The organism is Pseudomonas sp. GZJR-8, from assembly GCF_002916705.1.
Classification (GTDB): domain Bacteria; phylum Pseudomonadota; class Gammaproteobacteria; order Pseudomonadales; family Pseudomonadaceae; genus Aquipseudomonas; species Aquipseudomonas synxantha_A.
In genome coordinates this window covers 1-55,939 of record NZ_JXSI01000004.1, presented here as the reverse complement: position 1 = coordinate 55,939, position 55,939 = coordinate 1, and the positions used below count along the sequence as shown (strand labels likewise).

Sequence of the window (55,939 nt, the reverse complement as noted above, 5' to 3'; positions counted from 1 at the left end):
ACTGCGCGCCAACCGCCCGTGGCCGCGAGGACCGGGGGCTAGCTACTGTTTGCCCCCTCAATCAGGAGAGCGAATACATGTCGACTCATGATACGTACTACGTACCAGCGCAAAGCAAATGGCCGATAATTGCCACGATTGGCCTGCTGGTCACCGTGTACGGCCTGGCGGTGTGGTTCAACGACTTGAAGGCTGCGCGCCCCGAATCCCACGGGCCGTGGATCTTTTTCGTCGGCGGCCTGTTGTTGGCCTACATGCTGTTTGGCTGGTTCGGTGCTGTGATCAAGGAAAGTCGCGACGGGCTGTACAGCGCGCAAATGGACCGCTCGTTTCGCTGGGGCATGACCTGGTTCATCTTTTCGGAGGTGATGTTCTTTATCGCGTTCTTCGGTGCGTTGTTTTATGTGCGGCACATGTCGGCGCCATGGCTGGCAGGTGAGGGCTCCAAAGGCGTTGCGCATATGCTGTGGCCGAACTTCGAGTTCGCCTGGCCCTTGCTCAATAACCCTGACCCCAAGCTCTATCCTGCGCCTGAAGGCACCATCAGCCCGTGGGGCCTGCCGTTGGTGAATACCATCCTGCTGGTGAGCTCCAGCGTGACCATCACCATCGCCCACCATGCCCTGCGTAAAGGCCATCGAGGTGCGCTGAAAATCTGGCTGGCGATCACAGTGCTGTTGGGCCTGGCGTTTCTCGGGTTCCAGGCCGAGGAGTACATCCACGCCTATAAAGAACTGGGCCTGACCCTGGGTTCAGGGGTATACGGCGCCACGTTCTTCATGCTGACGGGCTTTCACGGCGCCCACGTAACCATCGGCACCATCATTTTATTCGTGATGCTGATGCGCATCCTGCGTGGGCATTTCAACGCCGAGCACCAGTTCGGCTTCGAGGCGGCCAGTTGGTATTGGCACTTTGTGGACGTGGTGTGGATCGGGTTGTTTTTCTTTGTTTATGTGCTGTGAGGCGGATTACCAAGGCGCATGAGAGACCAGTTGGCCGCTGAAAAAGCCCCAGGCGATCAAGCCCGCGGTGATCACGGCCAGTACCACACGCACGGTCAAGGCAGTGACGAGGCGGTTGGAGTTGCCCTCGTCCTTGACCAGGAAGAACAGGCCACTGAACAGGCTCACGACAGTCGCGATCAGCATCAGGGCAATGGCTGCTTTGAGCATGGTCTGGCTCCAGGGCTACAGAGGGAGGGGCGATGAGATCCAGTATAGCCAGTGCCATGCAGCGCTTTCGTCCAGGTATCGCGCCGACGCTGGTGGTGCTGGTGTTGCTGCCGCTCATGGTGAGCCTGGGGTTCTGGCAACTGTCCCGTGGGCATGAAAAACAGCTGCTGGTGGAGCGTTATGCCGAGCGCCGCGCTGCCGAGCCGATCAGCAGTGCGCAGCTCAATGATATGGCCGACCCTGCCTTTCGCCGCGTCCATCTTCGCGGGCAATTGGACGCTGCGCACAGCGTATTGCTGGATAACCGTATGCGTGACGGCAAGGCGGGTGTCGAGCTGCTGCAACCCTTTCAGGACCAGGCTAGCGGCCTGTGGCTGTTACTTAATCGCGGCTGGTTGCCGTGGCCGGACCGGCGCACGCCGCCGGCCTTCTCCACGCCTGAACAGGCATTGAATCTTGACGCCTGGGTGTACGTCGCCCCCGGCGAGACCTTCCAACTGCATGCCGACCCTGCCAGCGCGCAATGGCCACGTTTGCTCACCGCACTGCATCCCGCCGCGCTGTGGGACGAGCTGGGGCGCAGCGGCTTTGCCTACGAACTGCGTGCCGAAGCGGGCCCGGGTACGTACGAAACCACCTGGCCTATCGTTGCCATGGGCCCGGAAAAACACCTGGCCTACGCAGTGCAGTGGTTCGCCATGGCACTGGCACTGCTGGTGCTTTACCTCTACCTCGGATGGCACAACAAAAAGGAGAAGCCCCATGGGAGCGGCCATGAATCCACCCAGCACGTCTGAAACGCCGGACCGGCGCAAAGGGCGCTGGCAGCTGATTTTGATCCTCATGATGGTGATCGGTCCGATGGCGCTGGCCACCTTCATGTACAAGTTGCAGTTCTGGGTGCCGGACAGCCGCAGCTATCACGGTGAACTGATCGGCAACGGCCAGACCCGTGCCGATATCGGCGTGCAGGCCGGCGAAGGTCGGTGGCAACTGTTGGTCACCGCACCCACCGCCTGCGCCGCCGATTGCCAACAACTGGTGTACTTGGCGCGCCAACTGCAAATCAGCCTTGGCCGTGATGCGTCCCGCGCCAACCATGCCCTGGCGGCTGCGCAACCGCTGAGCACCGACTATGAGGCCAAGCTCAAGGCTGAGTACCCGCAACTGCAGCGCTACCCGCTGGATGTGTCGACCTTTGCCAGGAACGCCGCGGCGCCCGGTGAGGCTCAACTGTGGATCGTCGACCCCCACGGCAACCTGGTGCTGCGCTACGACGCCAAGGTCAAGGGCAAGGACTTGCTCAACGACCTGCGCCTGCTGCTGAAACTGTCGAACATCGGATAGGGGCACCGTCATGGCCAAGCCTGGATTTCGCCTCGCGCTGTTTGCCACCTTATTGGCGCTGATCGTCGTGCTGCTCGGCGCCTATACCCGGCTGACCCACGCCGGGCTCGGCTGCCCGGACTGGCCCGGGTGCTACGGCTTTATCAGCGTGCCGCAAAGCGAAGCCCAGTTGGCCCACGCCGAACTGCATTTTCCGGATGCGCCGGTAGAGGCTGACAAGGGCTGGGCAGAAATGACCCATCGCTACTTCGCCGGCACCCTGGGGCTGCTGATCGCGCTGCTGGCGGCGCGTGCGTGGAGCCATCGACGCGATCCGGGCCAACCGGTGAAACTGCCATTGTTTGTATTGGTGGTGGTGTTCGCCCAGGCGGCTTTTGGTATGTGGACGGTGACGTTGAAGCTCTGGCCGCAGGTGGTGACGGGGCATCTGCTGGGCGGCTTTGCGACCTTGAGCCTGTTGTTTCTGCTCACTTTGCGCCTGTCCGGTGTGCTGCCTGCGTTGATTGTGCCCAGGCGCCTGCAATATTGGGCAACGGCGGGGCTGGTACTGGTAATCGGGCAGATCGCGCTGGGCGGTTGGGTCAGTTCCAACTACGCGGCCGTGGCCTGTGTCGACCTACCGACCTGTCACGGCCAATGGTGGCCGGCGGCGGATTTTGCCAATGGCTTTCACCTGACCCAGCATATCGGCCCCAATTACCTGGGCGGCCAACTTGATAGCGAGGCGCGCACGGCGATCCACCTGACCCATCGCATCGGCGCGGTACTGGTCACCTTGGTGCTATTGGGGTTGGCCTGGCAACTGCGTGCAGTGGGCATGACGCGGTTGGCGGGCTTGCTGCTGATCGCCCTGGCTGCGCAAATCTGCCTGGGTGTGAGCAATGTGGCGTTCGGCCTGCCGCTGCCGGTGGCGGTGGGTCACAACGCGGGTGGAGCGGCCTTGTTGCTGAGCCTGGTGCTGGTCAATTACCACGCCCGCACGAGCCTGGTCCGGGTTCGCGCCCCGCTGACGCTCGGTTGGCGGTTCATCCCGCGCAAACAGGTCTCAGGCCTGATCACCCTTAAAGGAGAGATGCCATGGCGACCCTGATCGGCGCAGGTCACGATCGGGCAATCTGGCGTGACTATCTGGAGCTGACCAAGCCCAAAGTGGTGGTGCTGATGCTGATCACCTCGCTGGTGGGCATGTTCCTGGCCACCCGCGCTGGCGTGCCGTGGACGGTGCTGGTGTTCGGTAACCTGGGCATTGCCCTGTGTGCAGGCGGCGCGGCGGCGGTGAACCATGTGGTTGATCGGCGGATTGATGCGCTGATGGCGCGCACCCATAAGCGGCCACTGGCTGAGGGCCGTGTATCGCCCGCTGCAGCATTGGCCTTTGCGTTGTTGCTGGCGGTGGCGGGCCTGGCGCTGCTGTTGGCGTTCACCAACCCGCTGGCGGCCTGGCTGACATTGGCGTCGCTGCTCGGGTACGCGGTGATCTACACCGGTTTTCTCAAGCGGGCGACGCCGCAAAATATCGTCATCGGTGGCCTGGCCGGCGCAGCGCCGCCGCTGCTGGGTTGGGTGGCCGTCACCGGGCATGTGAGTGCCGAACCCCTGCTGTTGGTGCTGATTATCTTCGCCTGGACCCCGCCGCACTTCTGGGCGCTGGCCATTCACCGCAAAGAGGAATACGCCAAGGCCGACATCCCCATGTTGCCGGTCACCCATGGTGAGCACTACACCAAGGTGCATATCCTGCTATATACCTTCGCCTTGCTGGCGGTGAGCCTGATGCCCTATGTCATCCATATGAGTGGCGTGCTCTACCTGGCCTGTGCCCTGGTTTTGGGCGCACGCTTTCTGCAATGGGCCTGGGTGCTGTACCGTGGCACCCAGCCGCACGCGGCGATCAACACGTTCAAGTACTCTATCTGGTACTTGCTGTTGCTGTTTATCGCCCTGCTCGTAGACCACTACTTACTGTTGAACCTATGACTCGAACTCAAAAAACCGTCTTCATCCTCGTGGCCCTGGTGGCGTTGATCATGGGCCTGACCGTCAACAAAGTGCTCTCGGGCAAAGGCCAGGGCGACCCGACCGCGCTGATCGACGCCGGCATCATCCTGCTGCCGCAAAGCCGCCAGTTGCCCGCAGTGAGCATGACCAACCAGGACGGCCAGCCGGTGCTGGCCAATGAATTGAAAGGCAAGTGGAGTCTGTTGTTCTTCGGCTACACCTTCTGCCCGGACATCTGCCCGACCACCCTCGCCCAGCTGCGCCAGATCAAGAGCGAGCTGCCTAAAGAGGCTGTGGATAAGTTGCAGGTGATTTTGGTCAGCGTCGATCCGAACCGCGATACTCCGGCCCAGCTCAAGCAGTACCTGGGTTACTTCGACCCGCAATTCCAGGGCCTGACCGGCGCGAATGTTGAGGATGTGCAGAAGGTTTCGAATGCCGTCAGCATCCCCTTCATTCCGGCAGATACCAGCAAGCCGAACTACACCGTGGACCACAGCGGCAACCTGGCGCTGATCGGCCCGGATGGTACCCAGCGTGGGTTTATCCGTGCGCCGTTGAACAACCAGAAGCTGGTAGCGCAGTTGCCAGGCTTGCTACAGCGCAAGTAGCAGGCAACACAAAGCAAATGTGGGAGGGGGCAAGCCCCCTCCCACATTTTGATCTCCGGTGTGTTGGAGATCGGGGCATCAGAACGCTGGCTTGATCGCGCCTTTGTACTTCTCTTCGATGAATTTTTTCACTTCAGGCGTGTGCAAGGCTGCAACCAGCTTCTTCACTGCGTCCGAATCCTTGTTATCTTCGCGGGTCACCAGGATGTTCACATAAGGCGAGTCGCTGCCTTCGATGACCAGGGCGTCCTTGGATGGATCCAGCTTGGCTTCCAGGGCGTAGTTGGTGTTGATCAGTGCCAGGTCGACCTGGGTCAACACGCGCGGCAGGGTGGCGGCTTCCAGTTCGCGGAACTTGAGGTTTTTATCGTTGCCGGTGATGTCCTTGATGGTCGACAGGATGTTGGTCGGGTCCTTCAGGGTGATCAGACCGTTCTTGGCCAGCAGCAACAGCGCACGACCGCCGTTGGTGGCGTCGTTAGGGATCACCACGTTGGCGCCGTCAGGCAGGTCGGCCAGTTTCTTGTACTTGCTGGAGTAGGCGCCCAGCGGCTCCAGGTGCACGCCGCCAACGCTCACCAGGTGAGTGCCCTTGGCCTTGTTGAACTCATCCAGGTACGGCTGGTGCTGGAAGAAGTTGGCGTCCAGGCGTTTTTCAGCCACCTGCACGTTTGGCTGCACGTAATCGGTGAAAACTTTGACCTGCAAATCCACGCCTTCTTTGGCAAGGGCAGGCTTCACGAATTCGAGGATTTCCGCATGAGGCACCGGCGAGGCAGCGACCTTGATCGTCTCGGCATGGGCGGAAAACGCGGCAACGGCAGCGAAGGCAACCAGTAGTTTTTTCATCCAGCAAGCTCCTTGTTCGGGCATCTGCCGGCTGTGAGCCGGCAATGGCCGTTATTTTCGAGAAAAATGCACCACCAGCCTGTCGCCGACGGTTTGCAGAATTTGCACCAGGATCAACAGCATTACCACGGTGACTACCATCACATCGGTCTGGAAGCGCTGGTAACCAAAACGGATCGCCAGGTCACCCAGGCCACCAGCTCCGACTACACCGGCCATGGCCGTGTAGGAAACCAGTGTAATCGCCGTCACCGTAATCGCCGCAAAAATGCCGGGGCGCGCCTCGGGCAACAAGGCGTTGGTGATGATCTGGCGGGTGCTCGCACCCATGGATTGGGTGGCTTCGATGATGCCGCGGTCGACTTCGCGCAGGGCCGTTTCTACCAGCCGCGCAAAGAATGGCGTAGCACCTACGACCAGCGGCGGGATCGCGCCGGCAACGCCCAGCGATGTACCGGTGATCAGGACGGTGAACGGAATCATCACGATCAACAGGATGATGAACGGCAGCGAGCGCAGGATATTCACGATCAGCGACAGCAGCGCGTACAGGCCTTTTTGTTCGAACAGTTGGCGCGGGCTGGTCAGGAACAGCAGCACACCCAGAGGCAGGCCCAACAGCACGGTGAAGAACAGCGAGCCGAACAGCATGGTCATGGTGTCGCCGGTGGCGAGCCAGATTTCGGACCAGTCGATATTGGCAAAGAAACTCAGGAAAACGTCCATCAGCGCAGGACCTCCATGTGAACGTCGGCGGCGGTGAAGCGCGCAAACGCGGCCTCCATGTCACCGCCGGTGACGGCGAGGGTCAGTTGCCCGTAAGGGATGTCTTTGATGCGGTCGATACGACCGGCCAGGATGCTGTAGTCCACGCCTGTTTCGCGAGCGACGGTACCCAGCAATGGCGCGTAGGTCGCATCGCCCTGGAACGTCAGGCGTACGATGCGGCCCGGCACGTGGGCGAAGTCGTCGCGCTGCTCGCCTTCGTCAACCTGTTCGGCTTCCTGAACGAAACGCTTGGTGGTCGGATGCTTTGGGTGCAGGAACACATCGGCGACCGAACCTTGCTCGACGATCACGCCAGCGTCCATCACTGCAACTTGGTCACACACGCGGCGGATCACATCCATTTCATGGGTGATCAGCACGATGGTCAGGTTCAGTTCGCGGTTGATCTCGGCCAACAGTTGCAGGACTGACGCGGTGGTCTGTGGGTCGAGGGCGCTGGTGGCTTCGTCGCACAGCAGGATCTTTGGCTTGGTCGCCAGGGCGCGGGCAATACCGACGCGCTGTTTCTGACCGCCGGACAGCTGCGCCGGGTACTTCCTGGCGTGGTCCGACAGGCCGACGCGAGCAAGCAGCTCAGCCACGCGCTGGTCGATCTCCTTGCGCGACAATTCACCGGCAAGCGTCAGTGGCAGAGCGACGTTGTCGGCCACGGTCTTGGACGCCAGCAGGTTGAAGTGCTGGAAGATCATCCCGACCTGCTGACGGAAGCGCCGCAGGCCGTTGGCATCCAGGGCGGTGACTTCTTCATCGTCGACCGTGATCTGCCCGCCGCTGGGTTCTTCCAGGCGGTTGATCAGGCGCAGCAGTGTGCTTTTACCCGCACCCGAGTGGCCAATCAGGCCAAACACCTGGCCATTGGCGACGCGCAGACTGGTGGGGTGCAGTGCGGGGATATCCTTACCGGCGACGCGGTAGGTTTTATGGACGTTTTGAAACTCGATCACGTAGCGAACCTTGTGGGGCGCATTGAAAAGGGATCAGCGGTTAGCCGGGCGCGCATTTTAGCCTGTCCATCTAGTGTTTCTTAGCATTTATTTCGTATCCATCCAGCGATTTGGCAATAACGAGACCAAAGGTCATAAAAAAGGAACGGCGCAAAACCCTGTCAGTCACTACTTAAGCAATTCGATCTCCCGGGTGCCGTGCCTGGGGTTTCGCTCAAACGAGCCGGGGAACGCTCTGGCCACTTTGACTAAGGAGTTTTGACTGATGAGTACCAAGAAGCCAGCCACCCCGCCCAAGAGTGAAGTCGCGGGCACTGATACCCTGGACCGAGGCAATACCAACGCCAAATTGCAGGCGTTGGAAGAATTCCGTTCCGATGCGACCGGCCAGGCCCTGCGCACCAACCAGGGCGTGAAGATTTCCGACAACCAGAACAGCCTGAAAGTCGGCGCCCGTGGCCCTTCGCTGCTGGAAGACTTCATCATGCGTGAAAAGATCACGCACTTTGACCATGAGCGTATCCCTGAGCGCATCGTGCATGCCCGTGGTACCGGCGCCCATGGTTATTTCCAGAGCTATGGTGACCATTCGGCACTGACCAAGGCCGGTTTCCTGCGCACGCCCGAGCATAAAACGCCGGTATTCGCGCGTTTTTCCACGGTGCAGGGCCCGCGCGGTTCCGGCGACACCGTGCGCGATGTGCGCGGTTTTGCCGTGAAGTTCTTCACCGACGAAGGCAACTTCGACCTGGTGGGCAACAACATGCCGGTGTTTTTCATTCAGGATGCGATCAAGTTTCCTGACTTTGTACACGCGGTAAAACCTGAGCCGCACAACGAGATACCTACCGGCGGCTCGGCACACGACACCTTCTGGGATTTCGTGTCGTTGCAGCCGGAGTCGGCGCACATGGTGATCTGGGCCATGTCTGACCGGGCGATTCCAAAAAGCCTGCGCGCCATGCAGGGTTTTGGTGTGCACACCTTCCGCTTGATCAATACCGAAGGTAAATCCAGCTTCGTGAAATTTCACTGGCGCCCAAAAGTAGGCACGTGCTCCCTGGTATGGGACGAGGCGCAAAAGCTGGCCGGTAAGGACACGGACTATCACCGCCGTGACCTGTGGGAATCGATTGAGAGCGGCGATTACCCCGAGTGGGAACTGGGTGTGCAGATCGTGGCGGAAGAAGACGAACACAAGTTCGATTTCGACTTGCTCGACCCGACCAAAATTATCCCTGAAGAGCTGGTGCCGATCACACCGCTGGGCAAGATGGTGCTCAACCGTAACCCGGATAATTTCTTCGCTGAAGTCGAGCAGGTCGCGTTTTGCCCTGGCCATATCGTGCCGGGCATCGACTTTACCAACGACCCGCTGCTGCAAGGCCGCTTGTTTTCCTACACGGATACGCAGATCAGTCGGTTGGGCGGCCCCAACTTCCATGAGATTCCGATCAACCGCCCGGTAGTGCCTTTCCATAACGGCCAGCGCGACGCTCAACATCGCACCGTGATCGATAAAGGGCGGGCCTCGTACGAGCCGAACTCGATTGATGGTGGCTGGCCGAAAGAAACGCCTGCCGGTCCTGCCGATGGAGGTTTCGAGTCCTACTACGAGCGCGTCGATGCCAATAAGGTGCGCGAGCGCAGCGAGTCGTTCGGCGACCATTTCTCCCAGGCCACGTTGTTTTACAACAGCATGAGCCACCACGAGAAAGAGCACATCATCGCGGCCTACAGCTTCGAGTTGGGCAAGGTTGAGCGCGAGTTTATCCGGGCGCGTCAAGTCAACGAGATCCTGGCCAACATTGACCTGGAACTGGCCAAACGCGTGGCGCAGAACCTGGGCTTGCCAGCGCCGACCAAGGGCACAGTGCCCGCACGTGAAACATCGCTGAAGGAATCACCGGCATTGAGCCAGGTGAATTTGCTGTCTGGCGATATCAAGACGCGCAAGGTGGCGATTCTGGCGGCTAACGGCGTTGATGGTGCGGCAATTGATGCGCTCAAGGCAGCGCTGGAGGCAGAGGGTGCCCATGCCAAGTTGCTGGGCCCGACTTCGGCGCCTGTGACCACTGCCGATGGCAAGACGCTACCCGTAGACGCTTCGATGGAAGGCATGCCGTCCATTGCCTTCGACGCGGTGTTTATCCCGGGCGGTAAGGACTCGGTGAAGGCGTTGAGCGGCGATGGCGTGGCGCTGCATTACGTACTGGAAGCGTACAAGCACCTCAAGGCGATTGCGGTGGCCAGTGATGTGAAACCGTTGCTGGACTTGCTGAAGCTGGAAGCGGATGCGGGGTTGATCGTGGGCGCTGATGCCAAGGCGTTCAAGGCGTTCTTTGCTGCGATTGCACAGCATCGGGTTTGGGAGCGGGAGCCGAAATCCAAGGCGATTCCGGCTTAAATTATCGGTTGTTTGTTAGATCGTCATCGCAGGCAAGCCAGCTCCCACACTTGAATGTGTTCACCCTTCAAATGTGGGAGCTGGCTTGCCTGCGATGCTTTTAGTCCGCCTTGCGCGGAATCAGCACAACCTGCGCCGGAATGTGTTTCAGGATCTGCCGGTGAATCTTCAGGTCATACCCCGAATCAATTCGTTTCACCCGTTTGGTCAGCAATGTGGCCAGCCACGGGTAATCCTGGGTGCGTGGCACCTGGATGCTGACATCGCACTGGTAATTCACCACGTCGGTGGCGATGGCATCCAACTGATGACGCATGTCTTCGACATCCGCGAGGTTCAGCGCCACGGTGGTGCTCGGCGCTGCGGGGTCGATGACCTTGGCCGCAGGCTTGGCTTCGGCGGCTTTCAACGCGGCTTCTGCCTGATCCAGCTCGGCCTTGCGCGCATGGCTGATAGCGCTGTTGACGCCACCGGTCAGTGCCGGGGCTTTTGGCATCAGCGCGCGGGCCCGGCTCAGTGCGGTGGCGGCGGCGTTGACATCGCCTTTTTGCAGCACGATCTGGCTGCGCTGCAGGTAGGCTTCGGCCAGTTGACGCTGATAGACCTCAAGTGCGGGATCGTTGGGGGACTGGGCCTGCAACGCCGCAAGTTGGTCTTCGGCGGTTGCCAGTTCGCTGCTGGCCAGGTTTTGCTCCAGCTGCGCGATGGCCACAGCGCGTGCGTCCGGGGCCTCGGGGGCAGCGGGCGGCGTGCTTTGACAGGCACCCAGCAGCAGGGAAAATGCGGCAAGGAGCAGATAACGGGAGGTGAACGGCTTCATTCCTGCGACTCTCTATTTGCGCAAAAAGCGAGCAAGTCTACACCCCTCGACGGGGCAGGACAAAACTCAGCAGAAACAGGGCGGCCGCCGTAACCACAATCGACGGCCCGGCTGGCGTGTCCTTGAACCAGGACAGCGCCAGGCCCCCGCACACTGCACACATTCCCAGGAGGCTGGCGCCGATTGCCATCTGCTCCGGTGAGCGGGCATGACGCTGGGCGGCGGCGGCGGGAATGATCAGCAGCGACGTGATCAACAATACGCCGACTATCTTCATCGCGACAGCGATCACCACGGCGATGAGCAACATCAGGGCCATGCGCAGCCCTGCGACGGGCAAGCCTTCAACCCGGGCGAGTTCTTCATGCACGGTGATCGCCAGCATCGGGCGCCACAGGGCCACCAACAACACCAGTACGCCAGCGCTGCCGCCGAGGATCCAGGCCAGATCAGTCGGGCTGATCGCCAGCAGGTCGCCGAACAGGTAGGCCATCAGGTCGATGCGCACTTCATGCATGAAGCTCAATACGACCAGGCCCAGGGACAGGGTGCTTGGCGCGAGGATGCCCAGCAGGGTGTCGGAGGCCAGCGGCTGGCGTTGTTGCAAGGTCACCAGCAGTACCGCCAGCAGCAGGCAGCCCACGGTTACGGCGATGGTCGGGCTCACGTCCAGCAGAAAGCCCATGGCCACGCCCAGCAACGCCGCATGGGACAAGGTGTCACCGAAATAGGCCATGCGCCGCCAGACCACAAACGAGCCCAGCGGGCCCGCCACCAGTGCCAGAGCCAAGCCTGCCAGCAGGGCGTAGAGCAGAAAATCAGCCATGCTTGCAGCTATCTCCATGAACGTGGGGAGTATCGACAACGGCACCATGCAGGTCATGGGCGTGGTCGTGATGATGGTGGTAGATCGCCAGGCTCTGGGCGTTTTTGCCGAACAGTTCCACGAACGCCGGGTCGCCACTGACCTGTTCCGGGTGGCCGGAGCAGCACACATGGCGGTTGAGGCAGACCACCTGGTCGGTGGTGCTCATCACCAGGTGCAGATCATGGGAGACCATCAGCACGCCGCAGCCATGGCGGTCGCGCAGCCGGGTGATCAGGCTGTACAACTCGGCCTGGCCGGCGACGTCGACGCCTTGTACGGGCTCATCGAGCACCAGCAACTCTGGCTCGCGCAACAAGGCGCGGGCCAGCAGCACGCGCTGCATTTCGCCGCCGGAGATGCTTTGTACCGGGCTGTCGATCACCTGCTCGGCGCCGACTTCCTTGAGCGCGGCCTGTGCACGGGCGCGGTCGACACCGGGCACCAGGCGCAGGAAGCGCAATACGGACAGCGGCAGGGTCGGGTCCACGTGCAGTTTTTGCGGCATGTAGCCCACGCGCAGTTTGGGCTTGCGCCATACACTGCCGCTGTCGGGCTTGAGCAGGCCAAGCACGGCGCGCACCAAGGTGGTCTTGCCTGCGCCATTGGGGCCGATCAACGTGACGATTTGCCCCGGCTCCACGCTCAGCGCGATGTTTTCCAGCACGTTCTGCCCGGCGAACGTGACGCCGACCTGCTCCAGACGGATCAACGCGTTGCTCATCAAGCCCCCTGGCAGCCCGCGCACAGGCCGACCACTTCAACCGTTTGCCCCTCGACCTTGAAGCCGACGTCGGCAGAGCTTTGGATAATGGCGTCACTGATGCTTTTTTGTTCAAGCTCGATGGCCGCGTGGCACTCGCGACAGATCAGGAACTGGCCCTGATGCGCGTGCTCCGGGTGGTTGCAGCCGACAAACGCGTTGAGCGAGGCGATACGGTGAACCAGGCCATTTTCCAGCAGGAAATCCAGTGCGCGGTACACGGTAGGTGGTGCAGCGCGGCGGCCGTCCTGTTCGCTGAGTACGCCAAGAATGTCGTACGCGCCCAGCGGTTTGTGGCTCTGCCACACCAACTCCAGCACCCGGCGACGCAAGGCGGTCAGGCGCAAGCCTTTTTGTGCGCACAGGGTATCGGCCTCTGACAATGCGGTGTGCACGCAGTGAGAGTGGTCGTGGGGACGGCTGGCAAGCGGTGTTTTAGGCATGAGCGGCGACAGATATTTGATAGAGACGTTATTATGTTACCCGTTCCTACGCCATTGAGTGGTCATCGTGTCCCGACTTTTTCCCGTTTTTGTCGTATTTGTCACCAGTTTGTTCGTTGCGGGTGCCGCTCAGGCCGATGTGAAGGTGCTGACCAGCATCAAGCCGTTGCAACTGATTGCCGCGGCGGTGCAGGACGGTGTGGCGGTTCCGGAGGTATTGCTGCCGCCGGGTGCGTCGCCGCATAACTTCGCATTGCGCCCATCCGACGTACGGCGCGTGCAGTCGGTGGACCTGTTGTATTGGATCGGACCGGACATGGAAACCTTTTTGCCGCGCGTGTTGAAAGGCCGTACGACCGCTACCGTGGCCGTCCAGGGCCTACCAGGGATGAAATTACGTATTTTCGGCGAAGATAGCCATTCCCACGCCGACGATGACGACGAGCATGACCATGATCATCGACCTGGCAGCGTCGATGCGCATTTATGGTTGTCAACGGTGAACGCGCGGGTAATCGCCACGCGCATGGCTGCGGACCTCAGTGCGGCTGATCCTGCAAACGCCGAGCGTTATCAGAGCAACGCCAAAGCTTTTGGTGAGCGCCTGGATGCGTTGGATGCGCGCTTGAAAAAGCGACTGGCGAGCGTCGATGGCAAGCCTTACTTCGTATTCCATGAGGCGTTTGACTACTTCGAAGAGGCTTACGGCCTCAAGCACACCGGCGTATTCAGCGTGGCCGCCGAAGTGCAGCCAGGTGCCCAGCATGTAGCGGCGATGCGCACGCGCTTGCAGGAGGTGGGCAAGACCTGCGTGTTCAGCGAGCCGCCGTTGCGGCCGCGATTGGCCGAGACGCTGGTTGCCGGGTTGCCGGTGAAGTTGGCGGAGCTGGATGCGTTGGGTGGCTATACCCCGGCTACCGCTCAGGGTTATGAGCAGGTCCTGGAGAAGCTAGGTAATGATTTGGCTGGCTGTCTGGAGTCGCTTTAACCATCGCCGCATAACCAATGTGGGAGCGGGCTTGCCCGCGATGGCGGCGTGTCAGTCGACACCGCTATCGCAGGCAAGCCAGCTCCCACATTTTTTTGACCGAGTAGGCCTTTTAGAGCGCGAACGGCAGGTGGACACTGACCTGCTGGCGTTGCGCCAGACGGTGCTCGAACTCAGCGGGGTCGTGAATGAGAACATCCTGGCCGGCAAACGACTCCGCGGCGATCAGTCGTGACAGCCAGAAACGCACGCACGCCACACGCAGCAGGGTCGGCCATAGCTCGGCCTCCTTCGCGGTGAACGGTCGCAGCCCCGCGTAGGCTCCCAGCAGCGCCCGCGCTCGTTGCCCATCAAGCACGCCATCGGCATCCGAACACCAGTCATTCAAGGCAATCGCCACGTCGTAGAGCATCGGCCCCGAGCAGGCGTTGTAGAAGTCGATCAAGCCCGTAAGGTGTGTGCCTTCGAACATCGCATTGTCGCGAAACAGATCGGCGTGAACGTTGGCCCGTGGCAGGCCGAGGATGTCAGCTTTGTGGGTTTCGATCTCGCTCAATGTGTCCTGCAGCAGGCGCTGTTGTGCGTCGTTGAGGTGCGAAATCAGCTGCGCGCCCTCACTGAGCATCCAGTCCAGCCCGCGGTCGGTCTTGCGCTCCAGCACTTTTTCGCCCTGGGTTGCCAAGTGCAGGTGGCCGAGCAGGTCGCCGACCTGGGCGCAATGTTGGGCGTTGGCGTCCTTGATGTGCTTGCCGGCCAGGCGCGGTTGCAGCAAGGCGGGTTTGCCCTTGAGTTCGCGCAAAGCGATACCGTCGGTGGTACGCAAGGCGTACGGCACCGGCAGGTCGGCGTCGTGGAGCACGTCGAGCAGTTCGATGAAGAACGGCATTTCTGCCACGGGGCCGCGCTCAACCAGGGTCAGGACAAACTCACCCTGCTCCAGGCTGATAAAGAAATTGGTGTTTTCGCTGCCAGCGGCAATCCCCTGGAAATCAAGCAGGCGGCCGAGCCCATAAGGGGCGAGAAAGGTTTCCAGCTCGGGCCGAGCCAGGGGGGTGAACACAGACATGGTTAAAACTGCCGTTACGGGCGCTGGCTTAGCAGCGCCGGTTAAAATTAAGAAATCATTTCCATTCGAAGATCTTCCATGACGGGATCAGCATATCCGGCTGGTCAGAGCGGATGAAGTTCGCATCGGTTCCGTCCGCGCGCACCAGGAAATAAGGTGGAGCGCCCTTCGGGGTAACCTTGATGGCGTACAGGAAGCCGTTCTGGCGGTACTCCTGAATAGTCTTGTCGCCTTCCGTGCGAATGGTAACTTCCGGGTCTGCCGAAGGGGCATCGTCTGCCGCCATGGCAGCCATCGGAGCGAGTGCAATCAAACCGGTCAACAGCAGGCGATTGAATGTACGCATGATAACCTTGTCCCTTTGTTTTCATTGGTCCGGCTATTCTAGCGCCTGACCCGCCGAAAAGGTTGATCCTGCTCATGAGCCAAGCGCCCCTCGTCCTGGTGGACGGTTCTTCTTATCTGTACCGCGCCTTCCACGCGCTGCCACCGCTGACCACCTCCAAAGGCCTGCCGACCGGTGCGGTCAAGGGCGTGTTGAACATGCTCAAAAGCCTGCGCAAGCAGTACCCGGACAGCCCGTTCGCGGTGGTGTTCGACGCCAAGGGTGGGACCTTTCGCGATGAGATGTACGCCGAGTACAAGGCCAACCGCCCGAGTATGCCCGATGACATGCGCCTGCAAATCGAGCCGCTCCATCAAAGCGTGATCGCCCTGGGCTTCCCGTTGCTGTGCGTCGAAGGCGTCGAGGCTGACGACGTGATCGGCACCCTGGCGCGCAGCAGCGCGGCCGCCAGCCGCCCAGTGGTGATTTCGACCGGCGATAAAGACATGGCACAGCTGGTGGACGGGCACATTACCTTGGTCAACACCATGACCGGTAGCTCGATGGACGTTGAGGGCGTAAAGGAGAAATTCGGCGTCGCTCCCGAGCAGATCATCGACTATCTGGCGTTGATGGGCGATTCGTCCGACAACATCCCAGGCGTCCCGGGTATTGGGCCGAAGACCGCCTCGGGCTTGTTGGTGGGAGTGAATGGCGGCCTCAAAGAGCTTTATGAGCAGCTGGATATTGTGCCGACGCTGCCTATCCGCGGGGCCAAAACCCTGCCAGCCAAGCTTGAAGAGCACAAGGAGATGGCATTCCTGTCCTATCAGTTGGCGACGATCAAGATCGATGTGCCACTGGACGTGGGCCTGGATGACCTGCACCTGATCGAGCCGGATCGCGAAAAGCTGCTGGAGCTGTACACGCTGCTTGAGTTCAAGAGCTGGTACGACGAGATCCAGCGCGATGCCAAGCGTGTGGAGCTCAAGTCGGCGAGCGAGGTTGCACCTGCCGCCGAAACGCCGGTCGAGGCCGTTATATCGGTACCGGTAGAGGCGGTTTACACCACCGTCCTGGACCAGGCCACCTTCGACGTGTGGCTGAAAAAACTCAACGATGCGCCGTTGTTTGCCTTTGATACCGAAACCACCGGCATTGACGCTCAACAGGCGCAATTGGTTGGGGTCTCGTTTGCTGTGCAGCCCCATGAAGCCGCCTACATCCCGCTGACCCATTCCTATATCGGCGCGCCGGATCAATTGGATCGGGACACCGTGCTGCTGGCCTTGAAACCGCTGCTGGAAGACCCGACCAAACTCAAGGTTGGCCAGCACGCCAAGTTCGATATGAACATCCTCGCCAACTGCGCCATCGGTGGCGACCCTGCACAGGGCATCACTGTGCGTGGCATCGCCTTCGACACCATGCTCGAATCCTACGTGCTGAACTCCACGGCGACCCGCCATGACATGGACAGCCTGGCGAAGAAGTACCTGGGCCACGACACGGTCAGCTTCCAGGACATTGCCGGCAAAGGCGCCAAGCAGCTGACGTTCGACCAGATTGCCCTTGAACAGGCTGGCCCTTACGCAGCCGAAGATGCCGATGTGACCTTGCGCCTGCATCAGGAGCTGCACGCAAAGCTGGCCGCGATCCCGAGCCTGGCCAGTGTACTGACGGATATCGAGATGCCATTGGTGCCGGTACTGGCACGCATCGAGCGCCAGGGCGCATTGGTGGACAAGGAGCTGCTGGGCATCCAGAGCATCGAGCTGGGTAACAAGATGGTCGAGCTGGAGCGCCAGGCCTTCGAGATCGCCGGTGAAGAATTCAACCTCGGCTCACCCAAGCAGCTTGGGGCGATTCTCTACGAGAAGCTGGGGATGCCGGTGTTGAAAAAGACCGGCAAGGGGCAGGCTTCCACCGCCGAAGAAGTGCTGGCCAAACTGGCCGAAGATGATTTTCCGTTGCCCAAGGTGCTGATGCAGTACCGCAGCATGAGCAAGCTCAAAAGTACCTACACCGACCGCCTTCCGGAGCAGATCAACCCTCGCACCGGGCGCATTCATACGTCTTACCATCAGGCGGTAGCGGCAACCGGGCGCTTGTCCTCCAGCGACCCGAACCTGCAGAACATCCCGGTGCGCACCGCCGAAGGGCGACGGATTCGCCAGGCGTTTGTCGCGCCCAAGGGCTACAAGCTGCTGGCGGCGGACTATTCCCAGATCGAGCTGCGGATCATGGCGCACCTGTCCAAGGACGAAGGGCTGATGAACGCCTTCCGAAACGATCTGGACGTGCACACCGCCACGGCTGCCGAGGTATTCAAGGTTGAGCTGGCTGAAGTCACGTCCAACCAGCGCCGCAGTGCCAAAGCAATCAACTTCGGCCTGATCTACGGCATGGGAGCCCAGAAGCTCGGCAAGGACATCGGCGTCGATACCAAGACCGCCAAGGCTTACATCGATGTGTACTTCGCCCGCTATCCAGGTGTTCGCGAATACATGGAGCGCACGCGTGCCCAGGCAGCGGACCAAGGCTATGTGGAAACCTTCTTCGGGCGGCGCCTGTACTTGCCGGATATCAACTCCAACAAGCCTCAGGAGCGCGCTGCGGCAGAGCGCACAGCCATTAACGCACCCATGCAGGGCACGGCGGCGGACATCATCAAGAAAGCCATGGTGCAGGTGGATAACTGGCTGACCGAGTCGGGCCTGGATGCCAAGGTAATCCTGCAAGTGCACGACGAATTGGTGCTGGAGGTACGTGAGGACCTGGTCCCACAAGTCAGCGAGAAGATTCGCGAACATATGAGTGCTGCAGCCCGGCTGGACGTACCGTTGGTGGTGGATGTGGGCGTGGGCGATAACTGGGACGAAGCGCACTGATTGCAGAGCTGCGCCAACACCGAGGTGCTGGCGCAGTGCTTTAGAGCGCAAATCGCCGTCAGTTATTTCCAATAGTTTTTTGGAGCTGCCGGAACTTAACCTGTGAACTGCCACTCAGAGTTACTGAATGGGTGGTGAAGCCCTTCAATGCTCCTATGTTGTGTTAAGTGTTGGCAGATATCTGGACCCCGCCCTAGCGGTCCGGAACTTGGACCCCGAACTTCCCTCCCCATACGAAGTCCGGGGTTTTTTTTGCCCGCAGAAAAGTTACTCGGTAGCTTCTGCGCCTTTGTCCGCCAATTCCATCCAGCCGGCCAGCACCGTGTAAGCCTCTTCCAGGCCCATGCGCTTCGGCGCCGAGAACAGCTGGATAGTGATCGTATCGCCCCAGCCTTTACGGATGTCGGACTGCACTTTGAGCAGCGTGTTCTTGGCTGCGCCGTAGGTGAGCTTGTCGGCCTTGGTCAGCAGGATGTGCATCGGCATGCCGCTGGCGACGGCCCAGTCGAGCATCAGCAGGTCGAAGTCAGTCATCGGATGGCGGATGTCCATCATCAGAATCAGACCCTTCAAACTCTCCCGGCCACCCAGGTAAGCCTCAAGGTGACGCTGCCAGTGCAGCTTCAGCGGGATAGGTACTTTTGCATAACCGTAGCCCGGCAGGTCGACCAGACGCCGATCATCGTCTAGCTTGAAGAAATTGAGCAGTTGCGTGCGACCCGGGGTTTTCGAGGTGCGCGCCAGGCTGGCGTGGGTCAGGGTGTTCAGTGCGCTGGATTTGCCAGCGTTGGAGCGGCCGGCAAAGGCGACTTCAAAGCCCTCGTCATCGGGGCATTGGTCCACTTTGGCGGCGCTGAGCATGAACGTGGACTGTTGGCACAGGCCGAGGATGGGATTCTTGAGTTGCATGAGATTTCCGATGTGGGCGGTGCCGAAAAAGGGTGCGGCAAGCGGTGTCGTTTCCGTTTCAGTAGCGCCAGTATATAATGCCGCAGATTTTGTGTGTGCTTTGTCCCAGCGAAGGATGAAGTTCACGGGAGCGAAAGACCTTTATTGCGCATTAGAACGCAAAACGCTCTCAAACCCTGAAAAGGTCGATGTATGGCCTCAATGGTTGCCGCTTTTGGTGTCCTGAACCCGCTTTACGGCGCTCAGGCTACACAGGATCCACAAGCGCTGTACAACCGAGTTTGTGTGGTCGCGCTGATGCAGCGCGTGACCCAGGGTTTCAAGGCAATGCCGCCGCGTGGTTTGTGCATGGACTGCAGTACTGAGGATTACCAGGCCGTCATTGAGTTGGCGGTGAGTAAACCCGGTAGATAACTCTTAAACCCTTAGCCGTAGTTGGATTAGCTGATGAACAAACTGATCGTGAGTCTGCTGTTGACCTTGGGCATCACAGGCGCTGCCGTCGCTGCAGAGGGCCCCGTCAAAGGTGATGCCACTGCCGGTCAAGCGAAAGCCGCCGTATGTGGTGCCTGCCACGGGCCGGATGGCAACAGCCCGGCGCCGAACTTTCCCAAACTGGCCGGCCAGGGTGAACGTTACCTGAGCAAGCAGATGCACGACATCAAGGACGGCAAGCGCACAGTGCTGGAAATGACCGGCATGCTGACCAATCTCAACGATCAGGACCTGGCGGACCTCGCGGCGTATTTTGCCAGCCAGAAAGGCAGTGTGGGAGCTGCTGATCCTAAATTGGTCGCTCGCGGAGAAAAGCTGTTCCGTGGCGGTGACCTGGAAAAAGGCTTGCCTGCCTGCACCGGTTGCCACTCGCCAAATGGCGCTGGCATCGCCGCCGCTGGCTTCCCGCACCTGAGTGGCCAGCATGCTACCTATATCGCCAAACAGCTGACCGATTTCCGTAAGGAAGAGGCCGGACGAGCGAATGATGGCGACGCCGCAATCATGCGCACCATCGCTCGCAAGCTGAGTGACGAAGACATTGCAGCCGTCTCCAGTTACATCCAGGGCCTGCATTAAGTTGCACGCAACGTTAACACTCGATTAATCCCGCGATGCAAGCATAAAAGGGTGGCTCAGGCCGCCCTTTTTTGTGGCCGCTGCCGTTACACTAACGAACTCATGCCCGCGTAGACCTGTCACAACAAAGGTCGCGTGAGGCGACTTTATTTGTCCAGGAGTAAAGCATGCGTAATCTGATCCTCAGCGCCGCTCTCGTCACTGCCAGCCTCTTCGGCATGACCGCGCAAGCAGCCGATGTGCCGCTTGAAGCCGGTAAAACCTACGTTGAATTGGCTAACCCTGTACCGGTGTCGGTACCCGGCAAAATCGAAGTGGTGGAGCTGTTCTGGTATGGCTGCCCGCATTGCTACGCTTTTGAGCCGACCATCAACCCATGGGTTGAAAAGCTGCCCAAGGACGTTAACTTCCGTCGCCTTCCCGCCATGTTTGGTGGCCCATGGGATGCCCACGGCCAACTGTTCCTGACGCTCGAAGCCATGGGCGTGGAACACAAAGTACACAACGCCGTCTTCGAAGCGATCCAGAAACAGGGCAAGCGCCTGACCAAGCCGGAAGAAATGGCTGACTTCGTCGCCACCCAGGGCGTGGACAAGGACAAGTTCCTGGCAACATTCAATTCCTTCGCCATCCAGGGCCAGATCAAGCAGGCCAAGGAGCTCGCGCAGAAGTACGGTGTGCAAGGCGTTCCAACCCTGATCGTCAACGGCAAGTATCGTTTCGACCTGGGCACTGCCGGTGGTCCTGAAGCGGTCCTCAATGTTGCCGACCAACTGATCGCCAAAGAACGCGCAGCCAAGTAAGGGGCCCGCCATGCGCCGTTGGGGTACCGAACGCGTCGTTGGCCTGCACGAGCCGCAGGTCAACGAACACCACCTGCAAGCCACGGGCCTGCCGGCAGACAGCCGCTTGCGCCTGCTCAGCTTCAACATTCAGGTGGGCAACAGTACCGAGAAATACCGGCACTACCTCACCCGTGGCTGGCAGCACGTTCTACCGCACAAGGGGCGTACCGGTAACCTGCAGAAGATCGGCGACCTGCTCAGCGACTTCGACCTGGTCGCCTTGCAGGAGGCTGACGGCGGTAGCCTGCGCTCGGGCTACATCAACCAGGTGGAGCATCTTGCCCAGCTCGGCGCGTTTCCGTACTGGTATCAGCAGCTCAACCGCAACCTGGGGCGCCTGGCACAGCACAGTAATGGTGTGCTCAGCCGCTTGAAGCCGACCGCCATCGAGGATCACCCGCTGCCGGGTCCGAAAGGTCGCGGTGCGATCCTCGTGCGTTTCGGTGAAGGCCCTGACGCCTTGGTGGTGGTGATGATGCACCTGGCACTCGGCGGACGTACCCGCAACCTGCAGCTTGCCTATGTGCGTGACCTGATTGGTAACTACAAGCACCAGGTGTTGATGGGGGACATGAACACCCATGCCAACGACCTGTTGCAGAATTCCCCGCTGCGCGACCTGGGCCTGTTGGCCCCGCAAGTCGAAGCCACATTTCCCAGCTGGCGCCCGCAGCGCTGCCTTGACCACATCCTGCTCAGCCCGAGCCTTACACTGGAAAGTGTGCGAGTGCTGGCGCAGCCCATTTCCGATCACCTGCCCGTCGCGGTAGAGATTCGTCTGCCGGGTTCGCTTACCGCTGATGCATTACCCGCGTTGAGCCCAGGCCCTCGCGGACCTCTTGCATGAGCGACGACGCCCAGCGCTGGAAAGAGAAATACCTCAAGAGCATCGAGCAACAAGACAAGCTCGAACGCCGCTGGGCCGCCCGCCTCGACCTGCTGCGCCGCGGCCTGGTGCGCAGCACGCTGGCGGCTGAAGGGACCGACCGCGCTGTTGATCAATGCATGAAAGAAATGCGTGATGTAGTGCGCACGGACGACATGGACGCAGCCCTCGCCGCGCTGTTGCCGCGCCTGGAAAAGGCTGTGCTGGATTCCGAGCAGCGCCGCGAAACCCGGGTTGACCAGATCAGCACCGCACTCACGGCCCTGGTTTCCCAGTTGCAAAGGCTTGCGTTGCCCCGCGAGGTGGCCCGCCCGCTGAAGGCCTTTGCCAAACAGCTCGATAGCCGCGTCGGCCAGGCGCGGGAGATACCGCTGTTGCTCAGTGAGCTAAGCAGCCTGCAAGGGCAGGCGCTGAATAATCTGGAGCCTGAAAGCGAAGCCTCACGCGTGGGTCCTGGGCTGCTGCAGCGCCTGTTTGGCAGTAAGGAGGCATCGAGTGAAGCGCCGCAGGTTGACGCTGCGCCACTGCCCACCGCGCAGGTGGCGCCGTCAAAGCCCGCTGCGCCGCCACCTTCGCCCGAGCCGCAGGAGCCCGTACAGTCCGAAGAGTTGACCCAGGCCTTGCGTGCCTTTGCACCGCAACCACAAACGCCGCTCGCTCCCGCATCGGAACTGGTAGCGCCGGCCCCGGTGGAAGCGGCTCGCGACACCTTCGCATTCGAGGCACCGCCTTCTGCAGCCCCGATTGCTTCACCTGTGCAGGCCCCTGAGCCGCCGATAGAAGAGCCGGCCCCTGAAAGCGCGCTCGCCGCCTTTATTGAAGCGCCGCAGGTTGAAGTCGACGCGCCGGATCAAACCAGCATAGGTAGCCTGTCTCTCCCGCCGGTGCTGGAAATTCCCGAGCCCGACGAACTGCAGTCCGATGGGATATACGCCCTGCCCGACTCGCCTGAGCCGTCCTACAGCTCGGTGGCCAAGCACATTGAAGATACGTTACTGGGCCTGTTGGAAGATCTGTCCCTGCCTGAACGTCACCGGCCCCAGGCCGAAGCCATGCGCGAGCGGCTTGCCCACGGCTTGAATTGGTACGAGCTGATCCCGATCCTGGATGACCTGGCGGTGCTGATGCTGGCGATCACCGACAGTGGCCAGCATGAGTTCGAGGCTTATCTCAAGCAACTCAACGAGCGCCTTGAGGCATTTCAGGGCCACCTGCAGGTTGCCAGCGAGGGCCACGCCGATAGCAGCCTGGCCGCGCGGGAGCTGGATACGCAGATTCGTGAACAGGTCGACGGGTTGCAAAGCAGCGTGCAGGAAGCCGCCGATCTGAGCAGCCTCAAGCAGGTACTCGAAAGCCATCTCGAAGGCTTGCTCGGGACCATGGACGAGCATCAGCAGCAGCGTGATCAACGTGAGCAGGAAGTGGCGGCGCGCCTCAAAACCCTGGCTGAGCGGGTGGCCAACATGGAGCAGGAAGCCCAGGGCTACCGTGAGCACCTGGAAGTACAGCGCCAGAAGGCCTTGCTCGATCCGCTAACCGGCCTGCCCAACCGGGCAGCGTGGAGCGAACGCCTTGATCACGAGGTCAACGCCTGGCATCAACGCGGCAACAGCCTGTCGCTGGCGATGCTCGACCTGGATCATTTCAAGCGCATCAATGATGGCTACGGTCATCTGGCGGGTGACAAGGTGCTCAAGATCATCGCCAACGTGCTGAGCAAGCGCCTGCGGCCCACCGACTTCATCGCGCGTTTCGGCGGTGAGGAGTTTGTGCTGCTGATGCCCGACTCAGCCTTGGCGGATGCCTTGGCTGTCGCTCAAGTATTGCGCGCGGCCATCGAGGCATGCCCGTTCCACTTCAAGGGCGAGCCGGTGACGATCACGGTGTCCATGGGCGTAGCGCAGTTTCAACCTGGCGAGCGTAGCGACTTGGCCCTCAAGCGAGCCGATGAAGCGCTTTACAGGGCCAAGGCAGCGGGACGCAATCAAGTGCAGGTGGCATAAAAAATGTTCCATTTTGTAATTTGACCGCCGGGCTAATTACGTTACGTTACACTGTTGCATTATCGTCTCTCAGTGTACTGCTCCTGCCATGAAATCCTTGTCTATCGCTTTTGTGTTTCTCCTGCTCGCCGGTTGCGCCAGCGGCCCGCGGCTGAATACCAGCCACCCTTCGGTGAACCACGACAACCGCGTGCAGTTCGTTGTCGTGCATTACACCTCTACCAACCTTGAGCGCTCGCTGGCGTTGCTGACCCATGGCCAGGTGAGCAGCCATTACCTGATCGGCGATGACGCCTCAGGCACCATCTACAAGCTGGTGGATGAAAGCCAGCGTGCCTGGCACGCGGGGGAAAGCGAGTGGATGGGGCGCACCTGGCTCAATTCCAGCTCCATCGGCATCGAGATCGTCAACCCTGGGTTCCGCGATACGCCGACAGGGCGCGTGTGGTACCCGTATTCCGAAGCGCAGGTGCAGTCGCTGATTGTGCTGCTCAAGGACATCAGCAAGCGTAACGGTATCGACCCCAAGAACATCATCGGGCATAGCGACATTGCCCCACTGCGCAAGCTGGACCCAGGGCCACTGTTTTCCTGGAAGCGTCTGGCCGCAGAAGGTCTGGCCGTCTGGCCGGATGCACAGGCCGTGGCCCGGTTCCAGGTGCAGTACGGCGCTCAGCTGCCGAGCATCACCTGGTTCCAGGAAGAGCTCGCTCGCCTGGGCTATCAGACGCCGCAGACCGGGGAGCTGGACGTGGCCACGCGGCACGTGATCGCCGCCTTCCAGATGCGCTTCCGCCCTTCATTGTTTGATGGCACTCCGGACGCTGAAAGTGCTGCGATCCTGCGGGCCTTGAACCAGCGCTGATTGTGTATAGGTAGGAGCGAGCAAGCTCGCTCCTACAACGGTAATGCCATATAGAACTGCGTACCCTGCCCTGGTCGTGAATACACGCCCATGCGGCCGCCGTGCAACTGCACGATCTCCTTGCACAGGGCCAGCCCCAGGCCTGCGCCGCCTTTCTTGCGACCCACCTGCACAAAGGGCTCGAAGATCCGCCCTTGCTGGCCATAGGCAATACCTTCGCCGTTGTCTTCAACGCTGATAATCACACGCTCGCCATGACGCCGTGCCTGCAGGCGAATCTGCCCGCCTTCGGCGGTGTGGCGCAACGCGTTGCCGAGCAAATTGTCGAGCACGCGCTCCAGTTGCACCTGGTCGGCATACAGTCGCGGCAACTCCGGCTGGGCTTCCACCAGCAACTCAATGTGCTGCGCATTGGCGGGTTCGGTAAATCGCGCCCGTGCGTGTTCCAGCAGGTCGGTCACATCGCAGGCCCCCAGGGTGAGTTTTTGCAGGCCGTTCTGGTAGCGCGAGAAGTTGAGCAAGTCGTTGATCAACTGCATCAGGCGCTGCATTTCTTCGTTGACCGTATCCAGCAGGTCCGCTTCACGGGAGTCGGCCGGGAACTTGGCTCGCTCGCGAAACAGGCCGAAGGCCATGTGCATGCCTGTCACCGGCGTGCGCAGCTCATGAGAGGCGCGTAACACGAACTCGCTACGCACTCGTTCGAAGGCGCGCTGTTCGGTGACGTCATGCAGCACCATCACAGCCCCCAGAATATGGCCCTGTGTATGGCTCACAGGGGTCAGGCTGTAGGTCAGCAGGCGCAGTTCGCCCTCGACCTCCACTTCCAGATCATCCGGCGCCCGCTCCAGGTTGCCGCCGCGCAGCACCAGTTGCAGTTGTTCATCCATCTCTGCACGACCCAGGGCTTCGCCCAGGCCTTGGCCAAGTCTCTCCTCGTCCCAGCCGAGCTGGCGCTGGGCTACCGGGTTGAGGTGCTCCAGGCAGCCCTGCCGATCAATCATCAGCAGGCCGTCATCAATACTGTCGAGCACGGCTTGCAGGCGCTGTTGGCCGGCCAGCAGTTCATCGACATTGGTGGCCTGATGCTGGCGCAATGCTTCGGCCATGATGCCGAAACGGCGGGTCAGCTGATTCATTTCCGCTGCTGAGGAGATAGGCAGCGTCACTTCAAAATCGCCCTGTCCGATCTTGTCGGCGGCTTTGGCCAGTGCCTCGATCGGTCCGCCAAAACGCCGCGCGATGCCATGGGCCGTGACAAAGCCAATGATCAACACTGCGAGGCCCACCAACCCGAGCAGCCCTGCAATCAATAACGCGCGCTCACGGGACTTGTGCTCGCTGGCGCTGATGTTCTCCAGTGCCTGCTTGTGATCGGCAATCAGTCCGTTGCGCAGTATGTTGAAGGTTTCAGTGATTTTTTCCTTGCTGCCCGGCGGCGGTGTTTCCTGCTGGGATTGGTCGAACGCTTCGAGCAGGTTCTGGTAGTCGGAGCGGGCCTGGCCAAAGCCATGGCTTTTACCGATCGACTGCTCATGGGCAACGCCTTGGTCCAGCAGGTCGAAATAATGCTGCTTGGAGGCCCTCAGGGCCTCAGGGTCGGGTCGTTTCTCCAGCATCATGATCAGCTGGTCGCCCAGGCTCTGACGCAATTTGAGTCCCAGATCCAGGGTGATGAAGTTACTGCGAATCAGCGATTCCTGGGTCTTGGCCATTTGCATGACGCTGACCAGGCCCAGGATCAATCCCAGCAAGGCCACGGTGATCAGCGCTGAAATGCTCAGAAATAACCGAGTGCGCAGTTTCATCGCGAGCTTCATAAGGTCCTGCTCACAGGTTGTACTGTTTGCGTTTGCGGTACAGGGTCGACGCGTCGATGCCGAGGGTGCGGGCTGCTTGATCCAGCGTGTCACTGGTGGCGAGCACGGCGCCGATATGGGCTTTTTCCAGCTCGTCCAGGCTCAACGCCGCGCCGATACGGGGCGCGTTGTTGGTCGGTTGCTCAGCCATCCCCAAATGGCTGATCTCTACCTTCTCCTGAGGGCAGATGATGCTGGCGCGCTCCACTACGTTACGCAGCTCGCGAATGTTGCCGGGCCAGCGATAGTTGAGCAGCGCTTCACGGGCCTGATCACTGAATCCGCGCGCGGGGCGGGCGTATTCCTTGACGAAGCGTGCCAGGAAGCGGTCAGCCAGGGTAAGGATGTCTTCACTGCGTTCGCGCAGCGGCGGCAGGTGCAGGGTGATGACATTGAGGCGGTACAGCAAGTCTTCCCGGAAGCGGCCGTCGCGCACCATGTCTTCCAGGTTCAGGTTGGTGGCGGCGAGGATGCGCACGTCGGCGCGGCGGGTGACTGGGTCGCCCACACGCTCATATTCCTTATCCTGAATGAAGCGCAGCAGCTTTGGTTGCAACGTGAGGGGAAAATCGCCGATCTCGTCGAGAAACAACGTGCCGCCGTCAGCCTGGTTAACGCGTCCCAAGGTGCTTTCACTGGCGCCGGTGAACGCGCCGCGACTATGGCCGAACAGTTCGCTCTCCATCAGCTCGGCGGTCAGTGACGGGCAGTTGATGGTCACGCAAGACTTCTTGGAGCGTTTGCTCCAGCCGTGAATGGCACGGGCCAGCTCACCTTTACCGGTGCCGGACTCGCCAAGGATCAAGATGTTTGCATCGGTCCCGGCCACCTGGCGCGCAGTTTCCAGTACCACCATCATCGAGGGGCTGTGAGAGTCGAGGCCATCCTTGGGCTGGCGCACTGCGCCTTCCAGGGCCTCCAGTCGCGCAGAGAGCTGGCGTACTTCCAGTTGCTTGGCGGTGGCCAGGCGCAATTGGTCCGGACTGCAAGGTTTGACCAGGTAGTCGGCGGCACCGGCCTGGATTGCGTCCACGGCGGTATCCACGGCGGAGTGGGCCGTGACGATCACCACACGCATCCACGGAGCCTGGATACGCATCTGCGCGAGTACATCCAGGCCGTTGTCCTCGCCCAGGCGCAAGTCCAGAAAGCACAGGTCAAACACCTGGCGCTGCATCAGGGCATCGGCCTGGGCGGCGCTGTTGGCGGTGGCAACGGTGTAGCCCTCGTCTTCCAGGCAATAACGGAACGTGCGGAGGATTGCGGATTCGTCATCCACTAAAAGAATGCGGCCTTGAAGCTCCTTGGCTGAATCCATCTGTCCCGCGCTCCTTAACTATTAAATAAGATGGTGTTTAGTCCCGGAATAATCGGGCAAGTTGCATGGTTTATTCTGATTCATAAAAGGCATCTTCGTGTAGGTATCTACACGCCTTCCTACAAAGCGCCGGCTGATAGCCTTTTTGTGCGTTATCGCGACTTCGGCAACTGAGCGTGCGCTTTCGATCCCCTGACCCGACCACTGGCCATCGTGCATTTCGCACGGCATCTAAAGAGGCATCGTGCAGGATGCTGGGTGCAACATCCTTGCATGTCACATAACCTATTGATTTTATTGTGTTTTATTTTGCAATAAAGCTGGCACGCAGTCTGCAATATCCCTCCCAAGAGTGTCATGAACGAATAATCAGAATGCGGGAGAACAGCAGCATGACTCGCCAAAGCCTCAGCCAATTGCGTGTATCGCCGCTGCGTATGCAGCAGGGCCTGTTTGCCAGCCTGGCCTTGATGGTCACGTTGATTGCCGGCCAGCAGATGCAGCACTGGCAGCAGAGTGAGCAGCCAGCCCCGCAATTTGAGCGTCCGGTGATGACCCAGACCCATTTCCGTTCCATTGGCAGCGCCAGCGCTAATGTAACTGCCCCGCAATTGAGCTTGGTCGATCAGGATTCCACTCTGGACGAACTGCCTGCTCAAGAGCGCTGGGTGTTCTAGGCAAGAACAAGTCGCTTGTGTTGAGCGACTGCACGGCACTACCGCTGTTACCCCTATAGAAGCATAAGGAGAATCACCATGTTGAGTTGGGCAATCACATTTCTGATCATCGCCATTGTCGCTGCAGTCCTGGGCTTCGGTGGTATCGCTGGCACCGCCACCGGCATCGCCAAGATCCTGTTTGTCGTCTTCCTGGTGATGTTCATTGCTTCGTTCTTCTTTGGTCGTAAAGGCCGAGGTTGAATATGACCACTCTGCCTTTTAAAGCCATTGCTGCCGCCCTGCTCTTGGGCGGCAGCAGCCTGGCGATGGCCGCCAATGACGGGCAATCCCGGGCGAACGAATTGCTCAATTCGGATCCGCAATACCGTGAAACCTGGCAGGGCGTAGTGAAGAAAGAAGAGCGTCTGCCGGAATGGGTGATGAACCTGTCCGGCACCGCTGAGCAAATGAACGCTGTCGAGGAAGATGGCGACAAGTACTTGGTCGGGCCGCTGTGTGAAACCGCGGATACCTGCCGGAGCAAGCGTTTGATCGTGGCCTTCAGTTTCGATAAGGAAGATGCCTACGCGATGTTGGTGGAAGTCCCAGCCGGTTTGCCGGCCGACAAGTCCCCGACACGGCATGCCGATTACCGTTTCCTCGGTAAGCCGGATGAAGGCATGCAAAAGCTGTTGATGGAACAACTGAAGAAAGATCCGAATTGGTACTAGGTTCCGTCTGAGACGGAGCCAGCGTCCATAGAAAGAAGCCCCTGCGCTTCTTTCTGTTTGCATCACTCGCCAAGGGTGGTGCATGACCAGGGGGCCGGGTTGCTCTGATCGATCAAGATCGGCGTGACCTACGGGTACAGGGAGTGCCTGCGAAAGGGCCGGGTCAGGCGAAAAGCTGCGACGCAAGTTCACAAGTCCTCAAGCTTGCTGAACTTGCGGCGGGCTTATGACTCTCATGCCCGCGCTTGGCTCTCGCTTCATGGCTCTCGCTTTATGCCTCTCATAGTCGCAATTTTGCTTTTTGCCTCTCGCCAACCATTACCGGGTATGTCGACGCGACCATCTATCGAGAAATTTTCAGACGCGCCATAGGACATTTCCGGTGCTAGGTGATGGATTTCTCACGCATTTCTGCCAAACGTTGCAAGTCGTTCAGTATCACTGAGCGAGCCTGATTTGGCCGCCTCACGGCATATTCACCCGCCTGAATGGCGTATTCGAACTGACCGTTTGGACAATTATTTTCAAAAAAAGCCATGCCGATTCGGCATAGGGTAGGCGTTTACGGCATTAGACGTCGCTCCCTTGCATGGGAATAGTTGCGCCTTTTTTCGCCTACCAGTAAGCCATTTCGGCCACGCTGCGGTGACCTTCCATGGAGGCTGATGCACACACTTTTTCGCTTTCGAGCGTTGCAGCTGGCGCATTTGCCATAAGTCCACTTGAAGTAAGGGTAATGACATGAAGAAGGCAAAGCTAAGCCTCGCCTGGCAGATCCTCATCGGTTTGGTACTGGGGATCGCAATCGGTGCAGTGCTCAACCATTTCAGTGCTGAAAAGGCCTGGTGGATCAGCAATGTATTGCAGCCGGCAGGCGATATCTTTATCCGCCTGATCAAGATGATCGTGATCCCGATTGTGATTTCCTCGCTGATCGTCGGCATTGCCGGTGTGGGCGACGCGAAAAAGCTCGGTCGCATCGGCGTCAAAACCATCCTTTACTTCGAAGTGGTCACTACCATCGCCATCGTGGTTGGCCTGCTGCTGGCCAACCTGTTCCACCCGGGCGCCGGCATCGACATGAGTACCCTGGGTACCGTCGACATCTCCAAGTACCAGGCCACCGCCGCCGAGGTGCAGCATGAACATGCGTTCATCGAAACCATCCTCAACCTGATCCCATCGAACATCTTCGCGGCGGTTGCCCGTGGTGAAATGCTGCCGATCATCTTCTTCTCGGTGCTGTTCGGCCTGGGCTTGTCGAGCCTCAAGCCTGAGCTGCGCGAGCCGCTGGTGACCATGTTCCAGGGCGTGTCCGAGAGCATGTTCAAAGTCACTCACATGATCATGAAGTACGCCCCTATCGGCGTGTTTGCCCTGATCGCGGTGACCGTCGCCAACTTCGGCTTTGCCTCCCTGCTGCCGCTGGCCAAGCTGGTGATCCTGGTTTACGTCGCCATTCTGTTCTTCGCCTTCGCGGTACTGGGCCTGATCGCCCGTCTGTTTGGCTTCTCGATCCTGAAAGTGATGCGCATCTTCAAGGATGAGCTGGTACTGGCTTACTCCACCGCCAGTTCCGAAACTGTGCTGCCCCGGGTGATCGAGAAGATGGAAGCCTACGGCGCGCCGAAGGCGATCTGCAGCTTCGTGGTGCCGACCGGTTATTCGTTCAACCTCGACGGTTCGACCCTGTACCAGAGCATCGCGGCAATCTTCATTGCCCAGCTGTATGGCATTGACCTGTCGATCGGCCAGCAACTGATGCTGGTTCTGACCCTGATGGTTACCTCCAAAGGTATCGCCGGCGTGCCGGGTGTGTCCTTTGTAGTGTTGCTGGCTACCCTGGGCAGCGTGGGCATCCCGCTGGAAGGCTTGGCGTTTATCGCCGGTGTCGACCGTGTGATGGACATGGCGCGTACCGCACTGAACGTGATCGGCAATGCCTTGGCCGTATTGGTCATCTCCCGTTGGGAAGGCATGTACGACGACGCCAAGGGCGAGCGCTACTGGAACTCCCTGCCGCACTGGCGCAGCAAGGAAGCGTTGCCGGCCGGCGAGACTACTCGCGGCTGATAGCACGATTGCGCTGACACGAACCCCGGATAATTCCGGGGTTTGTCGTTTCTGTCAGCCCCGCTATCATTCGCCCCATCTTTCGGGGGATTCAACTGATGCTAAATGGCCTGTGGCTTGGCTTCTTTGTCGTGGCAATGGTGTCAGCACTGGCGCAATGGCTGGTGGGCGGTAACGCCGGGATTTTTGCGGCGATGGTCGAAAGCATTTTCGCCATGGCCAAATTGTCGGTGGAAGTCATGGTGCTGCTGTTCGGCACCCTGACCTTGTGGCTGGGCTTTTTGCGCATCGCTGAAAAAGCCGGGATCGTCGATTGGCTGGCCAAGGCGCTCGGCCCGTTGTTTCGAAGGCTGATGCCGGAAGTGCCTGCCGGTCACCCTGCCATCGGCCTGATCACCCTCAACTTCGCCGCCAACGGTTTGGGCCTGGACAACGCCGCCACGCCCATCGGCCTGAAAGCCATGAAGGCCTTGCAGGAACTCAACCCCATCCCCAACACGGCGAGCAACGCGCAGATCCTGTTCCTGGTGCTCAATGCGTCCTCGCTGACCCTGTTGCCGGTGACCATCTTCATGTACCGCGCCCAGCAAGGCGCCGCCGATCCGACGCTGGTGTTCCTGCCGATCCTGCTGGCCACCAGCGCATCGACCCTGGTGGGCCTGCTGTCGGTGGCGGTGATGCAACGCCTGCGGTTGTGGGACCCGGTGGTGCTGGCTTATCTGATTCCTGGCGCGTTGGTGCTGGGCGGCTTCATGGCGCTGCTGGCGACACTCTCGGCCACGGCGCTGGCCGGTTTATCCTCGATCCTGGGCAACCTCACGTTGTTTGGCCTGATCATGCTGTTTCTGGTGATCGGCGCGTTGCGCAAGGTCAAGGTGTACGAGGCCTTCGTCGAAGGGGCCAAGGAAGGCTTCGACGTGGCCAAGAACCTGTTGCCCTACCTGGTGGCGATGCTGTGTGCGGTGGGCGTGTTGCGGGCCTCGGGGGCGTTGGACTTCGGCCTGGAAGGGATTCGCCATGTGGTGGCCTGGACGGGCATGGATACACGGTTTGTCGATGCGCTACCGACTGCGATGGTCAAGCCTTTCTCCGGCAGTGCGGCACGGGCGATGCTGATCGAGACCATGCAGACCCAGGGTGTGGACAGCTTCCCGGCCTTGGTGGCGGCGACAATACAGGGCAGTACTGAGACCACCTTCTATGTGTTGGCGGTGTACTTTGGTTCGGTGGGCATCCAGCGGGCTCGACATGCCGTCGGTTGTGCGTTGCTGGCGGAGTTTGCCGGTGTCGTGGCGGCTATTGCGGTGTGCTACTGGTTTTTCGGTTAAGGCTTAAATTGCCATTGCAGGCAAGCCAGCCCACATTTTGATTTGTGAATACAATCAAAAGTGGGAGCTGGCTTGCCTGCGATGAGGCCCTCAGCGTCTAGGTGCTGTATTGCCCTGCGCCACTACCCAATCCACCACCTGCTTATTCAACTGATCCCCGGCCTGGCCAAAAGCAGCCACCACCGCTGGCACCTTGGTATCACCCACCGGCTGCCTTACCTCAAACCGCCGGCTGGCAATAATCCGCTGATCGCTGCCGCGCACCAAACGCGCATCCAGGCGAATCACCACCTCCACCGCGTCACCCCGGTATTCACTTTGAAACGCCTGCAACTGCCCGCCCAACTCATAGTCGGCTTGCAGGTTGGTCTCGTCAGTACTCAGCAGCGTTACCCGTCCATCGCGTTGGAAGCCGTCCAGCAGGCGGTTGCGTAAGAGTACCGGCGCCGGGTCGCTCCAGCGTGAGTTCGCATAGCTGCTGATCAGGTTGCCGTCAGGCACCACGGCAATGCGTGGACTGTCGAGAAACTCGCTGGTCTGGGGTTTGGCTACGCGCAGCGACCAACTCACCGGCGTGCCTTGGGTGGTTGGTTGGGTGGACACCAGGCGGTACACGTCTGACGGGTCAGGCTTGGGCAGAATCGAGCAGGCGCTGAGCAGTGCCAGGGCCACAGGGGCGATCATCAGGTAAGCACGCTTCATGGCGTGAACTCCTTGTTCTTGTCACTGCCCAGCAGGTAACCGCTGGGGTTGGCTTCCAGGCGACGGGAGATGGCGCGCAGCGAACCGAGGGTTTCACGCAGCTCACGCACCGCTGGCGCCAGTTCGTTGAGGCCCTGCATACCGCTGTTCACCGAGTCCTGGTTGTTGGTCAGCAAGCTGTTGATGGTGGCGGTGCTTTGTTCCAGGGATTTCATCGCCTGCTCGGCGCTGCCGAAGGCTTGCTTGCCTTGCTCGTTGAGCAGGCCATTGGCGCTGCGCATCAACACGGTGGTTTGTTCCAGCGCGGCACCCGCCTGTTTGCTCACCTGCATCAATTGCTGCATTACCACCTTGATGTCGCCGCGTTGCTCGGCGATGGCACCGGTGGTTTGTTGCAGGTTATCCAGGGTGTTGCTCAAGCGTTCGACGTTTTCCCGGGAGAACATGTGGTTGGCGTTGTGCAGCAGCAGGTTGACGCTGGTCATCAGGTCGTTGCTGTTATTGAGCAGGCGCGCGATGGGCGATGGCGAGGCGATGATTTCCGGCAGGTTGCCGTTCTTGCCCTTGAGTTCCGGGCTCTGCGGGGTGCCGCCGCTGAGCTGGATGATCGAGGTGCCGGTGATGCCGGTCAGCGCCAGCTTGGCCTGGGTGTCTTCCTTGATCGGCGTCTGCCCGGCCAGGCGGATGCGGGCGAGGACGCGACGCGGGTCTTTGGGGTCCAGGCGCAGGCTGGTGACGTCGCCTACCTTGATCCCGCTGTACTGCACCGCACTGCCTTGGGACAGGCCGCTGACCGCTTCGTTGAAGATCACTTCGTAATCCTGGAAGGCGCTGTCGACGCTGGATTTGGCCAGCCATAGGCCGAAGAGCATAGCGCCGACCACCACAATTACGCTGAACAGTCCGATCATCACATGATGGGCTCGGGTTTCCATGTCATACCTCGTTGAGCGATTGAGCGGCATCCAATGCCGCGCGGCCCCGGGGGCCGTGGAAATATTCGTGAATCCAGGCGTCGTCCGTTTCCGAGACGACATCGATGGCGTCGGCCACCAGCACTTTCTTCTGCGCCAGCACCGCCACGCGGTCGGTGATGGTGTACAGCGTGTCGAGGTCGTGGGTGACCAGGAACACGCTCAAGCCCAACGCATCGCGCAGGGTCAGGATCAGTTGGTCGAACTGCGCTGCGCCAATCGGATCGAGGCCAGCGGTGGGTTCATCGAGAAACAGGATGTCCGGGTCCAGTGCCAGCGCACGGGCCAGGGCCGCGCGCTTGATCATGCCGCCGGACAACGAAGCCGGGTATTTGTCGGCGGCCGACAGGGGTAGCCCGGCCAGGGCCAGCTTGACTGCCGCCAAGTGCTCGGCGTCGGCGCGGCTGAGGCCGGCATGTTCGATCAATGGCAGGGCAACGTTCTCGGTAACGGTCAGCGAGGAAAACAGCGCGCCCTTCTGGAACAGCACGCCAAAGCGCCGCTCCACCAGCGAGCGTTCGTGCTCAGGCAGGCTGGGCAGATTCTTGCCGAACACCCGCACCTCACCTTCGCTGGGCCGACGCAGGCCGACGATGCTGCGCAGCAGCACCGACTTGCCGCTGCCGGAGCCGCCGACCACTGCCAGAATCTCGCCTTTGTATAAATCCAGGTCGAGGTTTTCATGCACGCTCTGGCTACCAAAGCGGTTGCACAAGCCGCGCACTTCAATCACCGCCTCAGTGGGCGCACGGTGTAGACGACTCACCAGCCCATCTCCATGAAGAACATCGCGGCGACCGCATCCAGCACGATCACCACAAAAATCGATTGCACCACGCTGGAGGTGGTGTGCGCGCCGACTGATTCGGCGCTGCCGCTGACCTTGAAGCCTTCCAGGCAACCAATGGCCGCGATCAGGAAAGCGAAGATCGGCGCCTTCACCATGCCCACCAAAAAGTGCTGCACGCCAATGTCCGATTGCAACAGCGAGAGGAACATCGCCGGTGAAATATCCAGGGCCACCGCACACACCACGCCGCCGCCGACAATCCCCGAGAGCATCGCCAGGAAAGTCAGCATCGGCAGCGCCACCAGCAGCGCCAGAACCCGCGGCAATACCAGCAGCTCCATCGGGTCCAGGCCCAGGGTGCGGATGGCGTCGATTTCTTCGTTGGCCTTCATTGAGCCGATTTGCGCGGTGAACGCACTGGCGGTACGGCCGGCGATCAGGATCGCGGTGAGCAATACGCCGAATTCGCGCAGGAAAGAGAACGCCACCAGGTCCACGGTAAAAATCGTTGCGCCAAAACTCTTGAGCACGGTGGCGCCAAGAAACGCCACCACCGCGCCCACCAGAAAGGTCAGGAGGGCCACGATAGGTGCGGCATCGAGACCGGTCTGTTCGATATGGGCGACCATCGGCGTAAGGCGCCAGCGCTTGGGTCGAAACATCCCGCGGACGAAGGTCTCAAGGATCAGGCCAATAAAACCCAGGAGTTTCTTGGCGTCTTGCCAGACGGTGTCCACCGCGCGGCCGATACGGGCCAGCACCTGGATGCCGGCGCTTTCTTCCGGCTCTTTGAGCGGGACGCAAAAATCATTGAGGGAGCGGTAGACCGTCTTGAGCAGCGCCCGGTCGGCGGCCGACAGGCTGCAATCGGTCTGCTCGGCGGAGTGCTCGATGCGGTCGGGGCCCAGCAGCTCGACCAGCAGTGACGCGCCGGCGGTATCCAGTGCACCGAGGCCGTTAAGGTCGATGCGGGCGCCGGCGTCGTATTGGCCGTCGAGTTTGTCCGACAGCTTTTTCAGGTTGGCGTAATGGGCAAGCGTCCAGTCGCCGGTAATCCGCAGCGAGGGCGGGTTGCTGGACGTATCAAGATGGGCTGCGCCGGCGGTCGTGCGAGTGGTCATAAGCTCCGAGCTTGTTTGGCTATCCACAATGGCTACGTAATAGCACGATCTGACCTACTTTGGGTTGTCCGCTTGTGCTGTGTCGATCACCTTGAAGCGCAAGACGCCGATCACCTGGCCGTCCTCGGTGAGGACCTGCACTTGCCAGCGCCCCGCTGCGTCGCCCGGGAAATTCTGCTTGTGCGTCCAGGCGCGATAGCCCTCCTTGCGCCCACCATGGATATCCAGGGCAATGCGGTCGACTTCCTTGCCGTTGAATTTCCACACATGGTAGATCCGCTCATCCAGCCCGCGTGGGGCGTTGATCGCGGTGTAGGCGTAGAGGCCACCGCTGCGCAACTGGTCGGCGGTGACCTCCTTGAGGTCATCGCCCGGGGTGCGATCCTGCAGTTGGGTGCTGATGGCGACTTCGGTCATCCACAGGGTGGCCGGCGGCACCCAACTGCGCAGGAACCAGCCGGCGCAACCGATCGCCGCCGTGACCCCCAGCAGCATCGCCCAGCCTTTGAGGCTGCGCAGCGGCAGGCTGACCGCCAGGCTCGGGATCGACAGCGCCATGGCCACGCCCAGCGCCAGCTTGTAACTCTGGGCAGTGGTCAGGTGCATGATAATCGGCAGCGCGGTGAGCAATGCGGCAAACAAGGTCAGGGTGTGCAGGGCCAGGAACAGCGAGCGCTTGGGCGCCAGCCACTTGTAGTACAGCGGGTCGATGATCGACACCAGTGCCGCCGCGCCGAGCAGGCCGGTGAACAGCGATTGGCCGCTGTTCCAGGCGGTGGTGACGAAAAAGAACGGCAGCACAAAGAACAGGCTTTCCTGGTGGATCATCTGCGTGGCATAGCGCAGCAGCGGTTCCGGGATCTCGCGCTTGAAGAGCTTGGCAAACAGTTGGGTGAAGCTGTTTTCCAGCATCAGCCACAACCAACTGACCAGCATGATGACGGCGATCCAGCTGGCCATGCCTTGCTGGCGGTCCACCAGGATGAAGCTGCCCACACCCGAGATAAAACCGCCGAGTGCAATTACCCCTGGGTAGCGCTTGATCAGTTCGAGGATGCGCTGGATTAGATGGGTCAGGTTTGGCATTCGGCGGTTCGCAGTCTTTGTAGGAAAAAATCCCAGACAGAATAACGTCTTAGCGCTGGGCTCGGTGCTTCATTCCATGATCCGTTGGCGATAACGCCGAACGCCAATCAACACTATGGCGATGAGCCCAAGAACGCCCGCACCTATCCAGGTCAGGGCGTCATAGCTCAACAACGGCTTTTCGATGCGCCAGTAGCCCGGTTGCTTGAAGACCTCGCGCATCGCCTGGTTGGTTTGCGAAAGGCTTACTGCCTTGATGCGCTTGACCGGGTCGCTGAAGCGGCCGTCAGCGTAGTCGCCGGCGGCACTCCAGTAATAATCGGCCAACGCACTGTTGCCCTGTACCGCCCAGGCTTGGCGGGCAATGGCAGCCTGCTGCAGGCGAGTGAACACCTTCGGGTCGAGGCCGTCCTTGAGCAGTTGTGCCTTGAGGTCTTGCAAGACTTGCTCGGCTTCAGGGAGATTTTCCCGTTCGAGGTCGGCGTTCAGGCTCAGGAAGCCTACGCCGCCCAGCACTTCGCGTTCGCTCCACGGACCGTAGGACAAACCGTGCTTCAGGCGCAGTTGTCGATACAGCGCCCAATCGAGATAATCCTTGAGCAGGTCGTAGGTTTCGTCATGCTGGTCGTCCAGCACCGGCTCGGGGAACAGCCAGTGCAGTTTGGCGCCATCGCCGACCCAGCCATGCACCAGGTCGCGCTGGCGGGCGGCGGTGTGCTGGATCTGCGGCAGCGGGCGATGCTCGCTCGGGTCTACCGGGTCGAGCTGGCCGTAGGTGCGTTCCAGGTAGGCTGGCAGCAGCTTGTCCAGATCGCCGACGACGATCAGGGTCATGTTGTTGGGCGCGTACCAGGCTTTGCGCAGTTTCTCCAACTGATCGCGGGTCAGGTGGCCGACCTGCGCGCGTTCGGCGCATTTGAGCCCCAACTCGACGGCTAATTGGTTGCTGGCGCTGTGGCCCAGGTCTTGGCGATCCAGCAAACGTTGCAGGTGCGAATAATGGCCGCCGTCTTCGCGCTCGACCACCTGCTTGGCGGCGTTGATATTGGCATCGGTCAACTGCGTGCGGGTCAGGATTGCCAGCAGCAGGTCCAGCACCTTGCGCTGGTTGTGCGCGGGGGCCTCGATGACGAATGTGGTGTCGGCGTTGCTGGTGTAGGCGTTCCATTCGCCGCCCAACGCTTGCATGCGGTCTTCGAGGTCGCCCTCGCCACCGCCGTCGATGCCGCTGAACAGCAGGTGTTCGAACAGGTGTGGCAGCTCTTTGTCTTCGCAACCGAAGTCATCCAGGCCCACGCCGACCACCAGGCGGATGGCAACGTGCCCGCGCTCGGTGCCCGGTTTGAGCAGCAGCTGCAGGCCGTTGGGCAAGGTGTAGCCCTCGACTTGCTGACGGTCGAAGGCAAAGGTGTGTGCCGATCCTAGAAGCAGGCAGGCGAGTAACAGGCGACGCATAACAAGCTTCCTGGCGAGTGAGGTCCATTGTTAACTGACTTCACTGGCCGTCGTACGTTCAGGGCGAATGGGTGATGTCGGCAATATCTTCGGTGGAGAGTGCGCCAGTGTCGGACGTTTCCAAGACTACATAAGCGCTGCTGCAAAACAACGAGTTCAAGCGTTTCATGTCGGCGATCAGCTCCAGGTGCAGGGAGCTGGTTTCCAGGCTCTGTACGATTTTGCGCTGCAGGCGGCTGACATGGGCGTGAGCCAGGCGACGTTCCTGGGCGCGGAAGCGGCGCTTTTCACGCAGCAATTGGCGAGCGCTCTCCGGGTCGCCGCTGAGGAACACCGACAGACCCAGGCGCAGGTTGGCGATCAGCTGGCTGTGCAAACCGCTGAGTTCTTCCAGGCCCACTTCGGAAAATTGCCGCCGCTGCGAGGTTTTCTGCTGCTGGACCTTGCGCAACATGCGTTCGATCAAGTCACCCGCCAGTTTCAGGTTGATCGACAACTCGATGATCTCCGCCCAGCGGCGGTTGTCTTGTTCGCTCAGGTCTTCACGGGGCATTTGCGCCAGGTAGAGTTTGATCGCGCTATAGAGCGCCTCGACATCATCGCTGAGGCTGCGCATCTGCTGGGTGATTGCGGTTTGATTACCGCGCAGCACCTCCTGCATGGAGGTGAGCATATTGTCGATCAGGTCACCCAGGCGCAGGGTTTCGCGGGCGGCGTTGGCTAAGGCCAGGCTCGGCGTGGTGAGCGCGGCCAGGTCGAGGTGGCGTGGTTTGGCCTTGCCATTGGTTTCTTCGCGCTCGGGCAACAGCCAGGCGCACAGCCGCGCCATAGGGCCAATGGTGGGCAGCAGAATCAAGCAGCGCGTGACGTTATAGAGCAGGTGAAAGGTGATGACCATGCCTTGTGCGCTGTAGTCCAGACCGTCCATCCAGCCCACGAGCGGGTCAAGCACAGGAATGATCAGCAACAGGCCGATCAGTTTGTACAACAGGCTGCCCAGGGCCACTTGGCGGCCGGCGGTGTTTTGCATGCTGGTGCTTAGAAATGCCAGCACACCGCTGCCGATATTGGCGCCGATCACCAGGCCGATGGCCACGTGCAAACCGATCACGCCGGCGCCGGCCAGGGTGGCCGTAAGCAGCACGGCGGCGAGGCTGGAGTAGGAAATCATTGCGAACAGCGCGCCGACCAGGGCGTCGAGCAAGATATCGCCGGTCAGCGAGGCGAAGATCACCTTGACGCCCTGGGCATGGGTGATGGGCCCGGCGGCCTCGACGATCAATTGCAGCGCAAGGATGATCAGCCCAAGGCCGATCCCCACCCGGCCCAACTGCCCTGCCCGCGTCTGTTTGCGCGACAGGAAGAAAATCACCCCAAGGAAGATCAGCAGCGGCGACAGCCAGGACAAGTCGAAGGTCAGCACCCGCGCCATCAGCGCGGTACCGACGTCGGCGCCAAGCATGGTGGCCAAGGCCGGTGTAAGGCTCATCAAACCCTGGCCGACAAAGGAAGTGACCAGCATCGCCGTGGCGTTGCTGCTTTGCACCATGGCGGTCACCAGGATCCCGGCGATAAAGGCCAGCCAGCGCTTGGACATGTTCTGCCCGATGACTTGGCGCAAGTTGGAGCCGTAGACCCGCAGGATGCCGGTACGGACGATGTGCGTGCCCCAGATAAGCAGGGTCACGGCGGAAAGCAGATTGAGCAGGGTCAGCATGCTCGGCCCCCCGTGTGGGTGCGCTCCAAGAGGAGCGAAGGAAAGTTACCGCGTGCCGTTCTACGTCTTGTACTTAAGCTGTAGTTGGCGAATGGGCTCTGCGCCAGCATCGCATAGCTAAAGTGGGGATTGAAACAAAACTGTCATGAAATCAGCTTTTTGGCAGACGAAAAAATGGGGCGCAAGCGCCCCATTTCAGCAGCGGGTCAGGTTTATTGACCCGGAATGTCTTTACGCAGTTTCACTGGATCCTGCTGCTTCTTCTTTTTGGCGATGGCGGTACGCATCTTGATGTTCACCGCTTCCACTGCCAGCGAGAACGCCATGGCGAAGTAGACATAGCCTTTTGGCACATGCACGTCGAAGGATTCGGCGATCAGCACGGTACCCACCACCAGCAGGAACGACAGCGCCAGCATTTTCAGCGACGGGTGCTTGTCGATGAACTCGCTGATGGTGCCGGCAGCCAGCATCATCACCAGTACGGCCACGACGATTGCAGCTACCATCACCGGCACATGGGAAACCATGCCGACGGCGGTGATCACCGAGTCCAGGGAGAACACGATGTCGATGATGGCGATCTGGATGATGGTGTAGATGAACTTGCCACCGGCGCCTTTAGGCTCGTCGTTGGTTTCGTCTTCCCCTTCCAGGGCGTGGTACATCTCCTGGGAGCTTTTCCACAGCAGGAACAGGCCACCGAAGAACAGGATCAGGTCACGGCCGGAAATGCCCTGGCCAAACACCACGAACAGGTCGGCGGTCAGTTGCATGACCCAGGTGATCGACAGCAGCAACAGGATGCGCGTGACCATGGCCAGTGCCAGGCCGAAGATCCGGGTGCGCGCCTGCATATGCTTGGGCATGCGGCTGACCAGGATCGAAATCATGATGATGTTATCGATGCCCAGGACGATCTCGAGAGCCGTCAGGGTGAAGAAGGCAATCCAGATTTCCGGATTGGTCAGCCATTCCATGTGTATTCCTTTGAGCAAGTGTTAAACCGCGCAAGCTGTAGCGCCGCGCGGTGAGTCAGTACGATTATAGAGTGCTGAACAGCGGAAAAATCCCCATCAGCAATGCGGCGAACATTATGCACAGGCATACCAGCACTGCCCACTTCAAGGTGAAGCGTTGGTGGTCGCCGAACTCAATACCCGCCAGCGCCACCAGCAAGTAAGTCGAAGGTACCAGCGGGCTGAGCAGGTGCACGGGTTGCCCGACGATCGACGCACGGGCCATTTCTACCGCGGTGATGCCGTAGTGACTGGCCGCTTCGGCCAATACTGGCAGTACGCCGTAATAGAACGCATCGTTGGACATGAAGAAGGTGAACGGCATGCTCACCAGCGCAGTGATCACTGCCAGGTACGGGCCCATGGCTTCCGGGATGACCGCCAGCAGGCTTTTTGACATGGCGTCGACCATGCCGGTGCCCGACAGGATGCCTGTGAAGATCCCGGCGGCGAAGATCAATCCGACGACCGCCAAGACGCTGCCGGCGTGGGCCGCGACGCGGTCTTTCTGCTGTTGCAGGCACGGGTAGTTGACGATCATCGCGATACTGAACGCCACCATAAACAGCACCGGCAGCGGCAACAGGCCGGCAATCAGGGTGCACATCAGGGCCAGGGTGAGGGCGCCGTTGAACCAGATCAGTTTCGGGCGGCGGGCGTCGGGGAATTGCGACACGCTGATTTCGCTGTGGTCGATCTCGTCGCCCTGCAGGTGCAGTTCACCCAGGCGTGCGCGCTCACGCTTGCCGTACATGTAGGCAATTACCAGGATCGCCACGACGCCAGCGGCCATGGCCGGAATCATCGGTACGAAGATGTCGGACGGATCAACATGCAACGCACTGGCCGCACGAGCCGTCGGGCCACCCCAGGGTGTCATGTTCATTACACCGCCGGCGAGAATGATCAGACCGGCCATGATCCGCGGGCTCATGCCTATGCGCTGGTACAGCGGCAGCATGGCGGCGACGCAGATCATGTAGGTGGTGGCGCCATCACCGTCCAGGGATACCACCAAAGCCAGCACGGCAGTGCCGACCGAGACTTTCAGCGGGTCGCCCTTGACCATCTTGAGGATCTTGCGCACGGCCGGGTCGAACAGGCCGGAGTCGATCATCAAGGCAAAGTAGAGGATGGCGAACATCAGCATCACGCCAGTTGGCGCGAGCTTGGTGATGCCTTCAAGCATCATTGGGCCGATCTTCGGCGCGAAACCGCCGAACAGTGCAAACAGGATGGGCACGATGATCAAGGCGATCAGCGCAGACAGGCGCTTGGTCATGATCAGGAACATGAACGTGATGACCATGGCAAAGCCAAGGAAAGTCAGCATAGGAATACTCCAGGCGTAGCGCGGCTAGGGAATGGCGAACCGGGTGAGGGTCAGCGCAGAACGAAAGGCACGAGGCGTACGGGTGGAGTGGGTGCGAACAGGCGGGTACGAGCGGACATCGGGAATCACCATTGTTGTTGTTTACAGCCGGTCTGTTGCCGGCAGTTGGGGCGATCCTAGACGGGTAAGCTTTCAGCCAGCTTTCGCTGGAGAAACTGGTGACACACGGTTTTAAGGCTCATGCAGATAAAAATGTGGGAGGGGGCTTGCTCCCGATAGCTGGAGTTCAGTCAATATTTCCAGTGACTGATACACCGCTATCGGGAGCAAGCCCCCTCCCACAATTTGATTGTGTACCGCTATGTTTTTAGGGCAGTTCGAGGCCGCCGGCCGCTTTATGCAGCGCACGCAGATGCTCACCCAACTGCTTGAGGTTGGCCTCACAGGCCGCAATCTCGGCAGCGCGGGCCGGATCGAGCAGCGCCCTCACCTCTTTATCCAGCTCGCCGGTCAATGATTGCAACTGCTTCTGACGTTCGGCGCTCTCCGACTCCAGGCGCTTGGCTTCCGAAGGTTGCGGTAGGCCATAGCCGCCACTGTCGAGCAACTCGGCCGGGCGACTGAGAAAGCCACTGTTGGCGAGGATCTGTTGCAGCGTGTTGTTGGCTTTCTCCATGCCGCCATTTTTCAGCTCGCGGGCATTGAGATAGCGCTGTTTGACTTCGTCCTGAGCGAGCATCAGTTGCTTGCGATAGCTGGCTTGTTCAAGCAACAACAATGCAGCGCTGGTACGCAGGTCGGCCTGGCTGAACCACTGGCGGCGCGCTTGCGCATCCAGGGCCAGCCAGTCTTCGACCTGGGTCTGCTTGATCGGCAGGCGCTTGCGCAGTACATCGAACATCGCCTGGTAGCGTTCGCGGAATGAGTCGAAGTGGTACCCCAGGCGCAACGCCTCACGCTTGTCATTCAATACGCTGGTATCGGCCAGGCCACGTGCGCTGAGCACTTGCAGCAAACCGTTGGGGGTGATGTTGTCCAGGCCGGTCAGTTGCGGGTTGGCACTGCCACTGCGTAACAGTTTCAGGCTTTCAACCGCACAGTTGTTGGAGATAAAGAAATAGTTGCCGTCATAGCTCCAGTGCATTTCAGCCGCATGCTCGACGGTGTCGTTGATTTCCTGGCGGTTGAGCTTCAGCGGTACCGACGCCAGGCCTCGTAATTCGGTCTTGGTGTATTCATCGATGACCTGGGCCAGCGGCAATACGAACAATCGCGACGGGTACTTGCCCACCAGGCCATCCCAGCTCGACAGCTGTACGTCACCGACGAAGGCGCGGTAGGACAGCACCAGGTGGCGGTCCAGATCCAGCCGACAGTCAGGGCCACGCGGGCGACCTGGCGCGCAGATCACCAGCCGCAGCATGCTATGGCCCCAGCGGCTCACCAGATTCTGGTTGGCTTCGGCGAGCAGGTAGTCGATTTCATACACCCGCTCCGGGTCTATTTGCCCCAGTGGCGTCTTGGCGAAGTCATTGCCGGCGTTCAGGAACGGGTATGTCTTGGCACAGGGTTGCTGTTCGGGCGGCGCCCAGCCGAAATGTTCCTTGTAATAGCGGAACAGCGCGGGGCGTCGGCAGGCGTAGCTGGGGTCGAGGAGGAAGTACTCCATGTTGACCGCCACGAACTCCAACGGGCTGGTGGTTTCGTAGATGTCCGGGCTGCGCACCACCTGATTGTTATGCTGTTCACGCTCGCCGCGGCGGCCGACATATTGTGGCCAGCCGGCGAGGTCCAGCAGGCGGGGATCATCACTGAGAGTGAAGCGCCGGTCGTTCTGGCCACGGCATTGATCGGGCAGGCCGATCAAGCCGGTAATGTTGTTCTGGCGACTGCAACGCTGGATCAGTGCGCGCTCGTCTTTGGGCCACAGGCGTGCGCGGTCATAGATGTGGGTCAGTTCATGCAGCACCGTGGCGAGCAATTCCTGGCGCACGGTGCCGTGGGGGCGATTGGTTTTGAGGGTGGCGGCGCTGCCGTCGGTCAGGCTGGCGAGCAGGTTTTGATTAAGGTCCAGCTCGGACACCAGGGACGCCTGACCATAGGCATCTTCAGGCATCTTGTCGGTCCAGCCGACATCAATCCGCCGATCCAATTGCTCGACAAAACGTGGCGGCAAGGCGCGCAGCGCTTCATCGAGCAATGCCTGGCTGGCCTGCTGTTCGGCCGGGCTCAAACCATCGGTTTTGAGCCGCAGTTGCAGGCTGGCCTGGGCTGTACTTGCACACAACAGCACAACCCCGGCCAGGAGCCAGGTTTTGATGCGCCTCACAGAGCGAGGATAGCTTCGGCGAGGGTCTGGTCGCTGGCATCACGGGCTTCTGGCACGCGGGTGCGAAGGGTATCGAACGCAGCTTCAAGCTGGGCACCACGGATCTCTCCATTCGTGGCTACGAAGCTGGCGGCGTCGTCGTGGGCTTCGCGCACGATTTTGGAGTCGCGGATGGACGTGGTGGTGTCTGAGGTGAAATCAATGGTGCGCGCCGACGCACGCACGATGATGTTGCTGGTGGCCTTCAAGGTTTGCGCCTGGGCGACATCGACCAAAAACAGCAGGCCGAGGGCGGCGACGATCAACGGGCTACGCATCGAGTGACTCCGAAATACAAAGATAACTATTGGACGAGAATTGCTTGCGCCAGTTCAAGGTCGCTCGCATGAAGTTTTGGCCGACTGTGGCGCAGATAATCCAGCGCGGACTCCAGGCGTGCGCCCCGCCATTGGCCGTCAGTGGCAATGAAAGCGGCAGCATCATCCTGAGCGGCCATCACCAACTTGTTGTCGAACGGCGCAGAGGTCACCTTGCCGGTGGCATACACGCTGACAACGGTGCTCTGGGTGGACACATCCATGGCCAAAGCCAAGGGTGACCAGCAGGCGCAAAACAGTACGGGAACAATCAACAGGCGGTATGAAAAAGCCATGGGACTCGACAACTGAAAACGAGCGCCAAGGCTAGCGCAATGACCAGGCGAGGGCCAGCGCCGAGGCATTCGGGAGCGGCAGGCGCTCCCGTCTGTTGCCGCAGATCAGATCGCCAGGATTGCCTGTGCCAGCTGTGCATCGGTAGCGATGGCCAGTTGCGGCGCTTGCTGGCGGATGTGGGCCAGGGCGCTTTCCAGTTTCACGCCACGGATAGCGCCTTCGCTGGCGACGAAGCTGGCTGCGTCATCACGGGCGGCCTGTACGACCTTATTGTCGCGCAGGGAGGAGGTCGCATCGGAGGTGGCGTCGGAAGTGGCTTTCAGGGCGCCAACGATCGAGTCGGTGGTCATGATGAAGCTGCTCGCGTTAGCGTTGGCGGCCAGGGTCAGCACAGCGGCGGTGCACAGCAGGCGAAGGCGGGACATGGGGTAACTCCTGTAGACGAAATAAGGTGGCGCGACGCGGCCACAGTGAGACGGACTGGGACTGTTGAGCATCAGACGCTCGCTCTACAGGGTTCGCCACGTGGTGAGTGGATATTAGGCTTGGACCGGTGCAACAGGAAGCCTGTAATTTAACTGTACTGGTTAATAATAATTTTATTAAAACTGTACCTGTAGGTGGAAATCCTACCGATTCAATGCCCTTTCGCAGAAACAACAAAGCCCGCCTCCGGTTACCCGGGGCGGGCTTTGCTTTAACAAATCAGAGTGCTGGCGGTGGACCCGGTGGGTCAGGGCCAGCGGGCGCTGCTTAGCGCCAGAACGGCTTGCTCAGCTCTTCGTAGCGTTGAGCTTCGCTGATACCGGCGTCAGCCAGCAGACGCGAATCCAGGCGAGCCAATTGGTGGCGGCTGGAGATGCGGCGCTGCCACAACATCAGGTTGGCGAGAACGCGCAAAGGCAGGGAAGCGTTGGTGTTTACAGCTTTCTCTTCGAAGAACAGTTCGGAACTGAGTGTACGTTCCATGATGACATCCTTCCGCTTGTGGCGGGATTAGGTAGTGGTTTAACTGATGCCAATGATCCTCCTCCGGCGCAAGACTCTCTAGATACAGTTCACCTGTATTGTGAGGGGCCAGTTAACTGTTTAATACGGCTGTACGGTACGGAAATGGGGCAACTGTACCTGTTCGCACCCAAAAGGTGCGAAGTGGGTGTTTTCAAGATGAGTTGTGGGATATTTAAGTAGGAAATGAGCGGTACAGTAGTACAGTTTTTTGCATAGACACTGGCTAGGCTGCCGAGCTGATGAAACTGTAGTTGCATCAGCTCGGATCTGTATTCATCAAGCCTTGAGCATATGCCCGGTTTCTTCCAGGTTGATGTGCCAACTCAGTGCCTGGCGCAGGATATGCGGCGTGTGCCCACCGATGGCGCAGGCGGCTTCGAAGTAAGTATTGAGCGCGTCGCGGTAGGCCGGATGCACACAGTTGTCGATGATCACCCGCGCACGCTCCCGCGGTGCCAGGCCGCGCAGATCGGCCAAGCCCACTTCGGTGACGAGAATGTCCACGTCATGTTCGGTGTGGTCCACATGGCTGACCATCGGCACCACGCTGGAAATCGCGCCCCCCTTGGCAATCGATTTGGTGACAAAGATTGCCAGGTGCGCGTTGCGCGCGAAGTCCCCGGAGCCGCCAATGCCATTCATCATCCGCGTGCCGCAGACGTGGGTGGAGTTGACGTTGCCGTAGATATCGAACTCCAGCGCGGTGTTGATACCGATGATGCCCAGGCGGCGCACCACTTCAGGATGGTTGGAGATTTCCTGTGGGCGCAGTACCAGCTTGTCCTTGTAGTGCTCCAGGTTGCCGAAAACGTCGGCATTGCGGCGCTCCGACAAGGTAATCGAGCTGCCGGATGCGAAGCTCAGCTTACCGGCGTCGATCAGGTCGAAGGTCGAATCCTGCAGCACTTCCGAGTACATCGTCAGATCTTCGAAGGGCGAATCGATCAAGCCACACATCACCGCGTTGGCAATGTTGCCGATCCCGGCTTGCAGCGGGCCGAGTTTGTTGGTCATGCGTCCGGCGTCAACTTCCTGCTTGAGGAAGTTGATCAGGTGGTTGGCGATGCCTTGAGTGTCACCGTCAGGCGGCGTCACGGTTGAGGCAGAGTCGGCCTGGTTAGTGACCACGATAGCGACGATTTTCTCTGGCGGGATCGGAATCGCAGTGCTGCCAATGCGGTCGTCGACCTTCACCAGCGGGATAGGCGTGCGCGTCGGCCGGTAGGTCGGGATATAGATGTCATGCAGCCCTTCCAGGTTCGGATTGTGCGCGAGGTTGATCTCGACGATCACGTGCTTGGCAAAAATTGCGAAGCTGGCTGAGTTGCCTACGGACGTGGTGGGCACGATGTGCCCTTGTTCAGTGATGGCGACTGCTTCGATTACCGCAATGTCCGGCAACTTGAGCTGGTTGTTGCGCAGTTGCTCGACGGTTTCCGATAGGTGCTGGTCAATAAACATCACCTCGCCAGCATTGATCGCTTTGCGTAGCGTGCTGTCGACTTGAAACGGCATGCGTCGCGACAGTACGCCAGCTTCAGTCAGTTGCTTGTCCAGGTCGTTGCCCAGGCTGGCGCCGGTCATCAGGGTGATTTTGAGGGGCGAAGTCTTGGCGCGTTCGGCCAGGGCGTGGGGGACGGCCTTGGCTTCACCGGCGCGGGTGAAGCCGCTCATGCCGACGGTCATGCCGTCCTCGATCAGTGCAGCGGCGTCTGCCGCGCTCATGACCTTGTTCAACAACGAAGGCAAGCGGATACGATCACGGTACATGAATTGTTATCTCAGGCTACGGAAGCAAGGTGGGCAGTGTAGTGATTTCAAAAAGTTTCGGCCCGCTACCATGGTCGAATGCCAGGTGGCGATTTAGAGCCTTTGGTCGGGTTTCATCCGCTAATAAAAAACCCCAGCCTACGTGAGGCCAGGGTTTCGGGTATTGCGCTAGCGCAGTGTTATTCGACGGCTTTGACCATATCTTCGATGACCTTCTTGGCATCACCGAAGACCATCATGGTCTTGTCCAGGTAGAACAACTCGTTATCCAGGCCTGCATAGCCGCTGGCCATCGAGCGCTTGTTGACGATGATGGTCTTGGCCTTGAACGCCTCGAGGATCGGCATACCGGCAATCGGTGAGTTCGGATCGTTCTTGGCCGCCGGGTTGACCACATCGTTGGCGCCCAACACCAGCACCACGTCAGCCTGGCCGAACTCAGAGTTGATGTCTTCCATCTCGAACACCTGGTCGTAAGGCACTTCGGCCTCGGCCAGCAGCACGTTCATATGCCCAGGCATACGGCCCGCCACCGGGTGGATCGCGTACTTCACGGTGACGCCGCGATGGGTGAGCTTCTCGGTCAGCTCTTTAAGCGCGTGTTGTGCCCGTGCGACAGCCAAGCCATAGCCCGGCACGATGATGACCGTGTCGGCGTTGGTCAGCAGGAAGGTAGCGTCGTCGGCCGAGCCGGACTTCACCGGCCGAGCTTCTTTCGAGCCAGCTGCTGCACCGGCGTCTGGCGTATTGCCGAAACCGCCCAGCAGTACATTAAAGAAGGAGCGGTTCATCGCCTTGCACATGATGTAAGACAGGATCGCGCCGCTGGAGCCGACCAGGGAGCCGGCGATGATCAGCATCGAGTTGTTCAGCGAGAAACCAATGCCCGCCGCTGCCCAGCCGGAATAACTGTTGAGCATCGATACCACTACCGGCATGTCGGCGCCGCCGATCGGGATGATGATCAGCACGCCCAGCACGAAGGCCAGGGCCAGCATCAGCGCGAACGCAGTGAGGTTGCCGGTGAACATGAACGCCAGGCCCAGGCCCAGGGTTGCCAAGCCGAGCACAAGGTTCAGCTTGTGTTGCCCACCAAACTGTACCGGTGCGCCTTGGAACAGGCGGAACTTGTACTTACCCGACAGCTTGCCGAATGCGATCACCGAGCCGGAGAAGGTGATAGCACCGATGGCGGCACCGAGGAACAGCTCCAGGCGGTTACCGGCCGGGATCGAATCGCCCAAGTGTTTGACGATACCCAAGGATTGCGGCTCGACGACCGCTGCAATCGCGATAAACACCGCTGCCAGGCCGATCATGCTATGCATGAACGCCACCAGCTCCGGCATCTTGGTCATCTCTACGCGTTTGGCCATGATCGAGCCGGCCGTGCCGCCGACCAGCAGGCCGACGATGACGTAGCCGATACCGGCGGTGGCCAGCTCCGCGCCGAGCTTATAGATCAGGCCTACGGTGGTCAGCACCGCCAGTGCCATGCCGAGCATGCCGAACAGGTTGCCGCGTCGGGAGGTGGTGGGGTGCGACAGGCCTTTGAGGGCCTGGATGAAGCAGATCGACGCGATCAGGTAGAGCGTCGTCACCAGATTCATGCTCATTACTTCTGCACCTCTTCTTTCACAGCTTTGGGCGCTTTCTTCTTGAACATCTCAAGCATCCTACGCGTAACCAGGAAACCGCCGAACACGTTAACCGCAGCCAAAGCTACCGCCAGGGTGCCCATCGTCTTGCCCAACGGCGTCACGGTGAGGGCGGCGGCCAGCATGGCGCCCACAATCACGATCGCGGAAATCGCGTTTGTCACTGCCATTAATGGCGTATGCAGCGCGGGGGTAACGTTCCAGACCACGTGGTAACCGACATAAATCGCCAGCACAAAGATGATCAGGTTGTAGATACCGGGGGAGATAAGCTCTTCCATCGTCTGAATCCCTGCTTAGGCGTTTTTGCGGATGACTTGGCCGTCGCGGCACATCAGGCACGCGGCGACGATGTCGTCTTCGAGGTTGATTTCAAACTGCCCTTCCTTGGTGAAGACCAGCTTCAGGAAGTCCAGCAGGTTGCGCGCGTACAAGGCCGAGGCATCTGCGGCGACAGCGCCTGCCAGGTTGGTCGGGCCGCAGATGATCACACCGTTTTCCACCACGACTTGGTCAGCGACGGTCAACGGGCAGTTGCCGCCCTGAGCTGCGGCGAGGTCGATGACCACCGAGCCGGGTTTCATCTGCGCGACGGTATCGGCGCTAAGCAGGGTAGGTGCCTTGCGGCCTGGAATCAGTGCGGTGGTGATGACGATGTCGGCCTGCTTCGCGCGTTCGTGCACGGCCAGGGCCTGGCGCTGCATCCAGCTGGTGGGCATCGGGCGCGCGTAGCCGCCGACACCGACGGCGCATTCACGCTCTTCATCGGTTTCGTAGGGCACGTCGACGAACTTGGCGCCCAGGGATTCGATTTGCTCTTTTACCGCCGGACGGACGTCGGACGCTTCGATGACCGCGCCCAGGCGTTTTGCCGTGGCGATAGCTTGCAGGCCCGCGACACCGGCGCCGAGGATCAACACGCGCGCAGCTTTCACAGTGCCGGCGGCGGTCATCAGCATCGGCATGAAGCGCGGGTAGTGATGAGCGGCCAGCAACACAGCCTTGTAACCGGCGATATTGGCTTGCGAAGACAGCACGTCGAGGCTTTGGGCCCGTGAAGTGCGTGGCGCGGCTTCGAGGGCGAAGGCGGTGATGCCGCATTCGGCAAGCTTGGCGATGGTTTCGTTGCTGAACGGATTGAGCATGCCCACCAATACGGTGCCGCTTTTGATCAGCGCCAGTTCGCTGTCGCTGGGGGCAACCACCTTGAGGATCAGCTCGGCGCCGAACGCATCGCTGGCACTGCCAATGGTTGCGCCTGCCGTTTCATAAGCACTGTCGACGATGCTGGCGTTGATGCCTGCACCGCTTTGTACAGTGACCTTATGGCCCTGGCCGATCAGCTTCTTGATGGTTTCCGGGGTGGCAGCCACCCGCGTTTCACCGGTCTGGGTTTCGAGAGGAACACCAATGTGCACGTCAAATCTCCTGCATGATCTTTTTGCTTTTGATCTTTTTGTAAAAAGGCCAGTGCACCGCGAGTGGCGCAACTGGGGCGACCGATCAGCACGATCCCGCTGAAATGACAGCGGGGCGCGGCATTTTGCAGGCGAACTTTACGGCCTTCAAGAGATTATGACGGGTGACGAAAAATTAACTACAAGTCACCCTGTGACTGATTGTCGCAACCGCCTTGAATAACCTCTTTAAATACAAGTCATTAAAGGCTCAAGGGCATTTACTCGATGTTTTCCAATCGCCCATGTGAATGGTCGCTTATAGGCTGGTATTAGTCGCTACAAGCCCTGTAGATCATGGCTTTGAGCCTTGTTTTTGCTCAACCGGTACAGACTGTCTAAATGCGACATATACGTATATCTGTAGGATTCAAATTAACCTGACTACAGGGTCAACAAAGCAGCTTTATCCTTTAAATGCCGGGGTTGTAGCGCTTTGATTGTTCAATCAGCCAGTCCTTGAATGCGTGTAGGGAGGCCGATTCGACTTTTTTATCGGGAATCATGAGGTAGTACGCCTTTTCGCTGCTTAGCGTTTCGGTGCTCGCAATCACCAGTCGCTGCTCCTTCAGCTCGCGCTGGATGAGGAAGGGAGGTATCAGTGCGATGCCCATGTCATGCATAGCCGCTTGGGACAACATCGAGAATAGCTCGTATCGAGGGCCTGTCATGTCGCGAGGCAGACTCAGCTGTTGCGCGTTGAACCACTGACGCCAGGCATAGGGGCGTGTTGTCTGCTGTAGCAGCGGTAATTCGGCGATCTCTTGAGGAGTTAAGTGCGCGCGGCCTCCAAGTAAGTGTGGACTGCACACCGGGACAGGGTTTTCTCCCATCAGCCGGTGTGACTCTGTGCCGGACCAATCGGCATCGCCGAAGTAGATCGCGGCGTCGAACGCGGTGTCGGCGAACAGGAACGGGCGTGTCCGATTGGTCAGATTCACGGTCACCTCCGGGTGCCGGTCCTGAAAGTCCTTGAGGCGTGGAATCAGCCATTGCGTGCCGAAGGTCGGTACCACCGCCAACTCGATGGCGTTGGTGCCCTGCTGACCCATGACCGAGAGGGTGTCGCGCTCTACGGCGTCCAGCTGTGTAGCAACTCTGCGGCTGTAAGAGAGCCCTGCCTCTGTCAGCTTCACCCCGCGACGCGAGCGGCGAAACAGTTCGACACTTAAAAACTCCTCAAGGCTGGCGATCTGTCGACAGATGGCGCCTTGGGTGATGGAAAGCTCCTGTGCCGCCTTGGTGAAGCTTTCGTGACGGGCTGCCGCTTCGAAGCTGATAAGCGCGGTGGTGCTAGGTATTTTTCTGCGCATGTACGTTGCCCTCAAAGATAAGGCGCATTTATGGGCTTTTCGAGTATTACGGAGTGAGAAATTAGCACAACCCTATGCAGAAACCTCGTTTGCCCTCTGCGCGTGGCCGGCCTAGTCTGAATCACGACTTCAGTTTTTATCCGCGAGGACTTATTCATGGCTGGCAAGGCAAGCTTCAACTGGATCGATCCACTGCTGCTGGATCAACAGCTCACCGAAGAGGAGCGCATGGTGCGTGACAGTGCCGAGCAGTTTGCTCAGGACAAGCTGGCCCCTCGCGTGCTCGAAGCCTTCCGTCATGAAAAGACTGATCCCGCTATTTTCCGTGAGATGGGAGAAACCGGTTTGCTGGGGGCGATGATTCCCGAGCAGTACGGTGGCAGCGGCTTGAACTACGTCAGCTACGGGCTGATTGCGCGTGAGGTGGAGCGTGTCGACTCCGGCTATCGTTCGATGATGAGTGTTCAGTCGTCACTGGTCATGGTGCCGATCAATGAGTTCGGCACCGAGGCGCAAAAACAAAAATACCTGCCGAAATTGGCGTCCGGCGAATGGATTGGCTGTTTCGGGCTCACCGAACCCAACCATGGTTCTGATCCGGGCGCGATGATTACCCGTGCGCGAAAGGTAGATGGCGGCTACAGCCTGACCGGCGCGAAGATGTGGATCACCAACAGCCCGATAGCCGACGTGTTTGTGGTGTGGGGCAAAGATGATGCAGGCGATATCCGTGGTTTCGTCCTGGAAAAAGGTTGGAAGGGCCTTAGCGCCCCGGCGATTCACGGCAAGGTCGGCTTGCGAGCGTCCATTACCGGCGAAATTGTCATGGATAACGTGTTTGTGCCGGACGAGAACATTTTTCCGGATGTGCGTGGCTTGAAGGGGCCTTTTACTTGCCTGAATTCGGCGCGCTACGGTATCTCCTGGGGGGCGTTGGGGGCTGCTGAGTTCTGCTGGCATACCGCGCGCCAGTACACCCTGGATCGTCAGCAGTTTGGTCGGCCATTGGCTGCAACGCAGTTGATCCAGAAGAAGCTGGCCGATATGCAGACCGAGATCACCTTGGCTCTGCAAGGTTGCCTGCGTCTGGGGCGGATGAAAGACGAGGGGACCGCAGCGGTCGAGATTACATCGATCATGAAGCGTAACTCGTGTGGCAAGTCCCTGGACATCGCCCGCATGGCCCGCGATATGTTGGGCGGCAACGGCATCTCCGACGAATTCGGGGTGGCGCGCCACCTGGTCAACCTCGAAGTGGTCAATACCTATGAGGGAACCCACGACGTGCATGCCTTGATTCTTGGGCGCGCACAGACCGGTCTTCAGGCGTTCTATTAATAGGAGCACGGACATGGGCGCGCTTTCCCACCTGCGGGTACTGGATTTATCGCGTGTACTGGCGGGCCCTTGGTCCGGGCAGATTCTTGCGGACCTTGGGGCCGAGGTGATCAAGGTCGAAAGGCCAGGCAGCGGTGATGACACGCGCGCCTGGGGGCCGCCCTTCCTCAAGGACGCATACGGCGAAAATACCAGTGAGGCGGCGTACTATCTGTCCGCCAACCGAAATAAAGAATCGGTGACCATCGACTTCACTAAGCCTGAAGGGCAGAAACTGGTGCGTGATCTGGCGGCCAAGTCAGACATCCTGATCGAGAACTTCAAAGTGGGTGGTCTGGCGGCTTATGGGCTGGATTACGAGTCGCTCAAGGAGATAAATCCTGAGTTGATCTACTGCTCGATCACGGGCTTTGGGCAGACGGGGCCTTATGCCGCGCGTGCCGGCTACGACTTCATGATTCAAGGGCTGGGTGGGTTGATGAGCCTGACCGGCCGGCCTGAAGGTGATGAGGGCGCAGGGCCGGTGAAAGTCGGTGTGGCATTGACCGATATTCTCACGGGACTCTATTCGACCGTCGCGATCCTGGCAGCGTTGGCTCACCGCGATCATGATGGCGGTGGGCAACATATCGATATGGCGCTGCTGGATGTGCAGGTGGCTTGCCTGGCTAATCAGGCGATGAATTACCTGACCACCGGAGTCTCGCCAAAACGCCTGGGCAATGCGCATCCGAACATCGTGCCGTATCAGGACTTTCCTACGGCTGATGGTGATTTCATCCTGACGGTGGGTAATGACGGCCAGTTCCGCAAGTTCGCTGAAGTTGCTGGGCAGCCGCAATGGGGGGATGACCCGCGTTTCGCCACTAACCAGGCGCGAGTGGCCAACCGTGCTGCGCTGATTCCGTTGATCCGCCAGGCGACTGTCTTCAAGACAACGGCTGAGTGGGTGTCGCAATTGGAGCGAGTGGGCGTGCCGTGTGGACCGATCAATGATCTGGCGCAAGTTTTCTCCGATCCTCAGGTCCAGGCGCGCGGCCTGGCGATGGAGCTTCCCCATGCGCTGGCGGGGATGGTGCCTCAGGTTGCCAGCCCGATACGCTTGTCCAAGACGCCAGTGGAATATCGAAATGCACCACCTCTCCTGGGGGAGCACACGCTTCAGGTGCTGCAGGGGATTTTGGGGTTAGGGGCAGCTAATGTGGCTGCGTTGAAGGAGGCGGGCATCGTCTGAATGATTCCTTCTATATAGAGGGCACTCATGGCGTTCCTATAAGTGGTGGTGGTTTTTTAATCAACTCTAACTAATTGATAGAAAAGCAGAATTAAGAGTTGACGGCAGATTCTGGAAGCCTATAATTCGCCCCACTTCCGGCGCAGTC

At 59.9% G+C, this 55,939-nt stretch carries 54 protein-coding genes (1 of these 54 cut by a window edge); 22 read left to right on the top strand and 32 right to left on the bottom strand.

Annotated features, from left to right (window positions below):
* Both TK42_RS09315 and TK42_RS09310 read left to right on the top strand, forming a co-directional pair.
* Window positions 1-42, top strand: the final stretch of a protein-coding gene (locus TK42_RS09315) for a cytochrome c oxidase assembly protein (protein ID WP_078822713.1). It extends 510 nt beyond the left edge of the window; the window shows 42 of its 552 coding nt (coding positions 511-552); its start codon lies beyond the left edge, outside the window; it ends in the stop codon at window positions 40-42.
* Between the two features lie 35 nt (window positions 43-77).
* Window positions 78-965, top strand: a complete 888-nt coding sequence (locus TK42_RS09310; protein WP_005783427.1) for a cytochrome c oxidase subunit 3 — start codon at window positions 78-80, stop codon at window positions 963-965.
* 6 nt (window positions 966-971) lie between these two features.
* On the opposite strand, the gene TK42_RS09305 is transcribed toward TK42_RS09310, so the two are convergent.
* Window positions 972-1,175 carry a twin transmembrane helix small protein gene (locus TK42_RS09305; RefSeq protein ID WP_103734079.1) on the bottom strand — a complete coding sequence of 68 codons (204 nt, stop codon included), beginning with the start codon at window positions 1,173-1,175 and terminating at the stop codon, window positions 972-974.
* Between the two features lie 32 nt (window positions 1,176-1,207).
* Between TK42_RS09305 and TK42_RS09300 the strand changes: the two genes are divergently transcribed.
* From TK42_RS09300 to TK42_RS09280, 5 genes are read left to right on the top strand one after another with little or no spacing between them, the layout of a single operon-like run.
* Entirely contained in the window at window positions 1,208-1,972 is a 765-nt protein-coding gene (locus TK42_RS09300) for an SURF1 family protein (protein WP_103734078.1), read from the top strand.
* Window positions 1,938-2,522 (top strand): hypothetical protein, encoded by a 585-nt coding sequence (locus TK42_RS09295; RefSeq protein WP_005783430.1) that lies wholly within the window; start codon window positions 1,938-1,940, stop codon window positions 2,520-2,522. The genes TK42_RS09300 and TK42_RS09295 overlap by 35 nt, the downstream gene beginning before the upstream one ends.
* 10 nt (window positions 2,523-2,532) lie before the next feature.
* Complete coding sequence (locus TK42_RS09290; RefSeq protein ID WP_032878564.1) at window positions 2,533-3,612, top strand: heme A synthase; 1,080 nt, start codon at window positions 2,533-2,535, stop codon at window positions 3,610-3,612.
* Entirely contained in the window at window positions 3,600-4,499 is a 900-nt protein-coding gene (gene cyoE / locus TK42_RS09285; RefSeq protein WP_005783432.1) for a heme o synthase, read from the top strand. The genes TK42_RS09290 and cyoE overlap by 13 nt, the downstream gene beginning before the upstream one ends.
* A complete protein-coding gene (locus TK42_RS09280) occupies window positions 4,496-5,131 on the top strand; it encodes an SCO family protein (RefSeq protein WP_005783433.1) in 636 nt (211 codons plus the stop codon). Before cyoE ends, TK42_RS09280 begins: the two co-directional genes overlap by 4 nt.
* Window positions 5,132-5,209: 78 nt before the next feature.
* Here TK42_RS09280 and TK42_RS09275 read toward each other — a convergent pair whose 3' ends face one another.
* From TK42_RS09275 to TK42_RS09265, 3 genes are read right to left on the bottom strand one after another with little or no spacing between them, the layout of a single operon-like run.
* The gene (locus TK42_RS09275) at window positions 5,210-5,980 is read right to left on the bottom strand and encodes a MetQ/NlpA family ABC transporter substrate-binding protein (protein WP_032878561.1); all 771 of its coding nucleotides are present in this window, start codon (window positions 5,978-5,980) and stop codon (window positions 5,210-5,212) included.
* A 51-nt stretch (window positions 5,981-6,031) separates the two neighbouring features.
* Window positions 6,032-6,706 (bottom strand): methionine ABC transporter permease, encoded by a 675-nt coding sequence (locus TK42_RS09270; RefSeq protein WP_005783435.1) that lies wholly within the window; start codon window positions 6,704-6,706, stop codon window positions 6,032-6,034.
* The gene (locus TK42_RS09265; protein WP_103734077.1) at window positions 6,706-7,713 is read right to left on the bottom strand and encodes a methionine ABC transporter ATP-binding protein; all 1,008 of its coding nucleotides are present in this window, start codon (window positions 7,711-7,713) and stop codon (window positions 6,706-6,708) included. Before TK42_RS09265 ends, TK42_RS09270 begins: the two co-directional genes overlap by 1 nt.
* 265 nt (window positions 7,714-7,978) lie before the next feature.
* Here TK42_RS09265 and katE point away from each other — a divergent pair, with 265 nt between their 5' ends.
* Window positions 7,979-10,120, top strand: coding sequence for a catalase HPII (gene katE, locus TK42_RS09260; RefSeq protein ID WP_078822718.1), 2,142 nt, complete (start codon window positions 7,979-7,981; stop codon window positions 10,118-10,120).
* Between the two features lie 100 nt (window positions 10,121-10,220).
* On the opposite strand, the gene TK42_RS09255 is transcribed toward katE, so the two are convergent.
* The 4 genes from TK42_RS09255 to zur are packed head-to-tail and all read right to left on the bottom strand — an operon-like array spanning window position 10,221 to window position 13,011.
* Window positions 10,221-10,940, bottom strand: a complete 720-nt coding sequence (locus TK42_RS09255; protein WP_103734076.1) for a PA5502 family lipoprotein — start codon at window positions 10,938-10,940, stop codon at window positions 10,221-10,223.
* 37 nt (window positions 10,941-10,977) lie between these two features.
* Window positions 10,978-11,766, bottom strand: a complete 789-nt coding sequence (gene znuB / locus TK42_RS09250) for a zinc ABC transporter permease subunit ZnuB (protein WP_032878556.1) — start codon at window positions 11,764-11,766, stop codon at window positions 10,978-10,980.
* On the bottom strand, window positions 11,759-12,529 hold the full coding sequence (znuC, locus tag TK42_RS09245; RefSeq protein ID WP_005783440.1) for a zinc ABC transporter ATP-binding protein ZnuC: 771 nt from the start codon (window positions 12,527-12,529) through the stop codon (window positions 11,759-11,761). Before znuC ends, znuB begins: the two co-directional genes overlap by 8 nt.
* Entirely contained in the window at window positions 12,529-13,011 is a 483-nt protein-coding gene (gene zur, locus TK42_RS09240; protein ID WP_005783442.1) for a zinc uptake transcriptional repressor Zur, read from the bottom strand. The genes znuC and zur overlap by 1 nt, the downstream gene beginning before the upstream one ends.
* Window positions 13,012-13,069: 58 nt before the next feature.
* Between zur and TK42_RS09235 the strand changes: the two genes are divergently transcribed.
* Entirely contained in the window at window positions 13,070-13,999 is a 930-nt protein-coding gene (locus TK42_RS09235; protein WP_103734075.1) for a zinc ABC transporter substrate-binding protein ZnuA, read from the top strand.
* A gap of 112 nt (window positions 14,000-14,111) precedes the next feature.
* On the opposite strand, the gene TK42_RS09230 is transcribed toward TK42_RS09235, so the two are convergent.
* Together TK42_RS09230 and TK42_RS09225 are read right to left on the bottom strand one after the other, a co-directional pair.
* Window positions 14,112-15,065 (bottom strand): homoserine kinase, encoded by a 954-nt coding sequence (locus TK42_RS09230; RefSeq protein ID WP_032878553.1) that lies wholly within the window; start codon window positions 15,063-15,065, stop codon window positions 14,112-14,114.
* A gap of 55 nt (window positions 15,066-15,120) precedes the next feature.
* Window positions 15,121-15,411: a DUF2782 domain-containing protein gene (locus tag TK42_RS09225; RefSeq protein WP_003187366.1), complete on the bottom strand. Its 291-nt coding sequence runs from the start codon at window positions 15,409-15,411 to the stop codon at window positions 15,121-15,123.
* A 74-nt stretch (window positions 15,412-15,485) separates the two neighbouring features.
* Between TK42_RS09225 and polA the strand changes: the two genes are divergently transcribed.
* Window positions 15,486-18,281, top strand: coding sequence for a DNA polymerase I (gene polA / locus TK42_RS09220; RefSeq protein WP_103734074.1), 2,796 nt, complete (start codon window positions 15,486-15,488; stop codon window positions 18,279-18,281).
* A 267-nt stretch (window positions 18,282-18,548) separates the two neighbouring features.
* On the opposite strand, the gene yihA is transcribed toward polA, so the two are convergent.
* Window positions 18,549-19,190: a ribosome biogenesis GTP-binding protein YihA/YsxC gene (yihA, locus tag TK42_RS09215; protein WP_005783451.1), complete on the bottom strand. Its 642-nt coding sequence runs from the start codon at window positions 19,188-19,190 to the stop codon at window positions 18,549-18,551.
* A gap of 447 nt (window positions 19,191-19,637) precedes the next feature.
* Here yihA and TK42_RS09205 point away from each other — a divergent pair, with 447 nt between their 5' ends.
* From TK42_RS09205 to TK42_RS09185, 5 genes are all read left to right on the top strand, one after another.
* Window positions 19,638-20,264: a cytochrome c4 gene (locus TK42_RS09205; RefSeq protein ID WP_032878549.1), complete on the top strand. Its 627-nt coding sequence runs from the start codon at window positions 19,638-19,640 to the stop codon at window positions 20,262-20,264.
* A gap of 167 nt (window positions 20,265-20,431) precedes the next feature.
* Window positions 20,432-21,067, top strand: a complete 636-nt coding sequence (dsbA, locus tag TK42_RS09200; protein WP_103734072.1) for a thiol:disulfide interchange protein DsbA — start codon at window positions 20,432-20,434, stop codon at window positions 21,065-21,067.
* 10 nt (window positions 21,068-21,077) lie between these two features.
* Window positions 21,078-21,956: an endonuclease/exonuclease/phosphatase family protein gene (locus tag TK42_RS09195; protein WP_103734071.1), complete on the top strand. Its 879-nt coding sequence runs from the start codon at window positions 21,078-21,080 to the stop codon at window positions 21,954-21,956.
* Entirely contained in the window at window positions 21,953-23,998 is a 2,046-nt protein-coding gene (locus tag TK42_RS09190) for a GGDEF domain-containing protein (RefSeq protein WP_103734070.1), read from the top strand. The genes TK42_RS09195 and TK42_RS09190 overlap by 4 nt, the downstream gene beginning before the upstream one ends.
* A gap of 88 nt (window positions 23,999-24,086) precedes the next feature.
* Window positions 24,087-24,863, top strand: coding sequence for an N-acetylmuramoyl-L-alanine amidase (locus TK42_RS09185; RefSeq protein ID WP_103734069.1), 777 nt, complete (start codon window positions 24,087-24,089; stop codon window positions 24,861-24,863).
* Window positions 24,864-24,895: 32 nt separating this feature from the next.
* On the opposite strand, the gene TK42_RS09180 is transcribed toward TK42_RS09185, so the two are convergent.
* Both TK42_RS09180 and algB read right to left on the bottom strand, forming a co-directional pair.
* The gene (locus TK42_RS09180) at window positions 24,896-26,683 is read right to left on the bottom strand and encodes an ATP-binding protein (RefSeq protein WP_078822725.1); all 1,788 of its coding nucleotides are present in this window, start codon (window positions 26,681-26,683) and stop codon (window positions 24,896-24,898) included.
* Between the two features lie 10 nt (window positions 26,684-26,693).
* Entirely contained in the window at window positions 26,694-28,040 is a 1,347-nt protein-coding gene (gene algB, locus TK42_RS09175; protein ID WP_032878543.1) for a sigma-54-dependent response regulator transcription factor AlgB, read from the bottom strand.
* A gap of 392 nt (window positions 28,041-28,432) precedes the next feature.
* Between algB and TK42_RS09170 the strand changes: the two genes are divergently transcribed.
* The 5 genes from TK42_RS09170 (at window position 28,433) to TK42_RS09150 (ending at window position 32,831) form a co-directional block, all read left to right on the top strand.
* Window positions 28,433-28,717: a hypothetical protein gene (locus TK42_RS09170; protein WP_005783470.1), complete on the top strand. Its 285-nt coding sequence runs from the start codon at window positions 28,433-28,435 to the stop codon at window positions 28,715-28,717.
* 78 nt (window positions 28,718-28,795) lie between these two features.
* Window positions 28,796-28,960 (top strand): DUF1328 domain-containing protein, encoded by a 165-nt coding sequence (locus TK42_RS09165; protein ID WP_003187386.1) that lies wholly within the window; start codon window positions 28,796-28,798, stop codon window positions 28,958-28,960.
* 2 nt (window positions 28,961-28,962) lie between these two features.
* Window positions 28,963-29,430, top strand: a complete 468-nt coding sequence (locus TK42_RS09160; protein WP_103734068.1) for an inhibitor of vertebrate lysozyme family protein — start codon at window positions 28,963-28,965, stop codon at window positions 29,428-29,430.
* Window positions 29,431-30,171: 741 nt separating this feature from the next.
* Window positions 30,172-31,503 (top strand): glutamate/aspartate:proton symporter GltP, encoded by a 1,332-nt coding sequence (gltP, locus tag TK42_RS09155; protein ID WP_005783475.1) that lies wholly within the window; start codon window positions 30,172-30,174, stop codon window positions 31,501-31,503.
* A gap of 98 nt (window positions 31,504-31,601) precedes the next feature.
* Window positions 31,602-32,831, top strand: coding sequence for a nucleoside recognition domain-containing protein (locus TK42_RS09150; protein ID WP_005783476.1), 1,230 nt, complete (start codon window positions 31,602-31,604; stop codon window positions 32,829-32,831).
* 90 nt (window positions 32,832-32,921) lie between these two features.
* Here the strand turns inward: TK42_RS09150 and TK42_RS09145 are convergent, their stop codons facing one another.
* The 19 genes from TK42_RS09145 to TK42_RS09055 form a co-directional block, all read right to left on the bottom strand.
* Entirely contained in the window at window positions 32,922-33,533 is a 612-nt protein-coding gene (locus tag TK42_RS09145; protein ID WP_103734067.1) for an ABC-type transport auxiliary lipoprotein family protein, read from the bottom strand.
* Window positions 33,530-34,468: an MlaD family protein gene (locus tag TK42_RS09140; protein WP_005783479.1), complete on the bottom strand. Its 939-nt coding sequence runs from the start codon at window positions 34,466-34,468 to the stop codon at window positions 33,530-33,532. Before TK42_RS09140 ends, TK42_RS09145 begins: the two co-directional genes overlap by 4 nt.
* Window position 34,469: 1 nt before the next feature.
* A complete protein-coding gene (locus tag TK42_RS09135; protein ID WP_014716351.1) occupies window positions 34,470-35,273 on the bottom strand; it encodes an ABC transporter ATP-binding protein in 804 nt (267 codons plus the stop codon).
* Window positions 35,270-36,418 carry an ABC transporter permease gene (locus TK42_RS09130; RefSeq protein WP_103734066.1) on the bottom strand — a complete coding sequence of 383 codons (1,149 nt, stop codon included), beginning with the start codon at window positions 36,416-36,418 and terminating at the stop codon, window positions 35,270-35,272. The genes TK42_RS09135 and TK42_RS09130 overlap by 4 nt, the downstream gene beginning before the upstream one ends.
* Before the next feature lie 54 nt (window positions 36,419-36,472).
* Window positions 36,473-37,504: a DUF5924 family protein gene (locus TK42_RS09125; RefSeq protein WP_005783485.1), complete on the bottom strand. Its 1,032-nt coding sequence runs from the start codon at window positions 37,502-37,504 to the stop codon at window positions 36,473-36,475.
* A 69-nt stretch (window positions 37,505-37,573) separates the two neighbouring features.
* A complete protein-coding gene (locus tag TK42_RS09120) occupies window positions 37,574-38,959 on the bottom strand; it encodes a pitrilysin family protein (protein WP_078822730.1) in 1,386 nt (461 codons plus the stop codon).
* 58 nt (window positions 38,960-39,017) lie between these two features.
* Entirely contained in the window at window positions 39,018-40,676 is a 1,659-nt protein-coding gene (locus TK42_RS09115; RefSeq protein ID WP_005783487.1) for a Na/Pi cotransporter family protein, read from the bottom strand.
* Between the two features lie 212 nt (window positions 40,677-40,888).
* Window positions 40,889-41,656 (bottom strand): TerC family protein, encoded by a 768-nt coding sequence (locus TK42_RS09110; RefSeq protein ID WP_005783489.1) that lies wholly within the window; start codon window positions 41,654-41,656, stop codon window positions 40,889-40,891.
* A 64-nt stretch (window positions 41,657-41,720) separates the two neighbouring features.
* Window positions 41,721-43,028: a CitMHS family transporter gene (locus tag TK42_RS09105; protein ID WP_003187405.1), complete on the bottom strand. Its 1,308-nt coding sequence runs from the start codon at window positions 43,026-43,028 to the stop codon at window positions 41,721-41,723.
* A 367-nt stretch (window positions 43,029-43,395) separates the two neighbouring features.
* Window positions 43,396-45,357 (bottom strand): DUF4105 domain-containing protein, encoded by a 1,962-nt coding sequence (locus TK42_RS09100; protein ID WP_103734065.1) that lies wholly within the window; start codon window positions 45,355-45,357, stop codon window positions 43,396-43,398.
* Window positions 45,354-45,674 carry a DUF2388 domain-containing protein gene (locus tag TK42_RS09095; protein WP_005783494.1) on the bottom strand — a complete coding sequence of 107 codons (321 nt, stop codon included), beginning with the start codon at window positions 45,672-45,674 and terminating at the stop codon, window positions 45,354-45,356. Before TK42_RS09095 ends, TK42_RS09100 begins: the two co-directional genes overlap by 4 nt.
* A gap of 26 nt (window positions 45,675-45,700) precedes the next feature.
* A complete protein-coding gene (locus TK42_RS09090) occupies window positions 45,701-46,009 on the bottom strand; it encodes a DUF2388 domain-containing protein (protein ID WP_032878533.1) in 309 nt (102 codons plus the stop codon).
* Between the two features lie 105 nt (window positions 46,010-46,114).
* The gene (locus TK42_RS09085) at window positions 46,115-46,435 is read right to left on the bottom strand and encodes a DUF2388 domain-containing protein (RefSeq protein WP_032878532.1); all 321 of its coding nucleotides are present in this window, start codon (window positions 46,433-46,435) and stop codon (window positions 46,115-46,117) included.
* Between the two features lie 328 nt (window positions 46,436-46,763).
* The gene (locus TK42_RS09080) at window positions 46,764-46,979 is read right to left on the bottom strand and encodes a DUF1127 domain-containing protein (protein ID WP_005783500.1); all 216 of its coding nucleotides are present in this window, start codon (window positions 46,977-46,979) and stop codon (window positions 46,764-46,766) included.
* Between the two features lie 318 nt (window positions 46,980-47,297).
* Window positions 47,298-48,791, bottom strand: coding sequence for an acetyl-CoA hydrolase/transferase family protein (locus tag TK42_RS09075; RefSeq protein ID WP_032878531.1), 1,494 nt, complete (start codon window positions 48,789-48,791; stop codon window positions 47,298-47,300).
* Between the two features lie 179 nt (window positions 48,792-48,970).
* Window positions 48,971-50,407, bottom strand: a complete 1,437-nt coding sequence (locus TK42_RS09070; RefSeq protein ID WP_005783504.1) for an NAD(P)(+) transhydrogenase (Re/Si-specific) subunit beta — start codon at window positions 50,405-50,407, stop codon at window positions 48,971-48,973.
* Complete coding sequence (locus TK42_RS09065) at window positions 50,407-50,730, bottom strand: NAD(P) transhydrogenase subunit alpha (RefSeq protein WP_005783507.1); 324 nt, start codon at window positions 50,728-50,730, stop codon at window positions 50,407-50,409. The genes TK42_RS09070 and TK42_RS09065 overlap by 1 nt, the downstream gene beginning before the upstream one ends.
* A 15-nt stretch (window positions 50,731-50,745) precedes the next feature.
* On the bottom strand, window positions 50,746-51,867 hold the full coding sequence (locus TK42_RS09060) for a Re/Si-specific NAD(P)(+) transhydrogenase subunit alpha (RefSeq protein ID WP_005783509.1): 1,122 nt from the start codon (window positions 51,865-51,867) through the stop codon (window positions 50,746-50,748).
* 452 nt (window positions 51,868-52,319) lie between these two features.
* Window positions 52,320-53,219, bottom strand: a complete 900-nt coding sequence (locus TK42_RS09055; protein ID WP_005783510.1) for a LysR family transcriptional regulator — start codon at window positions 53,217-53,219, stop codon at window positions 52,320-52,322.
* Between the two features lie 156 nt (window positions 53,220-53,375).
* Here TK42_RS09055 and TK42_RS09050 point away from each other — a divergent pair, with 156 nt between their 5' ends.
* A complete protein-coding gene (locus TK42_RS09050) occupies window positions 53,376-54,557 on the top strand; it encodes an acyl-CoA dehydrogenase (RefSeq protein WP_005783512.1) in 1,182 nt (393 codons plus the stop codon).
* Window positions 54,558-54,570: 13 nt separating this feature from the next.
* Window positions 54,571-55,791, top strand: a complete 1,221-nt coding sequence (locus TK42_RS09045) for a CaiB/BaiF CoA-transferase family protein (RefSeq protein ID WP_032878530.1) — start codon at window positions 54,571-54,573, stop codon at window positions 55,789-55,791.
* The last annotated feature ends 148 nt before the right edge of the window (window positions 55,792-55,939 follow it).

What these genes read in the sequence shown, in the direction of transcription:
- TK42_RS09225 (WP_003187366.1), bottom strand. Translation starts at nt 15,411, where the DNA reads ATGCGTACATTCAATCGCCTGCTGTTGACCGGTTTGATTGCACTCGCT.
- TK42_RS09165 (WP_003187386.1), top strand. Translation starts at nt 28,796, where the DNA reads ATGTTGAGTTGGGCAATCACATTTCTGATCATCGCCATTGTCGCTGCA.
- TK42_RS09120 (WP_078822730.1), bottom strand. Translation starts at nt 38,959, where the DNA reads ATGCGTCGCCTGTTACTCGCCTGCCTGCTTCTAGGATCGGCACACACC.
- TK42_RS09190 (WP_103734070.1), top strand. Translation starts at nt 21,953, where the DNA reads ATGAGCGACGACGCCCAGCGCTGGAAAGAGAAATACCTCAAGAGCATC.
- algB (WP_032878543.1), bottom strand. Translation starts at nt 28,040, where the DNA reads ATGGATTCAGCCAAGGAGCTTCAAGGCCGCATTCTTTTAGTGGATGAC.
- TK42_RS09205 (WP_032878549.1), top strand. Translation starts at nt 19,638, where the DNA reads ATGAACAAACTGATCGTGAGTCTGCTGTTGACCTTGGGCATCACAGGC.
- TK42_RS09170 (WP_005783470.1), top strand. Translation starts at nt 28,433, where the DNA reads ATGACTCGCCAAAGCCTCAGCCAATTGCGTGTATCGCCGCTGCGTATG.
- TK42_RS09050 (WP_005783512.1), top strand. Translation starts at nt 53,376, where the DNA reads ATGGCTGGCAAGGCAAGCTTCAACTGGATCGATCCACTGCTGCTGGAT.
- TK42_RS09110 (WP_005783489.1), bottom strand. Translation starts at nt 41,656, where the DNA reads ATGGAATGGCTGACCAATCCGGAAATCTGGATTGCCTTCTTCACCCTG.
- TK42_RS09180 (WP_078822725.1), bottom strand. Translation starts at nt 26,683, where the DNA reads ATGAAGCTCGCGATGAAACTGCGCACTCGGTTATTTCTGAGCATTTCA.
- TK42_RS09270 (WP_005783435.1), bottom strand. Translation starts at nt 6,706, where the DNA reads ATGGACGTTTTCCTGAGTTTCTTTGCCAATATCGACTGGTCCGAAATC.
- TK42_RS09065 (WP_005783507.1), bottom strand. Translation starts at nt 50,730, where the DNA reads ATGGAAGAGCTTATCTCCCCCGGTATCTACAACCTGATCATCTTTGTG.
- TK42_RS09280 (WP_005783433.1), top strand. Translation starts at nt 4,496, where the DNA reads ATGACTCGAACTCAAAAAACCGTCTTCATCCTCGTGGCCCTGGTGGCG.
- katE (WP_078822718.1), top strand. Translation starts at nt 7,979, where the DNA reads ATGAGTACCAAGAAGCCAGCCACCCCGCCCAAGAGTGAAGTCGCGGGC.
- TK42_RS09230 (WP_032878553.1), bottom strand. Translation starts at nt 15,065, where the DNA reads ATGTCTGTGTTCACCCCCCTGGCTCGGCCCGAGCTGGAAACCTTTCTC.
- TK42_RS09160 (WP_103734068.1), top strand. Translation starts at nt 28,963, where the DNA reads ATGACCACTCTGCCTTTTAAAGCCATTGCTGCCGCCCTGCTCTTGGGC.
- znuB (WP_032878556.1), bottom strand. Translation starts at nt 11,766, where the DNA reads ATGGCTGATTTTCTGCTCTACGCCCTGCTGGCAGGCTTGGCTCTGGCA.
- TK42_RS09125 (WP_005783485.1), bottom strand. Translation starts at nt 37,504, where the DNA reads ATGCCAAACCTGACCCATCTAATCCAGCGCATCCTCGAACTGATCAAG.
- TK42_RS09185 (WP_103734069.1), top strand. Translation starts at nt 24,087, where the DNA reads ATGAAATCCTTGTCTATCGCTTTTGTGTTTCTCCTGCTCGCCGGTTGC.
- cyoE (WP_005783432.1), top strand. Translation starts at nt 3,600, where the DNA reads ATGGCGACCCTGATCGGCGCAGGTCACGATCGGGCAATCTGGCGTGAC.
- TK42_RS09090 (WP_032878533.1), bottom strand. Translation starts at nt 46,009, where the DNA reads ATGGCTTTTTCATACCGCCTGTTGATTGTTCCCGTACTGTTTTGCGCC.
- TK42_RS09290 (WP_032878564.1), top strand. Translation starts at nt 2,533, where the DNA reads ATGGCCAAGCCTGGATTTCGCCTCGCGCTGTTTGCCACCTTATTGGCG.
- TK42_RS09130 (WP_103734066.1), bottom strand. Translation starts at nt 36,418, where the DNA reads ATGACCACTCGCACGACCGCCGGCGCAGCCCATCTTGATACGTCCAGC.
- TK42_RS09075 (WP_032878531.1), bottom strand. Translation starts at nt 48,791, where the DNA reads ATGTACCGTGATCGTATCCGCTTGCCTTCGTTGTTGAACAAGGTCATG.
- TK42_RS09140 (WP_005783479.1), bottom strand. Translation starts at nt 34,468, where the DNA reads ATGGAAACCCGAGCCCATCATGTGATGATCGGACTGTTCAGCGTAATT.
- zur (WP_005783442.1), bottom strand. Translation starts at nt 13,011, where the DNA reads ATGCCTAAAACACCGCTTGCCAGCCGTCCCCACGACCACTCTCACTGC.
- TK42_RS09105 (WP_003187405.1), bottom strand. Translation starts at nt 43,028, where the DNA reads ATGCTGACTTTCCTTGGCTTTGCCATGGTCATCACGTTCATGTTCCTG.
- TK42_RS09095 (WP_005783494.1), bottom strand. Translation starts at nt 45,674, where the DNA reads ATGCGTAGCCCGTTGATCGTCGCCGCCCTCGGCCTGCTGTTTTTGGTC.
- TK42_RS09255 (WP_103734076.1), bottom strand. Translation starts at nt 10,940, where the DNA reads ATGAAGCCGTTCACCTCCCGTTATCTGCTCCTTGCCGCATTTTCCCTG.
- TK42_RS09145 (WP_103734067.1), bottom strand. Translation starts at nt 33,533, where the DNA reads ATGAAGCGTGCTTACCTGATGATCGCCCCTGTGGCCCTGGCACTGCTC.
- TK42_RS09310 (WP_005783427.1), top strand. Translation starts at nt 78, where the DNA reads ATGTCGACTCATGATACGTACTACGTACCAGCGCAAAGCAAATGGCCG.
- znuC (WP_005783440.1), bottom strand. Translation starts at nt 12,529, where the DNA reads ATGAGCAACGCGTTGATCCGTCTGGAGCAGGTCGGCGTCACGTTCGCC.
- TK42_RS09305 (WP_103734079.1), bottom strand. Translation starts at nt 1,175, where the DNA reads ATGCTCAAAGCAGCCATTGCCCTGATGCTGATCGCGACTGTCGTGAGC.
- yihA (WP_005783451.1), bottom strand. Translation starts at nt 19,190, where the DNA reads ATGCAACTCAAGAATCCCATCCTCGGCCTGTGCCAACAGTCCACGTTC.
- TK42_RS09275 (WP_032878561.1), bottom strand. Translation starts at nt 5,980, where the DNA reads ATGAAAAAACTACTGGTTGCCTTCGCTGCCGTTGCCGCGTTTTCCGCC.
- TK42_RS09055 (WP_005783510.1), bottom strand. Translation starts at nt 53,219, where the DNA reads ATGCGCAGAAAAATACCTAGCACCACCGCGCTTATCAGCTTCGAAGCG.
- TK42_RS09195 (WP_103734071.1), top strand. Translation starts at nt 21,078, where the DNA reads ATGCGCCGTTGGGGTACCGAACGCGTCGTTGGCCTGCACGAGCCGCAG.
- TK42_RS09295 (WP_005783430.1), top strand. Translation starts at nt 1,938, where the DNA reads ATGGGAGCGGCCATGAATCCACCCAGCACGTCTGAAACGCCGGACCGG.
- TK42_RS09115 (WP_005783487.1), bottom strand. Translation starts at nt 40,676, where the DNA reads ATGCTGACCCTGCTCAATCTGCTTTCCGCCGTGACCCTGCTTATCTGG.
- polA (WP_103734074.1), top strand. Translation starts at nt 15,486, where the DNA reads ATGAGCCAAGCGCCCCTCGTCCTGGTGGACGGTTCTTCTTATCTGTAC.
- TK42_RS09085 (WP_032878532.1), bottom strand. Translation starts at nt 46,435, where the DNA reads ATGTCCCGCCTTCGCCTGCTGTGCACCGCCGCTGTGCTGACCCTGGCC.
- gltP (WP_005783475.1), top strand. Translation starts at nt 30,172, where the DNA reads ATGAAGAAGGCAAAGCTAAGCCTCGCCTGGCAGATCCTCATCGGTTTG.
- TK42_RS09045 (WP_032878530.1), top strand. Translation starts at nt 54,571, where the DNA reads ATGGGCGCGCTTTCCCACCTGCGGGTACTGGATTTATCGCGTGTACTG.
- TK42_RS09080 (WP_005783500.1), bottom strand. Translation starts at nt 46,979, where the DNA reads ATGGAACGTACACTCAGTTCCGAACTGTTCTTCGAAGAGAAAGCTGTA.
- TK42_RS09150 (WP_005783476.1), top strand. Translation starts at nt 31,602, where the DNA reads ATGCTAAATGGCCTGTGGCTTGGCTTCTTTGTCGTGGCAATGGTGTCA.
- TK42_RS09300 (WP_103734078.1), top strand. Translation starts at nt 1,208, where the DNA reads ATGAGATCCAGTATAGCCAGTGCCATGCAGCGCTTTCGTCCAGGTATC.
- dsbA (WP_103734072.1), top strand. Translation starts at nt 20,432, where the DNA reads ATGCGTAATCTGATCCTCAGCGCCGCTCTCGTCACTGCCAGCCTCTTC.
- TK42_RS09070 (WP_005783504.1), bottom strand. Translation starts at nt 50,407, where the DNA reads ATGAGCATGAATCTGGTGACGACGCTCTACCTGATCGCGTCGATCTGC.